This is a genomic window from Paractinoplanes ovalisporus (assembly GCF_016834655.1).
GTDB lineage: Bacteria > Actinomycetota > Actinomycetes > Mycobacteriales > Micromonosporaceae > Actinoplanes > Actinoplanes ovalisporus.
Genome location: NZ_JAENHP010000003.1, coordinates 1 through 55,741, shown reverse-complemented (window position 1 = coordinate 55,741; position 55,741 = coordinate 1). Strand labels below are relative to the sequence as shown.

At 71.4% G+C, this 55,741-nt stretch carries 53 protein-coding genes (1 of these 53 cut by a window edge); 24 read left to right on the top strand and 29 right to left on the bottom strand.

What is annotated here, in order from left to right:
- Positions 1-272 carry the 5' portion of a class I SAM-dependent methyltransferase gene (locus tag JIG36_RS10405; protein ID WP_203375894.1) on the bottom strand. 1,168 nt of this gene lie to the left of the window's left edge, so only the first 272 of its 1,440 coding nucleotides appear in the window; its start codon is at positions 270-272; its stop codon lies off the left edge, out of view.
- The gene (locus JIG36_RS10400) at positions 269-1,129 is read right to left on the bottom strand and encodes a hypothetical protein (RefSeq protein ID WP_203376640.1); all 861 of its coding nucleotides are present in this window, start codon (positions 1,127-1,129) and stop codon (positions 269-271) included. The genes JIG36_RS10405 and JIG36_RS10400 overlap by 4 nt, the downstream gene beginning before the upstream one ends.
- 310 nt (positions 1,130-1,439) lie before the next feature.
- Here JIG36_RS10400 and rho point away from each other — a divergent pair, with 310 nt between their 5' ends.
- The 4 genes from rho to JIG36_RS10380 are packed head-to-tail and all read left to right on the top strand — an operon-like array spanning position 1,440 to position 4,207.
- The gene (rho, locus tag JIG36_RS10395; RefSeq protein ID WP_438870716.1) at positions 1,440-2,549 is read left to right on the top strand and encodes a transcription termination factor Rho; all 1,110 of its coding nucleotides are present in this window, start codon (positions 1,440-1,442) and stop codon (positions 2,547-2,549) included.
- Between the two features lie 36 nt (positions 2,550-2,585).
- Positions 2,586-3,065 carry a SigE family RNA polymerase sigma factor gene (locus tag JIG36_RS10390; protein WP_203375892.1) on the top strand — a complete coding sequence of 160 codons (480 nt, stop codon included), beginning with the start codon at positions 2,586-2,588 and terminating at the stop codon, positions 3,063-3,065.
- Between the two features lie 2 nt (positions 3,066-3,067).
- A complete protein-coding gene (locus JIG36_RS10385) occupies positions 3,068-3,889 on the top strand; it encodes a hypothetical protein (RefSeq protein WP_203375891.1) in 822 nt (273 codons plus the stop codon).
- A 54-nt stretch (positions 3,890-3,943) separates the two neighbouring features.
- Positions 3,944-4,207: a GNAT family N-acetyltransferase gene (locus tag JIG36_RS10380; protein WP_203375890.1), complete on the top strand. Its 264-nt coding sequence runs from the start codon at positions 3,944-3,946 to the stop codon at positions 4,205-4,207.
- On the opposite strand, the gene JIG36_RS10375 is transcribed toward JIG36_RS10380, so the two are convergent.
- From JIG36_RS10375 to JIG36_RS10365, 3 genes are read right to left on the bottom strand one after another with little or no spacing between them, the layout of a single operon-like run.
- Positions 4,182-4,937 carry a hypothetical protein gene (locus tag JIG36_RS10375; RefSeq protein WP_203375889.1) on the bottom strand — a complete coding sequence of 252 codons (756 nt, stop codon included), beginning with the start codon at positions 4,935-4,937 and terminating at the stop codon, positions 4,182-4,184. The genes JIG36_RS10380 and JIG36_RS10375 overlap by 26 nt on opposite strands.
- A complete protein-coding gene (locus tag JIG36_RS10370; RefSeq protein ID WP_203375888.1) occupies positions 4,934-5,473 on the bottom strand; it encodes an RNA polymerase sigma factor in 540 nt (179 codons plus the stop codon). The genes JIG36_RS10375 and JIG36_RS10370 overlap by 4 nt, the downstream gene beginning before the upstream one ends.
- Positions 5,470-6,174, bottom strand: coding sequence for a nucleotidyltransferase domain-containing protein (locus tag JIG36_RS10365; RefSeq protein WP_203375887.1), 705 nt, complete (start codon positions 6,172-6,174; stop codon positions 5,470-5,472). The genes JIG36_RS10370 and JIG36_RS10365 overlap by 4 nt, the downstream gene beginning before the upstream one ends.
- Before the next feature lie 38 nt (positions 6,175-6,212).
- Here JIG36_RS10365 and JIG36_RS10360 point away from each other — a divergent pair, with 38 nt between their 5' ends.
- Positions 6,213-6,977, top strand: coding sequence for a serine hydrolase (locus tag JIG36_RS10360; RefSeq protein ID WP_203375886.1), 765 nt, complete (start codon positions 6,213-6,215; stop codon positions 6,975-6,977).
- A gap of 165 nt (positions 6,978-7,142) precedes the next feature.
- Here the strand turns inward: JIG36_RS10360 and JIG36_RS10355 are convergent, their stop codons facing one another.
- From JIG36_RS10355 to JIG36_RS10345, 3 genes are all read right to left on the bottom strand, one after another.
- Positions 7,143-9,014 carry a pectate lyase-like domain-containing protein gene (locus JIG36_RS10355; protein WP_203375885.1) on the bottom strand — a complete coding sequence of 624 codons (1,872 nt, stop codon included), beginning with the start codon at positions 9,012-9,014 and terminating at the stop codon, positions 7,143-7,145.
- A 188-nt stretch (positions 9,015-9,202) separates the two neighbouring features.
- Positions 9,203-10,369, bottom strand: coding sequence for an RNA polymerase sigma factor (locus JIG36_RS10350; RefSeq protein WP_203375884.1), 1,167 nt, complete (start codon positions 10,367-10,369; stop codon positions 9,203-9,205).
- A 37-nt stretch (positions 10,370-10,406) separates the two neighbouring features.
- Entirely contained in the window at positions 10,407-10,763 is a 357-nt protein-coding gene (locus tag JIG36_RS10345) for a YciI family protein (RefSeq protein WP_203375883.1), read from the bottom strand.
- Positions 10,764-10,876: 113 nt separating this feature from the next.
- Here JIG36_RS10345 and JIG36_RS10340 point away from each other — a divergent pair, with 113 nt between their 5' ends.
- From JIG36_RS10340 to JIG36_RS10330, 3 genes are all read left to right on the top strand, one after another.
- Positions 10,877-14,041 (top strand): ATP-binding protein, encoded by a 3,165-nt coding sequence (locus JIG36_RS10340; RefSeq protein WP_203375882.1) that lies wholly within the window; start codon positions 10,877-10,879, stop codon positions 14,039-14,041.
- A gap of 73 nt (positions 14,042-14,114) precedes the next feature.
- The gene (locus JIG36_RS10335; RefSeq protein WP_203375881.1) at positions 14,115-15,482 is read left to right on the top strand and encodes an FAD-binding oxidoreductase; all 1,368 of its coding nucleotides are present in this window, start codon (positions 14,115-14,117) and stop codon (positions 15,480-15,482) included.
- Positions 15,483-15,708: 226 nt separating this feature from the next.
- Positions 15,709-18,516: a hypothetical protein gene (locus tag JIG36_RS10330; RefSeq protein ID WP_203375880.1), complete on the top strand. Its 2,808-nt coding sequence runs from the start codon at positions 15,709-15,711 to the stop codon at positions 18,514-18,516.
- 37 nt (positions 18,517-18,553) lie between these two features.
- Here the strand turns inward: JIG36_RS10330 and JIG36_RS10325 are convergent, their stop codons facing one another.
- Positions 18,554-19,249 (bottom strand): TetR/AcrR family transcriptional regulator, encoded by a 696-nt coding sequence (locus JIG36_RS10325; RefSeq protein ID WP_203375879.1) that lies wholly within the window; start codon positions 19,247-19,249, stop codon positions 18,554-18,556.
- A 102-nt stretch (positions 19,250-19,351) separates the two neighbouring features.
- On the opposite strand from JIG36_RS10325, the gene JIG36_RS10320 reads away from it, so the two are divergent.
- The 3 genes from JIG36_RS10320 to JIG36_RS10310 are packed head-to-tail and all read left to right on the top strand — an operon-like array spanning position 19,352 to position 23,784.
- A complete protein-coding gene (locus tag JIG36_RS10320) occupies positions 19,352-20,080 on the top strand; it encodes an SDR family oxidoreductase (RefSeq protein ID WP_236046618.1) in 729 nt (242 codons plus the stop codon).
- Positions 20,080-20,946: an SDR family NAD(P)-dependent oxidoreductase gene (locus tag JIG36_RS10315; RefSeq protein WP_203375877.1), complete on the top strand. Its 867-nt coding sequence runs from the start codon at positions 20,080-20,082 to the stop codon at positions 20,944-20,946. The genes JIG36_RS10320 and JIG36_RS10315 overlap by 1 nt, the downstream gene beginning before the upstream one ends.
- 45 nt (positions 20,947-20,991) lie before the next feature.
- Positions 20,992-23,784: an NACHT domain-containing protein gene (locus JIG36_RS10310; protein WP_203375876.1), complete on the top strand. Its 2,793-nt coding sequence runs from the start codon at positions 20,992-20,994 to the stop codon at positions 23,782-23,784.
- Here the strand turns inward: JIG36_RS10310 and JIG36_RS10305 are convergent.
- Positions 23,771-24,367, bottom strand: a complete 597-nt coding sequence (locus JIG36_RS10305) for a TetR/AcrR family transcriptional regulator (RefSeq protein ID WP_307872652.1) — start codon at positions 24,365-24,367, stop codon at positions 23,771-23,773. The two genes, JIG36_RS10310 and JIG36_RS10305, sit on opposite strands and share 14 nt — an antisense overlap.
- Between JIG36_RS10305 and JIG36_RS10300 the strand changes: the two genes are divergently transcribed.
- Entirely contained in the window at positions 24,345-25,121 is a 777-nt protein-coding gene (locus JIG36_RS10300) for a hypothetical protein (RefSeq protein ID WP_307872651.1), read from the top strand. The two genes, JIG36_RS10305 and JIG36_RS10300, sit on opposite strands and share 23 nt — an antisense overlap.
- A gap of 246 nt (positions 25,122-25,367) precedes the next feature.
- On the opposite strand, the gene JIG36_RS10295 is transcribed toward JIG36_RS10300, so the two are convergent.
- A complete protein-coding gene (locus tag JIG36_RS10295; RefSeq protein ID WP_203375874.1) occupies positions 25,368-26,084 on the bottom strand; it encodes a hypothetical protein in 717 nt (238 codons plus the stop codon).
- A gap of 4 nt (positions 26,085-26,088) precedes the next feature.
- Positions 26,089-26,988, bottom strand: a complete 900-nt coding sequence (locus JIG36_RS10290) for a LysR family transcriptional regulator (RefSeq protein WP_203375873.1) — start codon at positions 26,986-26,988, stop codon at positions 26,089-26,091.
- A gap of 93 nt (positions 26,989-27,081) precedes the next feature.
- Here JIG36_RS10290 and JIG36_RS10285 point away from each other — a divergent pair, with 93 nt between their 5' ends.
- Positions 27,082-30,489 carry a bifunctional proline dehydrogenase/L-glutamate gamma-semialdehyde dehydrogenase gene (locus JIG36_RS10285; RefSeq protein ID WP_203375872.1) on the top strand — a complete coding sequence of 1,136 codons (3,408 nt, stop codon included), beginning with the start codon at positions 27,082-27,084 and terminating at the stop codon, positions 30,487-30,489.
- 30 nt (positions 30,490-30,519) lie between these two features.
- On the opposite strand, the gene JIG36_RS10280 is transcribed toward JIG36_RS10285, so the two are convergent.
- Entirely contained in the window at positions 30,520-31,134 is a 615-nt protein-coding gene (locus tag JIG36_RS10280; RefSeq protein ID WP_203375871.1) for an MSMEG_1061 family FMN-dependent PPOX-type flavoprotein, read from the bottom strand.
- 39 nt (positions 31,135-31,173) lie between these two features.
- Positions 31,174-32,115 carry a phosphoglycerate dehydrogenase gene (locus JIG36_RS10275; protein ID WP_203375870.1) on the bottom strand — a complete coding sequence of 314 codons (942 nt, stop codon included), beginning with the start codon at positions 32,113-32,115 and terminating at the stop codon, positions 31,174-31,176.
- Between the two features lie 17 nt (positions 32,116-32,132).
- Here JIG36_RS10275 and JIG36_RS10270 point away from each other — a divergent pair, with 17 nt between their 5' ends.
- The 4 genes from JIG36_RS10270 to JIG36_RS10255 all read left to right on the top strand — a co-directional run bounded on the left by JIG36_RS10270 (position 32,133) and on the right by JIG36_RS10255 (position 35,898).
- Complete coding sequence (locus JIG36_RS10270) at positions 32,133-33,188, top strand: aminotransferase-like domain-containing protein (protein WP_203375869.1); 1,056 nt, start codon at positions 32,133-32,135, stop codon at positions 33,186-33,188.
- 75 nt (positions 33,189-33,263) lie between these two features.
- A complete protein-coding gene (locus tag JIG36_RS10265) occupies positions 33,264-33,899 on the top strand; it encodes an HNH endonuclease family protein (protein ID WP_203375868.1) in 636 nt (211 codons plus the stop codon).
- Positions 33,900-34,026: 127 nt separating this feature from the next.
- Positions 34,027-34,917 carry an acetyltransferase gene (locus JIG36_RS10260; RefSeq protein ID WP_203375867.1) on the top strand — a complete coding sequence of 297 codons (891 nt, stop codon included), beginning with the start codon at positions 34,027-34,029 and terminating at the stop codon, positions 34,915-34,917.
- Between the two features lie 33 nt (positions 34,918-34,950).
- A complete protein-coding gene (locus tag JIG36_RS10255) occupies positions 34,951-35,898 on the top strand; it encodes a hypothetical protein (RefSeq protein ID WP_203375866.1) in 948 nt (315 codons plus the stop codon).
- 4 nt (positions 35,899-35,902) lie between these two features.
- Here the strand turns inward: JIG36_RS10255 and JIG36_RS53995 are convergent, their stop codons facing one another.
- From JIG36_RS53995 to JIG36_RS10240, 3 genes are read right to left on the bottom strand one after another with little or no spacing between them, the layout of a single operon-like run.
- Entirely contained in the window at positions 35,903-37,129 is a 1,227-nt protein-coding gene (locus tag JIG36_RS53995) for a family 1 glycosylhydrolase (RefSeq protein ID WP_203375865.1), read from the bottom strand.
- 57 nt (positions 37,130-37,186) lie between these two features.
- The gene (locus JIG36_RS10245; RefSeq protein ID WP_203375864.1) at positions 37,187-38,113 is read right to left on the bottom strand and encodes a phosphotransferase family protein; all 927 of its coding nucleotides are present in this window, start codon (positions 38,111-38,113) and stop codon (positions 37,187-37,189) included.
- 4 nt (positions 38,114-38,117) lie between these two features.
- Positions 38,118-38,624 (bottom strand): hypothetical protein, encoded by a 507-nt coding sequence (locus tag JIG36_RS10240; RefSeq protein WP_203375863.1) that lies wholly within the window; start codon positions 38,622-38,624, stop codon positions 38,118-38,120.
- On the opposite strand from JIG36_RS10240, the gene JIG36_RS10235 reads away from it, so the two are divergent.
- Positions 38,623-39,336, top strand: coding sequence for a lysophospholipid acyltransferase family protein (locus JIG36_RS10235; protein ID WP_203375862.1), 714 nt, complete (start codon positions 38,623-38,625; stop codon positions 39,334-39,336). The genes JIG36_RS10240 and JIG36_RS10235 overlap by 2 nt on opposite strands.
- Positions 39,333-40,463, top strand: a complete 1,131-nt coding sequence (locus tag JIG36_RS10230) for a glycosyltransferase (RefSeq protein WP_203375861.1) — start codon at positions 39,333-39,335, stop codon at positions 40,461-40,463. The genes JIG36_RS10235 and JIG36_RS10230 overlap by 4 nt, the downstream gene beginning before the upstream one ends.
- Positions 40,464-40,575: 112 nt before the next feature.
- Here the strand turns inward: JIG36_RS10230 and JIG36_RS10225 are convergent, their stop codons facing one another.
- A complete protein-coding gene (locus JIG36_RS10225) occupies positions 40,576-41,991 on the bottom strand; it encodes an aminotransferase-like domain-containing protein (protein ID WP_203375860.1) in 1,416 nt (471 codons plus the stop codon).
- Here JIG36_RS10225 and JIG36_RS10220 point away from each other — a divergent pair.
- Positions 41,990-42,904, top strand: coding sequence for a DMT family transporter (locus JIG36_RS10220; RefSeq protein ID WP_203375859.1), 915 nt, complete (start codon positions 41,990-41,992; stop codon positions 42,902-42,904). The genes JIG36_RS10225 and JIG36_RS10220 overlap by 2 nt on opposite strands.
- 122 nt (positions 42,905-43,026) lie before the next feature.
- On the opposite strand, the gene JIG36_RS10215 is transcribed toward JIG36_RS10220, so the two are convergent.
- Together JIG36_RS10215 and JIG36_RS10210 are read right to left on the bottom strand one after the other, a co-directional pair.
- Positions 43,027-43,830, bottom strand: a complete 804-nt coding sequence (locus JIG36_RS10215) for an alpha/beta hydrolase (protein WP_203375858.1) — start codon at positions 43,828-43,830, stop codon at positions 43,027-43,029.
- A 9-nt stretch (positions 43,831-43,839) separates the two neighbouring features.
- The gene (locus JIG36_RS10210) at positions 43,840-44,499 is read right to left on the bottom strand and encodes a DUF4097 family beta strand repeat-containing protein (RefSeq protein ID WP_203375857.1); all 660 of its coding nucleotides are present in this window, start codon (positions 44,497-44,499) and stop codon (positions 43,840-43,842) included.
- Positions 44,500-44,679: 180 nt separating this feature from the next.
- On the opposite strand from JIG36_RS10210, the gene JIG36_RS10205 reads away from it, so the two are divergent.
- Complete coding sequence (locus tag JIG36_RS10205; protein WP_203375856.1) at positions 44,680-45,414, top strand: MarR family transcriptional regulator; 735 nt, start codon at positions 44,680-44,682, stop codon at positions 45,412-45,414.
- Here the strand turns inward: JIG36_RS10205 and JIG36_RS10200 are convergent.
- The gene (locus tag JIG36_RS10200) at positions 45,388-46,482 is read right to left on the bottom strand and encodes a glycosyltransferase (protein WP_203375855.1); all 1,095 of its coding nucleotides are present in this window, start codon (positions 46,480-46,482) and stop codon (positions 45,388-45,390) included. The two genes, JIG36_RS10205 and JIG36_RS10200, sit on opposite strands and share 27 nt — an antisense overlap.
- Before the next feature lie 40 nt (positions 46,483-46,522).
- Here JIG36_RS10200 and JIG36_RS10195 point away from each other — a divergent pair, with 40 nt between their 5' ends.
- Complete coding sequence (locus JIG36_RS10195; protein ID WP_307872650.1) at positions 46,523-47,029, top strand: GNAT family N-acetyltransferase; 507 nt, start codon at positions 46,523-46,525, stop codon at positions 47,027-47,029.
- Here the strand turns inward: JIG36_RS10195 and JIG36_RS10190 are convergent.
- The 4 genes from JIG36_RS10190 to JIG36_RS10175 form a co-directional block, all read right to left on the bottom strand.
- Positions 47,012-47,851, bottom strand: coding sequence for a metallophosphoesterase (locus JIG36_RS10190; protein WP_203375853.1), 840 nt, complete (start codon positions 47,849-47,851; stop codon positions 47,012-47,014). The genes JIG36_RS10195 and JIG36_RS10190 overlap by 18 nt on opposite strands.
- A gap of 64 nt (positions 47,852-47,915) precedes the next feature.
- Positions 47,916-48,263 (bottom strand): UBP-type zinc finger domain-containing protein, encoded by a 348-nt coding sequence (locus tag JIG36_RS53990; RefSeq protein WP_203375852.1) that lies wholly within the window; start codon positions 48,261-48,263, stop codon positions 47,916-47,918.
- Between the two features lie 10 nt (positions 48,264-48,273).
- Positions 48,274-48,738, bottom strand: coding sequence for an aminoacyl-tRNA deacylase (locus JIG36_RS10180; RefSeq protein WP_203375851.1), 465 nt, complete (start codon positions 48,736-48,738; stop codon positions 48,274-48,276).
- Between the two features lie 56 nt (positions 48,739-48,794).
- A complete protein-coding gene (locus JIG36_RS10175; protein ID WP_203375850.1) occupies positions 48,795-49,190 on the bottom strand; it encodes a hypothetical protein in 396 nt (131 codons plus the stop codon).
- Between the two features lie 232 nt (positions 49,191-49,422).
- On the opposite strand from JIG36_RS10175, the gene JIG36_RS10170 reads away from it, so the two are divergent.
- Both JIG36_RS10170 and JIG36_RS10165 read left to right on the top strand, forming a co-directional pair.
- Positions 49,423-49,800 carry a DUF427 domain-containing protein gene (locus JIG36_RS10170; protein ID WP_203375849.1) on the top strand — a complete coding sequence of 126 codons (378 nt, stop codon included), beginning with the start codon at positions 49,423-49,425 and terminating at the stop codon, positions 49,798-49,800.
- Between the two features lie 40 nt (positions 49,801-49,840).
- Complete coding sequence (locus tag JIG36_RS10165; protein ID WP_203375848.1) at positions 49,841-50,776, top strand: alpha/beta hydrolase family protein; 936 nt, start codon at positions 49,841-49,843, stop codon at positions 50,774-50,776.
- On the opposite strand, the gene JIG36_RS10160 is transcribed toward JIG36_RS10165, so the two are convergent.
- The 4 genes from JIG36_RS10160 to JIG36_RS10145 all read right to left on the bottom strand — a co-directional run bounded on the left by JIG36_RS10160 (position 50,707) and on the right by JIG36_RS10145 (position 55,343).
- Positions 50,707-51,708, bottom strand: coding sequence for a TIGR03617 family F420-dependent LLM class oxidoreductase (locus tag JIG36_RS10160; protein ID WP_203375847.1), 1,002 nt, complete (start codon positions 51,706-51,708; stop codon positions 50,707-50,709). The genes JIG36_RS10165 and JIG36_RS10160 overlap by 70 nt on opposite strands.
- Positions 51,709-51,715: 7 nt before the next feature.
- Positions 51,716-52,987: a hypothetical protein gene (locus JIG36_RS10155; protein WP_203375846.1), complete on the bottom strand. Its 1,272-nt coding sequence runs from the start codon at positions 52,985-52,987 to the stop codon at positions 51,716-51,718.
- A gap of 471 nt (positions 52,988-53,458) precedes the next feature.
- Complete coding sequence (locus JIG36_RS10150) at positions 53,459-54,007, bottom strand: RICIN domain-containing protein (protein WP_203375845.1); 549 nt, start codon at positions 54,005-54,007, stop codon at positions 53,459-53,461.
- A gap of 442 nt (positions 54,008-54,449) precedes the next feature.
- Positions 54,450-55,343 (bottom strand): alpha/beta fold hydrolase, encoded by an 894-nt coding sequence (locus JIG36_RS10145; protein ID WP_307872649.1) that lies wholly within the window; start codon positions 55,341-55,343, stop codon positions 54,450-54,452.
- Between the last annotated feature and the right edge of the window lie 398 nt (positions 55,344-55,741).

Genomic DNA, 55,741 nt, shown 5'->3' with positions numbered 1-55,741 from the left:
GTGTCGTACGAGCCGGACAACTTCTCGAGGCTGCCGCACAGGACGGTCACGCCGGGGTGGGTGGCGTAGGCGGGTGCGTCCTCGGCGCCGCGGATCAGGACCGTGACGTCGCCGGCCGGGAGGAGAGACGGGGCGTGGGGGCCGGCTACGAGCGTACGGCCGCAAGCCTTTGAAGTCAGCGACCGCAAGGCGTCACCCTGGGCGGGGGCGGGGCCGTGGCTGCCGTCGAGGTCGGACCAGAGCAGCATCTCCCCGCCGATCAACGTGGTCATCGGGTCAACACTCCGGTCAGCTCGAAATCGGGATCTTCGCGCAGCGACGGCCACTGGAAGAGGCGGCGCAGCTCGGCGGGGGGCAGCAGGCGGTCGGCGCCCAGCTCGGCCGTCGCGACCTGGCGGGCCAGCGGGACGTCGATCGACTTGCCGTGCAGGGCGCCCCACTCGCGGACGATGCGGGCCTGGCCGCCGAACGCGGACTTCTCCCCCTCGAGCTGCATGGGGTCGCCGTAGACGGCGGGCTCGCAACCGGCCAGGGTGCCGTACATGATGGCGCTGCACAGGCGGTTCGACGCGACCCGGGAATGCCGGCGCTGCTCGGCGAGTTGACGGTACAGGAACCCGGGGTCGAGGTCCTTCCACCAGCCACCCCGGTAGCCGTGGCAGATCACCCGGAAGCCGGCCTTCTCGTACAGCGCCCGCACCCGCTTGTCACGGAACTCCTGCCAGTACAGACACACCGTCACCGGGCCGGTCTCGGTCTCCCGGATCTCGCGGATCAGGCCGTCGTGGTCGCCGATGATGTGCTGGCCCTCCCAGCCGTGAAACGGGTACCAGATGGTTCCCTCGCGCGGCTCGGACGAGGCAGCGGGTTCCATCGACAGCAGGTACGCCCATGGGGAGCCCACCACGTAAACCTCGCGGCGGCCCAGCGACCACGCCCGGCGCCGCACCCGCTCGGACCAGACGAACTTCGGGATCCCGGGCACGTACTCGTGATCGGGCGCCATGCCGTCGCCGATGTTCCAGCCGTGCTGCAGGTAGCCGTGCAGGCGGGGCGGCGAGGTGTCGTCGAGGCCGCAGTAACGCGCCAGGACGTGCGAATGCCCGTAGTAGTGGTTGGCGTGGTGCACGCCGAATTCCACACCGGGCACACGACCGGACGGCAAACCTGTGGTGTCCGCGAGGTGTCATGTCGCGAGCCGGTGCTGTGATCTTCGCCCGGCGGGTGCTATCTTGACCGCAGTCGCTTTCCGGTTGTGGCCCAGCCCCCGGAAGCAATCAGGCCGTGAAGATTCCCGGCCGCCAGTCCATCAGCGCGCAACGAGACAAGCGCCGCGAAAGAAAGCCGGCCCAGCCCCGCGAAAGCAGGCAAGCAGCGAGGGCGGGGCGAGCAACCCATCCCTGCGTACCCGCAGGCCTCCCTCCCTCTGGAGTACCTCCATGACCGACCGCCGAACTACCACTACGACTGAAACCACCGAAATGTCGGTGAACGCCCTGCTGGACATCGTCGACGACCGGGCCTGGCTCCGCATGGACGGATACCTGCCCGGCCCAAAGGACATCCAGGTCAACATGCACGAGATCCGCCGCCTCGGCCTGCGCCGCGGCGACCGCGTCACCGGCCTGGCCACGCTCACCGGCCGCAAGCCCGCGACCCTCCGGCTGGACGAGCCGATGGGCCGCCGCCCGGACTTCTACGACCTCACCGCGCTCTATCCCCAGGAGCGTCTGCGCCTCGAGACCGACCCCAAGCTGCTCACCACCCGCGTCATCGACCTGGCCATGCCCATCGGCAAGGGTCAGCGGGCGCTGATCGTGGCCCCGCCCAAGGCCGGCAAGACCACGGTCCTCAAGCAGATCGCCAACGCCATCGCCACCAACAACCCCGAGGTCCACCTCATGGTCCTGCTCGTCGACGAGCGGCCCGAGGAGGTCACGGACTTCACCCGTACGGTCAATGGCGAAGTCATCGCCGCCACCTTCGACCGCCCGCCGCACGAGCACACCGCCCTGGCCGAACTGACCATCGAACGGGCCAAGCGCCTGGTCGAGCAGGGCCGCGACGTCGTCGTGCTGCTCGACTCGATCACCCGTCTGGGCCGCGCCTACAACCTGATGGCGCCGGGCCGCGGCCGTACGCTCTCGGGTGGTCTCGACTCGACGGCCCTCTATCCGCCCAAGCGGTTCCTGGGCGCGGCCCGCAACATCGACGGCGGCGGCTCGCTCACCATCATCGCGACCGCGCTCGTCGAGAACGGCTCGGCCATGGACAACCTGATCTTCGAGGAGTACAAGAGCACCGGCAACGCCGAGCTCAAGCTCGACCGTTCGCTGGCCGAGAGCCGCATCTTCCCCGCGATCGACCTGTCCCAGACCGGGACCCGCCATGACGAGAACCTGCTCTCCCCGGCCGAGCTCGCGATTGTCACCCAGGTGCGCCGCGTGCTGGGCGCCCCCGACGCGATGCGCCAGCTGCTCGACCAGCTGCGCGGGACCGCCTCGAACAACGAGTTCCTGCGCCGGGTCGCACATTCCCTGGCCGCGTAGTTGAACCTTCCGGGGCCCGGCGCGAGTCCAACTGGTGTGCCGAACAACGCCCCCGACGCCGAGTTCGCGGCCTACTTCGCCGCCCGGTTGCCCGCGACGCGCCGACTGGCCTATGCCCTGTGCGGCGACTGGCACACGGCCGACGACCTGGTGCAGACGACTTTCGTCAAGCTCTACCCCCACTGGCGCAAGGTCCAGGACACCTCGATTGACGCGTACGTCCGTAGGTCGCTGGTCAACACCTTCCTGACGCACCGCCACCGGCACCGTCGCGAGGAGGTCGTGGCCGAGGTGCCGGAACGCCCCGCGCCCGAGGCCGAGCTCCACGACGACCTGGGTCGTGCCCTGCGTGCGTTGCCCGCCCAGCAGCGGGCCGTGGTCGTGCTGCGCCATCTCGAGGACCTGTCGATCGCCGAGGTGGCCGAGCTGCTCCAGATCGCCGAGGGAACCGTCAAGAGCCAGGCGAGCCGGGGCATCACGGCCCTGCGCGCCGCCATGAGCCTGCAGGAGAAGTGACCGTGGCCGACACCGACATCCAGGAAGCGCTGCTCACCTACACCTCCGACGCGCCCCCGCCGGCCTTCACGCTCGACGAGGTCATGCGCAAAGGCCGATTGCGCCGCCGTACGCGTCGTCTCGCGCTCGCCGCCGGCACGGTCACCGCCGCGGTCGCCACGATCGCCGTCGCGGTTCCGTTGTGGGCCCGGCCCTCGGTTCCGGCCGTCGACCCGCCGGCGCCCGAGCCGCTGGCCACCTGCCGCACGCCGTTCGCGAAAGGGACGCCCGCGGACAACCCCAACATCCCCGTGCCCGGGGCGGCCGACATGATGACGTGCTACCTGGTCGAGGCCGTTCCCCGGCTGCTGCCCGGCGCCACCTTCGCGCGCGAGACGCCGGAGCGCGCGCCCCTGGAGGCGTTCGCCTACCGCGTCTTCGATCCGAAGCGAGCGGCCGAGACCACGCCGCCCGGGTTCAGCGCGGGGACGGTGGTCAGCGACGTGAACGGCGTGGGCACGATCGGGTTCGGCGCCTCACCGGCGACGACGGATCCCGGCGACTGCACGGGCGTCTGTTCGGTCCGCACCGGCCCCCACGGCGAGCGGGTAACCGTCCTGGATTCGCGGAGCGACAACGGCTATCGCCTCGTCAACATCCGCATCTACAAGGGCGGGACCGAGATCTTCGTCAGCGCCTCGAACGGCGTTCCGGCGGTCACCCCCACCGACCCGGACCGCGCCTATGGGCCCGAGGACTACCGGGTCGGCCGCAAGGATCTGCCGCTGACCGTCGACCAGCTGATCACCCTGGCCGCGGTGTCGCAGATGCAGCTGTTCCGATAAGCCGTGTCGCAGGCGCGGCTGTTCCGATAAGACTGGTCGGATGGACATCCGCGAATGCCGCGCCGAGGACGTCGAAGCGTCGGAACGGCCCTCATCCGTACGGCGGAGGACCTGGCCCTCGAACGTGGAATCGGGCGCCTCGGCCTGGGTGTGGACGACACGAATCCCCGGGCGGCGGCGCTCTATCGGCGGCTCGGATACGCCGAGACCGGGTGCCGTTATGTCGACCGGTTCACCGTGGTGGACGACGACGGGTCCCGCCGGGAGATCGCGGAACCCTGCCGTTTCCTGGTCAGCGAGCTGGCTTCACGTCAATGAGCGTCCGGCCGTCGTTCAGCCGCACGTCGTAGGTGCGCGGCACGTCCCGCCACTTCCCCTCGCCGTCCTTCTCCACCGCCGCGGCCGGCCACCAGGCGACCCAGTGGCCCTTGTTCACCGTGGCCCGGACGGTCAGCCCCTGGGTGTGGATGGTCAGTCCGGCCACGTCGGGTCCGGCCGCGCCCTCGGTGATCGTGACGCCTTCCGGATAGACCGCCAGCGCGCCGTCCTTGAACCGGCCCTCGGCAGCATCGAAGGATTCGGCGCCGCTGCCGCCCCCGGTCTTCACGTCGTCGACGTCGTCCGTGCCGGGCAGGTTGTGGGCCAGGCAGAACCCGACCGTCCCGGGGTTGTCGTGGCGGTAGAGCAGGGCGACGTACTCGCCGCGGCGCTCGGCCAGCACCAGTTCGGCCCGGTCGAGATCAAGATCGGGCGACTGGCGCAGCTGTCCCTGACATGCGGGGCCGACCACACCGATCTCGGCCGGCGACAACGCCACCGGTGTCGGCGTCCAGGTGGCGTACGCGCGCCCGCTCCGGCCCCAGGGAACCACGAGCAGCAGGACGGCAACCGCGGCGGCGAGGGCCGGGACCAGCATCCAGGCGCGGACCGGCCGGCGCCGGGGCGGGTCGGGCCGGGTGGCCACGATGCGGTCGAGGGTGGCGGCGGCCCGTTCGTACTGCTCGAACGTGGGCGGGGTGGCGGCGTCGAGGCTACGCAGGGCTTTCACGGCTGGGCCTCCATCATCGGGGCGGCGGCGAACGAGGTCGGGGTCAGGTGGGCGCGCAGGGCACGGCGGGCGCGCATCAGGCGGATCCGGTAGCTCGCGGCGCTGACGCCGAGCACCCGGGCCGCCTGGGCCGAGGTCAGGTCCTCGAAGACGGCCAGGGCCAGGGCTTCCTGGTCCTTGGGGCCGAGCTTCTTCCAGGCCGCGGCCAGGTCGATCAGCTCGCCCGAGGGCTCACCCGGTTCGTCGCCGGCCGGCGGCGCCGACGCGATCCGGACGGCCAGGGCGTCCTGGCGGCCCTGCCCGCGCCGGGCGTTGAGCAGGCAGTGGCGAGCGATGCCGAAGATCCAGGCCCGGGCGTCCCCGGAGCGCTTCGGCGCCTCGTCGAAACGGCGCCACACCACCAGGAAGGCCTCGGCGACCACGTCCTCGGCGTGGCTGGGATGGCCTCGGCGTTGCGCGAAGGCCAGGACGTCGGGGTAGGCATCGGCGTAGAGCGCCCGGAAGCGCGCTTCCCGATCCGGTTGCGGTGTGCTCACACCCCTACCTGTCCGGCCCCGCGCCGGCTGTTACGGATCAGATCGATGTCCGTGCCCCACGAGTCGAGCAGCTCGCCGTGCCCCCGCTCGCGGGCCAGCCGCTCGACGGCCGGGAACAGCTCGACCGGGTGGTGGGCGACGTGCTCCGGGGCGAGGTGGTCGTTCCAGGGCTCCGGCAGCGGGAAAGTGCTCAATTCCCATTTCAGATACTTGCTGTACGGGCGCACCCGGCCGTACAGGGCGAAGACCGTGCCGAGCAGCCAGCTCACACTCTCCTGCTCGTCCAGAAGCGCCGCGCCCGGGTGCCCGTCGCGGCGGCTTTTCGCGGCGCGGTAGAGCAGATTGACGTACCCGTCGAGGTAGTCCTCGGCCCAGTGCCGCGCCTCGTCTCCGGTCGGCTCGGCCTGCCGCCCGACCAGTTCGGCGACACCTCCGCGGTCGAGCAGCACGCGAGCGCCGCGGAAGGCGTAGCGTTGCCACGGATCCGAGGTGTCGGCCAGCTGGTCCACGGTGAGCCAGGCCAGGTCGACCACACCTGTGCGATCACGCCGCCAGTCGTGGTCCGCGTCCGGCAGCACCACGGTCACGTCGACGTCGGAGTGCGCGGTGGCCAGGCCGCGCGCGTGCGAGCCGGTGAGGATGACCCCGCGCACACGGGAGTCGGCCTCCGCCCGGGCCATCAGCTCGTCGAGGATCTCCACCGTCGGCAGCGTACTGGGCGCGCGGCACAATGATCGGCATGCGACTGCAGCACGTGGTGGACGAGGTGGTGGCCGGGACGCCGGGAGTGCGGTGGTCGATCTCGGTGCCGGGGCGGGCGGAGCACGAGCCGGGGCGGCGGCTCCGGACGGCCAGCGTCGGGAAACTGCTGCTGCTGATCGAGACGGCGCGGCAGCTCGAGGACGGCACGCTGGGGGCGGGCGACTTGCTCGTACGGGATCCGGGGGTGGCCGTGGCCGACTCGGGGCTGTGGCAGCACCTGGCCGTGGACGCGCTTCCGGTCGTGGATCTGGCGGTTCTGGTCGCGGCGGTCAGCGACAACTGGGCGACCAACGTGCTGCTCGGGCGGATCGGGCTCGACGCCGTAGCGAAACTGGCCGCCGAGCTGGGGTTGCGGGAGACGGGACTTCTTGACCGCGTACGGGATGGGCGTGGTCCTGATGATCCGCCGACGCTCTCGACCGGGGCGGCGGGGGAACTGGCGGCGCTGATGGTGCGGATCAGTCGCGGTGAGCTGATCTCGGAGGCGGTGTCGGCGCGGATGGACGGGTGGATGGCGACCAGCGCCGACCTGTCGATGGTGGCGTCCGGGTTCGGCGCCGATCCGCTCGCGCACACCCGGTCGGTGCGGAACAAGACCGGCACCGACGACGGGATCCGCGCCGACGTGGGTTATCTGGGTGACCGGGCGTACGCGGTCCTGGCCGAGTTCGATCATGAGCAGCCGGGCCGGACCGCGCAGGTCATGGAGGGTATGCGCGCGATCGGGGCGGCGCTGTCGTAAAGCTGTCCCACCGGTGTCTGTTCGGCTAATGGCGTGTCGCCCTCAGGGCGGGAGAATGGCGGACGGGATGGGTGCCTATCCCCGCCAGGAGGCATCCGTCCCCTAGACGGGAAAGCGAACGGGCCGGAGTCGTGAACGACTCCGGCCCGTCGCGTCTGACCTGCCCTAGGAAGCCGGGTAGTCGGTGATGAAGACCGGGGTCCCCGTCGCCGACATCTCGGCCGGTCCACCGACGCCGTTGACGACGTGGTTGATCGTCCCGGCGCTGAGGTTGACGGTCATGATGTGGTGCAGCTTCACACCGGGGCGCTTCGGGACCTCGAAACCGTTCTCGGTCACGATCGACGGGTTGTTCTGGTTGAAGACGTAGACGCCGGCCCCGTACAGGGAGTGGTTCTTGACCTTGTCTCCGACCTTGTAACCCGCGTACCCCTTGGTCTTGCCGTTCATCCAGTCGGCCTGAGTCGGCGGGTCGTACGGCAGTTCGTTCTGGTAGAGCACCGTGACGCCCTTTTCGCCGTTCCAAACGGTGTTGTACTTCTGGAAGTGCTCGACGAACAGGCCCGTCGCGGTCACGTTGTCGCCGTTGATCACGGCGCCGTAGCGACCGGTGTTGGTGCGCCACCGCTGGGTGTCACCGTTCACGCCCTCGGTGAAGCCCTCGACACCGTGGTCACCGCGCCACACCCAGGTGTGGTCGATCAGCACGTTGTCGCTGTTGATCTCCAGAGCCGTGTCGACCTTGCCGATGTGCGGGCCGCCCACCCGGAAGTAGACGTCCGACAGGGTGGTCGGGTTCGAGGGCGAGCTGATCTTCAGCCCGTTCTTGTTGCCGACCTGCAGCAGGTTCTTCGACTCCTTGGTGCCGGCGTCGATGGTGACGCCCGCGATGATGACGCCGGGGACGTCGGCGACCTTGAGCGGCGTGACCCCGTTGACCGCGGTCAGCGTCGCGTGACCGATCCCGAGCACGACCTGGTTGGGCCGCAGCACGTGGATGCTCTGGTCGATGTTGTAGACACCCGGCGTGAACAGCAGGTTCTTGCCGAGCAGCAGCTGCGCGTTGATCAGCCACTCCGGGTCGGACGGCTTCGCGACGAAGAAGTCGCTCAGCGGGATCGTCCGGCCGCTGGTCATGTCCTCGTCCCAGCTGACACCGCTGGTGTTGCGGTGCGCGCTCGGCACGCGGACGTTGTACTTGCCCTTGGCGTCCACGAACAGGAACGGCTTCTCCCGGCTCAGCGGGGTCTTCTCCAGGGTCGTGTACGGCGGGTCCGGGAACGTGGCGTCGGAGGGCGCGCCCTCGACACCGGCGAAGACCTGGTTCCACACCGCGTTCGACCAGTTGTCGACCTTGCTGTTACGGGTGAGCCACTGCTGCTGCGAACCGTTCGTCACGCCGCCGAACTTGGAGTCGGCGATGAAACCACCACTGGCGTACTGCGGGCCGGCGGTGCAGTAGTCCATCAGCGTGAAGCCACCGTCGACGTTGAGACGACGCAGCGACACGGCCTGCGAGACGGCCCAGAAGTTGGCGCCGGCCCGGCACCCGTCCTGACCCGCTCCGTTGACCTTGATGGACAGGTTCGACAGCGTGCGCCAGAAGTTGACCAGCGCGAGGCAGTTCGCCGTGCCGTTCTCGGTGAGGCAGCGGTTGTAGACCTCCACCTTGCCGTTGATCACGACGTCGTTCGGTGACGCGCCGAGGCCGGAGACCTCGGTGTAGTAGCCCACCTTGATCTGCAGCGGCTGGGCGTCGGTGCCATAGGTGCCCGGCTTGAACAGGAAGGCGTAGCGGTTGGTGCCCATCTCCGCGTTGACCTGCTGCGCGTGCGCCGCGTCGAGCTTCGCCTGAATCTCGGCGACGGGCATGCTCGGGTCGAAGATGGTGACGTTGGTGCCGAAATTTGGTGCGGCTGCGGCGGCCGGGGCAGGGGCTGCGGCGGCGGGCGCGCTGGTGAGCGCACCCACGGTGACCGCGGCGAGCCCAACGGCGAGAATCCGTCGCAGGTGCCGGCGACCGGCAGTTTTCGTCATGCGCAAACGTCCTTCCGTAATGGGGAAGCAACAAACTGGATCACAGGAAGCAATAGAGCGATGCGCATGTCAAGCGTCCGGTTGCCCGCCGGGAGCGGCATTCGCACAGGCTTCGGACATAGCGCCGCGGTTCCGGAACCGACGTTGCCCTTTCGCGTGGATCTTGCTGCCCCGAAACCGGTACCGGGTCAGCCCGCCCGCTTGATCAAGAAGTCACGTTCCGTGTCGGTCGGGGCCAGTTCGGCCGCCCGGCTGAACTCCCGCGCCGCCGCCTCCCGGTCGCCGAGCCGCAGCGCGATCTCGCCCCGGGCCGCCCACAAGTGGTGGTTTCGCGGCAATTGCTCCTCCAGGCCGGCGATCACGTCGCGGGCCGCGGCCGGTCCGTCGGCCTCCAGCACGGCGACCGCCCGGTTGAGCCGCACGACGGGCGAGCCGGTGAGCGCCTCGAGTTGCGCGTAGAGCCGGGCGATGGCGGCCCAGTCGGTGTCCTCGGCGCGTCCGGCGATCGCGTGCCGGGCGGCGATCATCGCCTGCAACCGGTACGGCTCGTCCGGCGTCCTCACTTCCAGCAGCGTGAGCGCTTCGGCGATGTCGAGAGCGTTCCATTGCGTACGATCCTGGTCGGCCAGAAGCACCAGCCGGCCGTCCCGCAACCGCGCGCGCCGCCGCGAGTGCTGAAGCAGCATCAGCGCCAGCACCGACGCCGTCTCCGCATCGGTCGGCCTCAGCTCGTGCAGCAGCCGGGTCAGCCGGACCGCCTCCCCCGCCACCTCGTCCCGGAACGACCGGTAGCCCTCGGTGAAGAGCAGATAGAGCACCGCCCGTACGCCCGGCACCCGCTCGGGCAGGTCGACCGGGGTGGGCAGCCGCAGCGGGATCCCGGCCGCCCGGATCTTCTGCTTGGCCCGCGTGATCCGGGCCGCCATGGTCGCCTCGGGAACCAGGAACAACCGGGCGATCTCGGGCACGGTCAGGCCGGCCACAAACCGCAGGGCCAGCGCGACCCGAGCCTCGCGACCCAGCGATGGATGGCAGCACGCGAACAGCAGGCCCAGCGAGTCGTCGGCGGCCCGGGCCGGGAACTCGGCCGGGGTGTGCTCCTCGGTGATCAGCAACGGCAGATAGCGGGTCAGGGTCTGTTCGCGGCGGCGCCGGTCGACCGCCCGCCGCCGCGCCACCGAGAGCAGCCACGCCGCCGGGCGCCGCGGGACGCCCTCGCCGGGCCACTGGTCGGTGGCGGCGGCGAAGGCGTCCTGCAACGCCTCCTCGGCCAGGTCGAAGCTGCGCAACTCCGCGACCAGCGTGGCCATGAGGGGCCCACGGTGCTCGTGGAAGGCAGCCTCGACGCTGGTCATGCGGACGGGTGCTCTCGGTTGGCGGCTTCGACGCCGGTCATGCTGAGGGGTGCTCGACCACGGGGCGGACCTCGATGATGTCTTCCACCCCGGCCAGGGCGCGGGCGAACTCCAGGGCCTCGTCCAGGTCACGGGCCTCGACCAGGTAGAAGCCACCCAGCTGCTCGGCCGTCTCGGCGTACGGGCCGTCGGTCATCAGGGCCTCGCCGTCGGCCGTCATCCGCACCGTGGTGGCGGCGCTGGTCAGGGCCAGCTCCTCGCCACCGCGCCCGGCGTCGCGCGACCGCAGCAGGTCGGAGAACCGGCCGTGCGCGGCGTAGACCTTCTCCCGGGTCGCCTCGTCGGCCTCGGCCCAGTCCTTCTCCACCGAATACATCAGCAGTGCGTACTTCATGTCGGCAATCCTCTCGTGCGGAACTGTCAACGGGTCGTCGCGCGACGTCCGGCGGAATCGACAACACCACCAGGATGATTTTCCGTGATCGGCGCAGGATCTAGCCTGACGTCATGCGTTTCCGTCTGCTCGGTCCCCTGGAGGTGCGGACCGGCGACGGAAGTCTGGTCGATCTCGGCGGCCCCAAGCCCCGGGCGCTGCTGACCCTGCTGCTCAGCGAGGCCGGCCGGGTGGTCAGCGTCGACCGGGTGATCGCGACGCTGTGGGGCGACGCTCCGCCGCCCGGGGCGATCGGCACGGTCCAGGCGTACGTGTCGCAGACGCGCCGCCTGCTCGGCCGCGACCTGATCGTCACCCGCTCCCCCGGTTATCTCGCCGCGGCCGAGGATGCCGAGCTTGATCTCGTACGGCTCCCGGCCCTGCTCGACGAGGCCGCGGACCGCCCCGGCGACGCCGTGAAGCTGCTGACCGAGGCGGTCGAGCTGTGGCGAGGCGACCCTCTGGCCGATCTGCCGGACGACCCCCTCGTCGTAGCCGAACGCGCCCGCCTGGCCGACCTGCACCTGCTGGCCCGCCAGCGCCGAGCGGTCGCATGGGCCGCCGTCGGCCGCACCGCCGAGGCGGTCACCGAGCTCGAGCGTCTGGTGGCCGAGCAGCCGCTGCGCGAGTCCCTGTGGGCGGCGCTGATCGAGGCCCTGTACGCGGCCGGTCGCCAGGCCGACGCCCTCGACGCCTACCGCCGCTGCGCCCGGCTGCTCGCCGACGAGCTGGGCATCGACCCCAGCCCGGCCCTGCGGTCGCTGGAGCAGGCGGTCCTGCGCCAGGACCCGGCCCTCGGCCCGCACCCCCGCCACGCGCCGCCCGGCCGGTCGGATCATCTGGTGGGACGGCACGCGGAACAGGCCCGGCTGCGGGCCGCGCTGGCCGAGGTCACCCGGGGCAACGGCGCCGTTGTGGCGCTCGAGGGCGAGGCCGGCATCGGCAAGACCCGGCTGGCCGAGGCGGCCGCGGCCATGGCCGGCGCCCAGGGCTGGCGCTCGGCCTGGAGCCGCTGCGCGGACGACGACGGCGTGCCGGCCCTGTGGCCCTGGCTCCAGATCCTCGAACGGCTCGACGGCCGCCCCCTGCACGCCACCGGCGACGGCGATCCCACCTTCGCCCTGTTCCAGGAGCTGCGGGCCCGGCTGACGGCCGCGGCGACGGCCACCCCGGTGCTCGTGGTGCTCGACGACGTGCAGGCGGCCGACGCGACCTCCCTCGCGCTGCTGGCGCTGCTCACCCGGCACCTCGACGGCGTACGGCTGCTGGTGGTGCTCACCGTGCGCACGATCGGTGAGGAGCTGGGCGCCGAAGTGGTCGACTGCCTGGCCGCCCTCGCCCGCGAACCACGGGCCCAGCGGCTGCAGCTGACCGGACTGACCCCGGCCGACGTGCGGGAGCTGATCGCTCCCCGGGCGGGCGCGGCCGACGTGGACGACCTCGCGCGGGTGGTCCACGAACGCACCGACGGCAACCCCTTCTTCGCCGGCGAGCTGGCCGAACTGGCCGCGGCCGAGGGGCGGGTCGACACGTTGCCGCCCTCCGTACGGGACGTGCTCGACCGGCGCCTGGCCCGGCTCAGCACCGAGACGGTCGAGCTGCTGCGCCTGGCCGCCGTGATCGGCCGCGACGCCGGGCTGACCCTGCTCGAGGCCGCCTCCGGGCTCGACGCCGAGCAGGTCATCACCCGTCTGGAACCGGCCGTCGGCCACCGGGTGCTGCGTTTCGACGAGAGCGCCTGGCGGTGGCGGTTCAGTCATGCCCTCGTACGGGAAACGCTCGTCGCCGGTCTGAGCCGGATCGCCGCCGCGCGTCTGCACGCCCGGGTCGCCCGCGCCCTCGGCGACGGCGCGGCCGACGTGGACCGGCTCGCGCACCACTACTTTCACGCCGTGCCGGTGACCGGCGCCGAACCGGCCCGCCGCTATGCCGAGGAGGCCGCAGCCGCCGCCCGCGATCTGCACGCCCACGCCGAGGCGTCGATGCAGACCCGGCGGGCGCTGGCGTTGCTCGGGCCCGACCCGCAGCACCGGCACCGGCTGCTGGTCATGCTGGGCGACGACCTGCTGCGCGCGGGCCGGCTCACCGAGGCGCAGGAGGTGGTGGCGGAGGCGATCGCGGTCGCGCGGCGGCTCGGCGATCACGACAAACTCGCCGCCGCGGCCAGCGTGTGGGGCGGCGTGACGCTGTGGAACTGGCGGGCCTACGGCGTGGTCGACGAGTCCATGGTGGCGCTGCTCGAAGAGCTGGCGGCCGAGGCCGGGGAGCGGGATCCGGCGCTGCGGGCGCGGCTGCTCGGCACGCTCGGCGTCGAGCTCGCGTACAGCTCGGCGCGGCGCGGAGACAGCGCCGCCTACGCCGAGCGGGCCGTCGTCCTGGCCCGCACGCTCGACGACCCGGAGCTGCTCGGCCGCACGGTCAACAACTACATGATCTCGACGTGGGGGTCGGCCGACCGGGTCGAGCGCTGGCTGGCGGCCTCGGACGAGGCGCTCGCTCTTGCCGGGCGCGGCCTTCCGCTGCGTACGGAGTTCTTCGCCCGTCTGCACCGGGGTCCCCTGCTGCTGCACCTCGGCGACGCGGAGGGTTTCGAGGCCGACCTCGCCGCCGCGACCCGGCTGGCCGCGCGGCTGACCGGGCCCGACGTGCAGCCGCACCTGCTCTATCAGGAGACCGGCCGGGCCATGCTGCGCGGGCAGTGGGCCGAGGCTGAGGAGCACGCGAACCGGGCCTACGACAGCTTCCAGCAGACCAGCCTGTGGGGTGCGCAGTTCTGCCGGGCCCTGCACACGTTCTCGTTCCGGCGGCTCGACGGGCGCCTGGGCGAGGTCGTCGGCGAGCTGGTCGACGCGGCCGACCGGCTGGCGGTGCCGCTGCTGCACGGGACGGCGGTGCTGGCGGCGGCCGGGGCCGGGGACCTGGTCGAGGCGCGGCGGTTGCGGCGGCGCTGGCCCGACGTGCTCCCCCGCGACTGGACCACCGACGCGGTGGTGGTCGTCCGGGCCTGGGTCGCGCTGGCCCTCGGCGGGGACATCGCCCGGTCGTACGGCGAACTCCTGCCCTTCCGCGGCCGGCAGATCGTGGTCGGGACGGCGGGCGCGTGCTGGGGTTCCTACGACCTGGAGCTGGCGCGTCTCGCTTCGGCTCTGGGCCGGCCGGCCGACGAGCACCGGCGCGAGGCCGCCCTGTCGGGTCGCCGGGTGGGCTCCGAATGGCAGGTTCAGGATTCCTCAAGGTGAGCCTTAAGCCGATCACAAGTGGCGGTCGGCAGAGTCATCGGTGTTGACACACGGATGACCGAAAGGGACCACCATGACCGAGTCCTTCGACCTTCTTCGTCGCAGGCTCACCGGCTCTCTGGCGCTGCCGGGCGACACCCTGTACGCGGCGCTGGCGACCGGATACAACGTCGCGATCACCGCCAAGCCGGCCGCGGTCGTCGAGGCCCGCGACGCGCACGATGTCGCCGAGGCCGTACGGTTCGCGGCCGGCACCGGGCGTGCGGCCGGTGTGCAGGCCACCGGGCACGGGCTGGCCGACACCTACGACGACGCGATTCTCGTGCACACCGGCCGCCTCGACGAGTGCGTCGTGCACCCCGACGGCTGGGCCCGGGTCGGGGCGGGCGTGCGCTGGCAGCAGGTGATCGACGCGGCCGCCGCGCACGGGCTGGCCCCGCTCTGCGGCGCGGCTCCGGGCGTGGGCGTCGTCGGCTACACCACCGGCGGCGGTCTCGGGCCGGTCGCGCGGACGTTCGGCTGGGCGTCCGACCGCGTACGGGCCGTCGAGATCGTCACCGGCGACGGCGAGCTGCGGCGGGCCACCCCGACCGAGGAGCCGGACCTGTTCTGGGGCGTCCGGGGCGGCAAGGGCGCGCTCGGCATCGTGACGGCGCTCGAGTTCGACCTGATTCCCCAGCCCACCCTGTACGCCGGTGCCCTCTACTTCGCCGCCCCCGACGCGTCGACGGTGCTGCACCGCTGGCGGGAGTGGTCGTCGGCGCTGCCGCTGGAGGCGACCACCTCGCTGGCGTTCCTGCAGCTGCCGCCGATGCCCGGGGTTCCGCCGCAGCTGGCCGGCCAGTTCACGGTGGCCGTCCGCTTCGCCTGGACCGGATCGGAGGAGTCGGGCGCGGCCGTGCTGGCCCCGATGCGGGCGGCGGCGACCCCGGTCATCGACGCCGTGCAGACGATCCCGTACGCGGCCATCGGCATGATCCACTCCGACCCGTCCGACCCGATGCCGGTGATCGAGGAGACCGACCTGCTGGCGTCGTTCCCGGCCGAGGCGGCGGACGCGCTGCTGGCCGTGGCCGGGCCCGACGCCCGGTCCCCGCAGGTGATCGTCGAGCTGCGCCAGCTGGGCGGCGCTCTGGCCGCGGAACCTGCCCACCCGAGCGCCGTGTGCCACCGCGACGCGGCGTTCAGCCTGCTCACCATCGGTGTGCCGGTGCCGCCGATCGCCGCGGCCATCGTCCCGCACGCGGCCGCCGTGCGGGCTGCGTTGGACCCGTGGCTGACCGGCGGGGCGCTGCCGAACCTGAGCGCGGGCACGGGGGCGGCGCGTCTGGCGCGGTCCTACGACCCGGCGACGCTCTCCCGCCTGGTCGAGGTGGCCGAGCGGTACGACCCGTCGCACGTGCTGCGGGTGGGCCAGGTGCCGGTGCGCCGGGCGGCCTGAGACGAGCGTGCCGTGGCTTGGCGGAGCCGCGGCACGCCACCATACGACCCGCCGGGCGAGCGAGGGGGCGGCCCGGCGGGCGTGTGTGGGGCGGCCGGGCGGGCGTGTGTAGGGCGTCCGGGCGGGCGTGTGTAGGGCGTCCGGGCGGGCGTGTGTAGGGCGTCCGGGCGGGACTCCCCCTTTTGGACGGTCGAAGTCCGCGACGGCCGGTCCTACCATCGGCGCCATGCCGCCAACCCGGACGACCGAGTCGGAGACAGCCGGTTCCGAGGAGGGCTGGCTGTGGTCGACGCCGGAGGAGTTCCGGACCCGCCTGTCCGAGCTGGCCGAGCGCACCTTGCGCGACGATCCGGGCCTTCAGGCCGCGCTGGCACGGTGGCGGGACGAGCTGATCGTGCCGCAGCTGATCGAGACCGTCGATCACCGTGCCGCGAAGCTGCTGGCCCGCACCAATCGCGAGCTCGACGACGTCGCGCAGAAGCGGCAGGCCCTCGATGACTACACCGGCACCCGTGAATCCGCGGAGTTCGGCCAGTTCGGCCGGCGGCTGGCCCTCGGCGCCGGTGTCCTCTCCGTTCTTGCCTTTCCGGTGTGGGTGTGGCAGACGTGGCCCGCCCTGTCGACGTGGGCCGGCGGGCCCTTGGCGGTCCTGTTGACCCTGCTCTCCGGCATCATGGTCGGGGCCGTCGGCGTGGTCCTCTTCGTCCTCGGCCAACCCGATCGCCCGCCGCGCCGTTATCTACGCCCCGCAACCGACGGCGACATCGGCTTCGACCTGGCGAGCGCGTCGTTGCTCGGTGCGCTCGTCATCGGTTACCTCATCGCCCTCTGGCAACTGCTGACGGACACCATCCGCCATGTGGGGCCGGTCTGGGCGGCCGTCATCTGGATCGTGCCGGGCGCCTTCGCTCTGTGGTTCGGCGGGCTCGCTGTCTTCCTGCTCGCCAAAAGCGAGTTTCCCCGGGGTCGCAAGGTTCGAGGCGCGTGCCTGCTCCTCGCGTCGGTGGCCGGCGCCGTCGCTGTCTGGGGACTGCTGACCCCACTCGAGCCGATTCCGCCGCACGTTCCCGAGATCGCGGCCCTCGCCGTCGCCTTGGTGATCGGCTCGGCCGGGCCCGCCTTTCTCCGCCTGCTGCTCGCGAGGATCCGCCGATTGCTCGCCGACACGGCCATGAGGATGGCACCCGGCAGCAGCGTCGCCACAGCGCTGCGCACCGAGCACGAACGGAAGCTGCGGTCGCTCCAGCACGACATCGACGTGGCGGAGCAGCGGTGGGAGGACGCGGCCCGTCCGTTGCTGATTCAGCGGCTGCAGGCCGAGATCGCGCAGCGGGTCAGCCCCGGCTTCGCCACCACCCTGGACGAGATCAGCCCGCACGGTCTCCAGCAGATGCGCGGCCCCGACTACATCGTGCACACCCGGTCGTTCGACCGGCTCAGCGCCGAGATCTCGGGACTCAGCGGCGGAGCCGTGGGGCTGGCGGGGCCGCGGGGCGTCGGGAAGTCGTCGCTGCTCGACCAGTACCGCGCCGGCCGCATCACGGAAGCCGGAACCGCCGGTCGGCAGCTGGTCGTCACGGAGAGCGTGCCGGTCACCTACGAGCCGAAGGAGTATGTCCTTTACCTCTACGGCCGCCTGTGCGAGGAGGTCGCGGCGTTCGCGGGCCCGCCGCCGGGAACGCGTCGCCGCCGGGCTCCGGGCCGTCACCTGGGGCCGGTCGCCGCGGTGGGCTTGGTCTGGATGGTCGCCGTCGTGGTGGGCACCGGGCGATGGTCCGGCCTCGACTACCGGCCACCCTCCTGGCTGGCGAGCGGGTGGCTGGCCCTGGCCGTGACCGGCATCCTCGCCGGGGCGATCGCGCTCGGCGCCGGAACGCGTCGGATGACCGATGACCTCAGCACCGAGGAGGGTGATCCGGCCGATCTCGCGGATCTGCGGCAACGCGCGGAGCGACGGCTGCGGACGATTCGGTTCCAGCAGAAGGAAACATTCGGCTCAACGGGAAAGGTGCGGTTGCCATTCGCGGCCGAGCGGGGCGCGACCGCCGCGCAGGAGTTCCAGCGGTACCCGATGCCGTACCCGGAGATCGCGAACGAATTGCACAAGTTCCTGACCATGACCACCCGGACGTTGGCCCGTTCGGCGGCGATGAGCCGGATCCCGGTCGTGGTCGTCTTCGACGAGCTGGACAAGATCGCCGATCCGGACCGTGTGCAGGACTTTCTGAACACGGTGAAGTCGTTGTTCAGCTTGGAGATCGGTGGCTGCCTGTTCCTGGTGTCGGTCTCCGATGACGCACTGTCCCGCTTCGATCGCCGCGGGCTGCCGGTCCGGGATGCGCTCGACAGCACGTTCGACGCGGTCGTCCCGGTCGAATACCTGAACCTCGACGACGCGACGGCCCTGATCGCCGACCGGGTGGCCGGCCTGCCCGACCCGTTCATCGCGCTGCTGCACACCCTCGGCGGCGGCCTGCCGCGTGAACTGCTGCGCTATACCCGGGCGCTGGTGCGGCACCGGGACGAGAAGGGGCTGGCCGCGATCAGCCAGGCGATGGTCGGTGACGAGCTCCGGGCCAAAGCGCGCGGGCTGGGGGCGGTCATCGCCCGGCGTGGCCTGGTCGAGCCGTACGCGAGTGATCTCATGCGGTTCGTCAACGACAACACCGCGCCGCAGTACGCCGCGCTCCTCACGGCGATCAGCTCGCCGCCACTTGCTCCGGCCACGGACAACTCGACCGAACAGCTGGCCGACGCGCTGCACCTGCAGATGGAGACGCTCGGCTTTCTCTACTACTGCGCGACGGTCCTGCAGGTGTTCGACGACCTGAAGGAACGCGGCTTCGAGCGGCGCCGGGCCTCGTTCGACACGCTGGCCTCGGCGCGGCAGCTGTTCGGCGTCAACGCCCGGCTCGCGTGGTTGACCGTCGGCTCGTTCCGCCGCGAATGGTCGATGACCGAAGTCGTCCCGCCCGACCTGACGGGGCCGGCCGACCACGCCTCGGCCCCTCGGGTCCAGCCAGACGGCCTCTAGCTGGCGCCTCGCACACACCTCAGCTACGAAACACGCGCTAGGCGAGTCTCTGCAGCCAGAGGTCGAGCAGCGCGATCTCGGCCGGTTCGAGGGCTGCGGTTCCGGTGACGGCCAGCTGGGAGCGCAGGCGCAGGGCGGCCGCGGCAACCGGGTCTCCGTCCTCGGTGCTGACCTCGGGGGTGGTCAGGACGGCGGCGAAGATGGCGTCGCGGGTGCGGTCGGACAGCGCCGGGTCGTCGAACAGCTCGGGCTGAGCGATGCAGCTCAGCACCAACCCCACGTTGGCCGGGAGGATCAGCTGGGCGGCCGCGTTAGGGGTGATGCGCAGGGCCCCGATCGCCGCGCAACGCAGCAACGAGTCTTCGAGCAGGTCCATGATCTCGCGGCGGGCATGGGCGTGCGAGCGCGGGCGCGGGGCGAACATCAGCTGATAGAGCGCGGGATTGTTGCGGCCGAAATCCATGTGGTCGTCCCAGCCGGCCAGCAGGTCGGCCACCGGGTCGTCGGTCTTGGGCTGGGCTGCCTTGCGGTCGGCATATTTCAGCAGCCCCTCGTCGGCCAGCGCGTCGAGCAGGCCGTTCTTGTCGCCGAACAAGCGGTAGAGCACGGGCTGGGTGACGCCGACCGCCTCGCAGACGGCCCGGGTGGCGATGTCGCCGTCGGCCGACGCCACCAACTGCTGCTCGGCGGCGGCCAGCATCGCGGCGCGAAGTCCCGGCGTGATCGTCGTCATGAAATCAATGATACGCCACGGGGGTAGCGGCGGTACGCGACTGTGCTACGGTCGTCATATCGCTGCTACGGAGCCGCGATATCAATGCTAGGGAGAGAGACCATGGCACGGGTAGCAATCGTCACCGGCGGGTCGCGCGGCATCGGCCGGGCCACCGCCAAGCAGCTGGCCGCCCGGGGCGACGCGGTCGTCGTCGGTTATGCGGGCAACGCCGAACTGGCCGACGAGGTGGTTGCGGAGATCACCGCGGCCGGTGGTCGGGCCGTCGCGGGGCGGGCCGACGTCGCCGACGAGAAAGAGGTCGCGGCGCTGTTCGAGCTGGGCGAGAAGACGTACGGGGGAATCGATGTCGTCGTGAACTCGGCCGGCATCATGACCCTCTCCCCCATCGCCGACCTCGACCTCGACGCGCTCGACCGGATGCACCGCACCAACATCCGCGGCACCTTCGTGGTGCTGCGCGAGGCGGCCCGGCGGCTGCGTGACGGCGGTTCGGTCGTCACGGTGTCCACCTCGGTCGTCGGGCTGCAACTGCCCGCATACGCCGGATACGCCGCCAGCAAGGCCGCCGTCGAGGCCACCTCGCTGATCCTGGCCCGCGAACTGCGCGGCCGTGACATCACGGTCAACACGGTCGCCCCCGGCCCCACCGCGACCAGCTTCTTCCTCGACGGCAAAGACCAGGAGACGATCGACCGGATGGCCAAGCAGCCGCCGCTGGAGCGCCTGGGCACCCCCGAGGACGCGGCCGCGATGATCTCTTTCCTGACCGGTCCCGAGGGTCACTGGATCAACGGCCAGACCATCCGCAGCAACGGGGGGATCATCTGATGACGGTCGTCCTGGTCACCGGCGCGTCCAGCGGATTCGGCCGGCTCACCGCGGAATCACTCACTCAGGCCGGCTACGTCGTGGCGGCCGGCATGCGCGACCCGGGCGGGCGTAACACCGCCGCGGCGTCGGCTTTCGGAGACCGTACGGTCGAACTGGACGTCCAGTCCTCGTCGTCGGTCGACGCGGCGGTCCGGCAGGTGCTCGACCGGCACGGCCAGATCGACATGGTCGTGCACAACGCCGGGCACATGGTGCTGGGACCGGCCGAGGCTTTCACGCCGGAAGAACTCGCTTCCCTGTACGACGTGAACGTCCTCGGCGCCCAGCGGGTCAACCGGGCGGTGCTGCCGGGGATGCGTACGCGGGGAACCGGTCTGTTGATCTGGGTCGGCAGCTCCTCCACCCGCGGCGGGCACCCGCCCTTCCTCGCGCCGTATTTCGCCGCCAAGGCCGCGATGGACGCGCTCGCGGAGAGCTACGCGGCCGAGTTGATCCGCTTCGGCATCGACACCACGATCGTCGTGCCCGGGGCGTTCACCTCGGGCACCAACCACTTCGCGCACGCGGGCACGCCTCAGGACAAGGAGCGGGAGCTTGCGTACGAGGGAAAGTACGGTTCCCTGCGTGCGGAGCTGAACGAGCGCCTGGCCGCCCTGATCCCACCCGGCAGCGAGGCGCAGACGGTCGCCGACGAGATCGTGCGCGTGGCGTCGCTACCCGCCGGCGAGCGTCCGTTCCGCACCCACGTCGACCCGAGCCGCGACGGCAGCGAGGTGGTGTCGGCGGTGGCCGACCGGATCCGCCAGGAGTTCTACCACCGCATCGGCATCGCGGACCTGTTGCCCGCGAACGCTTCGCTCTGATCGGGTGATGGTTTCCGGGGCGGCGTGTCCGTTAGCGTCGGCCGGATGGTGGCGATCGAATCCATAGTGGCCAAGGCCGGCGGGCGCGCGGCGTCCTACGTGGGCAAGGTCGCGATCGGCAAGATACGCCGCCAGGCGATGCTCGACAGCGCGGCGGCGCTGATCGACCGAACGACGTTCGAAGGGTTTATCGCGTCGCTGACGGCCTCGCAAGGGGCGGCCTATCTCGCCTTTCTGGAGTCGCCGCAGTTCGAGCATCTGGCGCTGCGGACCACGGTGTGGAACCTGGCCGGACGTTCGGAAGACGATCTCGCCAACCTGCGACAGACGGCACGGCTCAGCCTTCGGAGTCGACTCGATCTGGCCGACGAGCAGCTGGTGACCGGGGTCGATCTCGTGATTCACCTGCTCACGGCCGCGTCGGAGTCGGCGATCCGAGCTCACAAGACGATCGACAACGGGTTCGCCGTGGGCGTGGTCGCCGATCTGGCGGCCGCCTCAGCCCGGCAGCACGAATTGCTGGAGCGTCTGCCTGATCTGCGGGCCATCGACCGGTTCAGCACGACGTTGCGGGCGCAGGTGGGTGCCGTACGGGCGAAGATGCGGCTCGCCCACCTAGGCCGCCGGGCCGGCGTCGAATACCCCGACCTGCACGTGGATCCGACGTTCCTCTTTGTTAATGAGGACACCAACCGGTCGACGGCCGACGCCCTCAACCAGCATCAGCGTTTCGTGGTGCTCGGCGATCCCGGCGCCGGCAAATCGACTTTCGCCGCGAAGCTCGCGCACGACCTCGCCGTCGACGCCGTGCCCGGCATGACCGGGCGGGTGCCGTTCCTGGTGGTCGCGCGCGAGCACGCGGAGGCGTTGCGTACCACGCGGCGGCCGTTGGTGGCGCTGCTGGAGGACGTGGCGAAGGATCCCTACAACGTCACGCCACCGGCCGACGCGATCGACCACCTGCTGCTGAACGGGTCGGCCTTCGTCATCATCGACGGGGTTGACGAACTCGGGGACGCCGAGGCGCGGCGGCGGCTGGCCGAGTTGGTCGAAGCCTTCGCCCATCACTATCCGCTGGTCAACGTCGTGGTGACATCGCGCAGCGTGGGCTATGACGAGGCGGCGCTCGACCACGACCTGTTCGCCGCCGTACGCATCGCGCCGTTCACGGACGAGCAGGTGGCCGCGTACGCGATGCGCTGGTTCTCGCTCGACCGCGAACAGCAGGGGCTGGCCGAGTCGTTCCTGACCGAGAGCGCCGACATCCCCGATCTGCGCAGCAACCCGCTCGTGCTGTCGCTGCTGTGTTCCCTGTACGAGTCGAAGCACTACATCCCGCCGAACCGCGCGCAGATCTACGAGAAATGCGCGGAGCTGCTGTTCGAGCAGTGGGATCAGGGCCGCGGGATGAGCGTGCCGATGCCGTTCGAGACCCACATGCGGCCAGCCGTAGCCTGGATCGCGTGGCTTATGTTCTCCGACCCGGCCAATGGACAGGTGCTCAGCCGGGAGCGGATCGCAACGCTGCTCATCGAGTATCTGCTCGAGGAACGCTTCGATCGGTGGACCGAGGCGGCGGACGCGGCCAATCAGTTCCTCGACTACTGCGCCGGGCGGGCCTGGTTGCTCACCGAGATGGGTGTGCGCGGCGGCGAGCGCGTGTACGGCTTCACCCACCGTACATTCCTCGAATACTTCACCGCCGTGCACCTCGTCCGGGTCGGGCCGAGCCCGTCGCAGGTCTGGGAGCAGTTGGAGGACCGCATTCCGGATGCCTCGTGGCGCACGGTGGCCCATCTGGCTGTGCATCGACTGGAACGGGATCATCACGGCGGTGCGAGCAAGCTCATGGACCTTCTATTGGACACCGCCGTCGCCTCGAAGCGGCGTGCGACCTATCTCCAGTTCGCCGCGTCGGTCGCGGCGCAGCTCGGCCTCCGGTCGGGAACGCTTCGCCGGATCGCCCTGGAATGCGTACGACTGGCCGGCGAACAGCCGAGCCGCGCCCGCTACCGTTACGACTGGTCGAGCGCACAAAGAATACGCCTGTCGGAAGCCGATGGGCCCTTGAGCACACTGTTGGGAGTGGAACTCCCCGAGAATGCCAGCCGGCTTGCATCGGCCGTCGCAGACGCCTTTCGCGACCCTCAATGTGACGCAACTGAAGACGCCCTCTCCTTCGGCCTGCTGGGAGGCTGGGTGGCCGGCCGGCTGTGGGAGACGCCGACGTCGGTCTGGGGATGCGTCAAGCGCGATTCCACTCTGTCCGACTTCGCTCCGGCCCAGGTGTGGGCCCGACGCCTGGGGTGGGCGACACCGGAGGATGTTCGCATCCACGGCGGGAGCATCCTGTTCAAGCAGGCCAAATTTGACAACACCCGCCTGGGATCCGGAGCCGCGCACCTCCTCGACACGATCACCTCGGACGACGCGCCCGAGGAAGCTCTGGCCGTCCTCGAGAGTATCTACCGGCCCCTGATCGACGACCCGTGGCCGTGGATCCGGGCCCGGAACGACGATCAGACCGATGTGTGGACCCCCTCGGACGAGTTTGATTCCCGGGTCCGCGCAATCGAGATGCATCGGTTCCACAACCTGACGCCCATCCAGCGCTCGACCGCGCTTCTCCTGCTTCTTGTGTTCATCCAGCATGCCGAGGGCGCCGACCCCGACGGGCCTGCCGCCCCCTTCGTAGCACTGACCACTGCGCGGAAAACCGGCTGGGGGCGCGCCGCCGCCATCGAGCGGGTCGGCACCTGGGGTCTGCTGCCGGAGGCGCACGAGCTGGTCGTCTCGTGGATCAACGACAAGGCCTCGCCCGTGCTCAGGTACCGCTGAGCACGGCGTCGACGGCTGCGTACAGAGTTTCGGTCTCGGCCTTCAGGATGGTGTCGTCGGCGGGGAGGGCCCGCTCGATCGAGAGGCCGTTGAGGACGGTGTTGAGGAAGCGTGCCCGCCGGGTGTTGTCACCCTCGGGGAGGACGCCCTCCCGGGCCAGGACGGCCAGCCACGACTCGACCCGGCGCTGACCCTCGCGCTCGAAGGCCTGGTAGCGCGCACGCGCCTCGTCGGTCTGGTCGGGCCTGATGAACGCCTCGAAGACCTTGATCCAGGCCGCGCGCGCCTGGTCGCCCACGGTGGCGGGGGCCAGGACCTGGCGCAGGCTCGCGGCCAGGCGGTCGCGAGGTGACATAGACCTGTCGTGGATCGGGTCGCCGGTGGCCACCGCGTCGTAGATGCCGGCCATCACCGCCTCGCGGAGCTCCCGCTGGGTCGGGAAGAAGTAGCGCAGCGAACCCGTGCTCACGCCGGCCCGGGCCGCGACCGCGCGCACGCTCAGGGACGCGCCCGCGTCTTCGCCGATCATTTCCATCGCGGCCAAGAGGATCTTGTCGCGGGTGCTGCGCTCCTCCGTCGTCACGGGTCATTTCTATCACACCGTGATAGCGTTCGAGCTACGAGCTCTGTTACAGCGTGATAGTCAGCAACCGGCAGGAGGAAAGAACGTGCTCACGGAATGGAAGCGACGGAAGGCAGCGGAGCGGGTCAAGCCTGGGAACGGCCGCCCCCTGAAACCTTTCCGCTGGTGGCAGCAGCTCAACCGGGCCCTCTTCCACCTGCCGCTGGTCGATGCGGACGGGCGTCAGGTGGTCTATTCGGTGGACGTGCGGCATTGGCAACAGTTCACGACCGAGGACGGCAAAGGCAAGGCGCATCTGTACGCCGACGGCCGGCACATCGCCGAGTCGAAACTCCCGGCCGCGTTTCCCGTCAACGACGGGACGGCCGAGGGCGGGATCATCGAAGTCAAGGAGTCGGCGTTCGGGCTCAAGCGCTGCCATTTCATCGCCGCCGACGGCAGTGAACGGCAGCTCACCCCGGATCCGGCCTCGGCCGAGGGGCGGCGGGCGCGGCTCGACCGCGAGAGGCCGGGCCTGAGCCGGGGCATCAGCGTGTTCTCGGTGCTTCTGCTCTTCGGCCCGCTGGCCCTGCTCGCGCTCCAGCTGGCCGAGTCGATCACGCGAATCCCGCCGGTGGCCGAGAGGTTCGGAACGTTCACTTCCCCGGTCGACCTGCCGCTCTGGCTCAACGTGACGCTGGGTGTGGTAGCCGCGGCGGCCAGCACGGAGCGTGCGCTGCGCCTGCGTTACAGCACAATCCTCGACGGCAGTTAGCCGCAACGAACGCAGCAGCAGGAGCGCTACCGCGAAAGCAGCCAGGAGTCCAAGCCACCGCCTTCAACACAGCCAAGTGCGCACCCCAGCGACACCACGCGCACAACAGCCAAACGCGCACCCCAGCGACACCACGCGCGCACCGCTCAAACGCGCATCCCAGCGACACCGCGCGCGCACCGCTCAAACGCGCATCCCAGCGACACCGCGCGCACAACCGCAAACGCGCACCCCGGAGGCACCCAGTTAGAGCAGCCAGGGATCCATGCCGGAAGCGCCGCGGGGTGGGTCGGTCAGGACAGGTGCGGGAGCACGGCGGCGGGTGCGGCGGGCCAGCCAGCGGGGCGGACCCAAGTGGGTCAGCTCGGCCGCGCCGGGGCCGGTCGGGATGTCGCGCGGCAACGTGGCGACGGCGACCAGCCAGGTGGGCAGGCTGAGCAGCCGGAGCAGCTTGGCCAGCCGTTCCGACTCGATGAAGCTGTCGGGGTCGAGCGGTTCGTCGAGCAGGTCGGAGATGTCGGCGGCGCGATCGGCGTGGCCGCAGAGCTCGGCCAGCTCAGGGGCGAGGGAGACGCCGTACGGGTCGGGAAGGGTGTCCTCCTCGGCGCCGGGCTCGCGGGACGGATCGCTCACGTAGCGGCCCAGCTCCTCCCCGCCCGACCAAGCCACCAGGGCCAGCTGCCGATCGGCGAGCACCCGGATCGCGACGGCGGGCGTGTCGAGGGTGGCGGCCAGCTCGGCGCCGACGTCGACAATGCCGCGCCGGCCCGCGGCCACCGCCCCGTCGCCGGGCACGGCAAGGACGGGAAGCCAGCCGCTTTCCGGCGGCGCGATCCAGCCCGAGAAGTGGATTCGGCGCAGTTCCTCCACCGCGCGGTCGAGGGCGGTCCGTAGCAGCAGGACGGCGTAGGTGTCGCCGGGTGGGCCCTCGGAGGACGGGCCGGGTGCGTACGGGAAAGCCATGTCCTCATCCTGCCCCGACGGCGACCTGTTCCAACGTCTCGCGCAGGGCCCGGGCGGCCGGGGAGGCGGCGCCGGACACACGCTGGGCGGTGAAGATGGTGCGGCGCGGGAGGTCGGGCAGGTCGAGCAGGCGGCACGAAGTGTCGCGGCCCATCCAGACCAGGTCGGGGATGAGCGCCACGGCGTTGCCCGACTCGACCAGGCGGATGTGGGCCTGCAGGTCGGCGGTCTCGTACCGTACGTCGGGCTCGAAACCGGTGGAACGGCAGAGCTGCTCGGCGAAATGGCGGGACGCGGTTCCCCTCGGCTCCATCACCCAGGGCATGAGGCGGGCCTCGCCGAGCGACGCGACCGGGTGCAGGGCGGTCTCGACGGCGGGCAACGCGAGCCGGATCGCGTCGGTGGTCAACGGGCGGCGGTCGAGGCCGGGATGGTGTGGCGCGGCGTGGGCCGGGTACTGCTCTGCGATCACCATGTCGAAGTCGCGGGCCCAGGTTTCGCGCAAGGCCTCCTCGGGCTCGCGTTGCACCATTTCGACGCGTACGTCGGGAAAGCGGGACGCCATGGCGAGCAGTGTCGCGGGCATCAGGGCGAGGGCGGCCGATTGGAAGACGGCGACCCGCACCCGGCCGCTGACGCGAGTCACCGAGGCCTGCAGGCCGGCCTCGGCACGTTCGAGGCTGTCCAGGATCTCGCCGACCGACTCGACCAGCGCCTCGGCCTGCGGGGTGAGCTGCACGCCGCGGCCCGATTTGCGCAGCAGCGGCTGGCCGGCCTCCTTTTCGAGCAGGCTGAGCTGCTGCGACACGGCCGACGGGGAGAAGTTGAGCGCCTCCGCGACGGCCGCGATCGTGCCGCGGATCGCCAGCTCACGCAGCAGAACGAGACGCCGGATCTCCAGCACGGGCCGCCTCCCAACATTAGTTAAGCAGAACTGAAGAGTACCCGTCGAAAACCGTCGCTTTTCCTGAACGGATCCCGGAAGGACACTTTCGGCATGTCTGATGTCGCCCAGTCGCCGGCCACCACCCCGGCCCCCGATGCCGACCTCGCCGACGAGGCGATCGCCCTGGTCCGGCGGTGGCTGCACGAGGCCTCCACGATCAAGGCCACCGGTTCCGCCGCGCAGCTGGCCGGTGTGCTGCGCGACCCGAAGGGGCTGGCGTTCGCCGTCGGGTTCGTCGACGGTGTGGTGCGGCCGGAAGACGTACGGGTGAGCGCCCGCGCCCTGGCCGCCCTCGCGCCGGACGTCCCCCGTTTCCTCCCCGCTCCCCTGCGCGCCGCGGTGCGGGCCGGCGGTGCGCTCGCGCCGGTGATGCCCGGCGTGGTCGTGCCGATCGCCCGCCGCGTGCTGCGCCGCATGGTCGGCCACCTGATCGTGGACGCCACCGACGCCAAGCTGGGCCGCGCGATCGCGAAGATCAAGCGGCGTGACGTACGGCTGAACGTCAACCTGCTGGGCGAGGCCGTGCTCGGCCGCGGCGAGGCGACACGCCGGCTGCGCGAGACTGAGCGCCTGCTCGGCCGCGACGACGTCGACTACGTGTCCATCAAGGTGTCGTCGACGGTCGCCCCGCACAACCCGTGGGCGTTCGACGAGGCCGTCACCGAGATCGTCGAGCAGCTCACGCCGTTGTTCACGTTGGCCGCCACTGCGCGTACGCGCAAGTTCGTCAACCTGGACATGGAGGAGTACAAGGACCTCGACCTGACGATCGCCGTGTTCACCCGGCTGCTCGACAAGCCCGAACTGCACAACCTCGAGGCCGGCATCGTGTTGCAGGCCTACCTGCCCGACGCACTCTCGGCGATGGTCCGGCTGCAGGAGTGGGCGGCCGTGCGGCGTCAGCGTGGCGGCGCGGGCATCAAGGTGCGCCTGGTCAAGGGCGCGAACCTGCCGATGGAGCAGGTCGAGGCGACGGTGCACGGCTGGCCGCTGGCGACCTGGGGCAGCAAGCAGGAAACGGACACCAACTACAAGCGGGTGCTCGAATACGCATTGCATCCTGAGCGAATCGGCAATGTTCGTCTGGGCGTCGCCGGGCACAACCTGTTCGATGTTGCGTACGCATGGCTGCTCGCCGGCCGTCGCGGTGTGCGCGCGGGCATCGAGTTCGAGATGCTGCTCGGCATGGCCGAGGGCCAGGCCGAAGTGGTCCGGCGCGAGGTCGGCGGCCTGTTGCTCTACACCCCGGTCGTACGGCCGGAGCAGTTCGACGTCGCCATCGCGTACCTGATCCGGCGCCTCGAGGAGGGCGCGTCGAGCGACAACTTCATGTCCGCGGTGTTCGAGTTGGACAGTTCGGCCGAACTGTTCGCGCGCGAACGTGACCGTTTCCTGGCGTCGCTGTCCGCGCTCGACACCGACGTGCCGGCGCCGCACCGGGTCGCCGACCGCCACGCCGCGGTCGCCCCCGCGCAGGTTGGACACTTCGACAACGCACCGGACACCGACCCGTCCGTGGCGGACAACCGCTCGCTCGTTCGCTCAGTGCTCGCCCGTGTGCCCGGTTCCACCATCGGCGTGGCCACGATCGACGCGGCCCGGGTGACCGATTCCCGCCGCCTCGACGACCGGCTCGGGGCAGCTGTCGCCGCCGCCTCCGCGTGGGGTGCGCTGAGCGGGGCCGAGCGGGGCGCGATCCTGCACAAGATCGGCGAGGCCTTGGAACTCCGGCGGGCCGACCTGATCGAGGTCATGGCGTCCGAGACCGGCAAGACCGCCGACCAGGCCGACCCCGAGGTGTCCGAGGCCGTCGACTTCGCGCACTACTACGGGGAACTGGCCGCGCAGCTGGACGACGTGGACGGCGCGGTGGCCGTACCGGAGAAGTTGACCCTGGTGACGCCGCCGTGGAACTTCCCGGTAGCGATCCCCGCCGGTTCGGTGCTGTCGGCCCTGGCCGCGGGCTCGGCCGTCGCGCTCAAGCCGGCCGGGCAGGCCGAACGCTGCGGCGCCCTCCTGGCCGAGATCATCAAGCCGGTGCTGCCGGACGCCGACCTGCTCACGCTGGTGCAGGTCGAGGAGAACAGCCTGGGCCGTGACCTGATCGCCCACGCGCTCGTCGACCGGGTGGTGCTGACCGGTGCGTACGAGACCGCGCAGTTGTTCCGTTCGTTCCGCGCCGACCTGCCCCTGCTCGCGGAGACCAGCGGCAAGAACGCGATCATCGTGACCCCGAGCGCCGACCTCGACCTGGCCGTGAAGGACGTGGTGCACTCCGCGTTCGGCCACGCCGGCCAGAAGTGCTCGGCGGCCTCGCTGGTCATCCTCGTCGGTTCGGTCGCGCAGTCCGAGCGGTTCCGGCACCAGCTGCTCGACGCGGCGTCGTCGCTCACCGTGGGCTGGCCGTCGGACGCCCGCAGCCAGGTCGGTCCGGTCATCGAACCCGCCGCCGGCAAGCTGCTGGACGGCCTCACGAAGCTCGGCCCCGGCGAGAAGTGGCTGCTCGAACCCGCCCGCAAGGACGAGACCGGCCGCCTGTGGAGCCCCGGCATCCGCGACGGCGTGGCCCGGGGGTCGGAGTTCCACCGCACCGAATACTTCGGCCCGGTGCTCGGCATCATGACCGCGGCCACCCTGGACGAGGCGATCGACCTGGTCAACGATGTCGACTTCGGCCTGACCTCGGGTCTGCACTCGCTCGACCCGGCCGAGCTGGCGACCTGGCTCGAGCGGGTGCAGGCGGGCAACCTGTACGTGAACCGCGGCATCACCGGCGCGATCGTGCGGCGGCAGCCGTTCGGCGGGTGGAAGCGCTCGGCCGTGGGCCCCGGCACGAAGGCGGGCGGTCCCAACTATCTGGTTGGTTTGACCGGCTGGCAGTCGGCGCCCGCGACCGCTGCCGCCGACATCGACAACGCCCAGGTCCGGGCGCTCGTGGCCGCACTCCCCGACTCCGACATGCTGGCCCGCGCCGCCCGCAGCGACGCCGCCGCCTGGTCCGGCCATTTCGGGCAGTCGGACGTGTCGGGCCTGTGGGCCGAACGCAACGTGCTGCGCTACCTGCCCGTACCCGTAACGGTGCGGCTGTCCGCCGGTTCCCCGGTGGCCGAGCTGCTGCGGGTGGTGGCCGCCGGCGTCCGGGCCGGAGCGCCGATGCTGGTGTCGGTAGCTTCCCCGCTGCCGGAAGACCTCACAAAGGCCATCCCGGCGACCGTACGGGTGGAGGACGACGCCACATTCGCAGCGAGCCTGCGCGGCGTGTCGCGGGTGCGCCTGATCGGCGGGTCGTTCGAGGCCCTGGCCCGCGCCACCGAGGGCCGTCCCGACCTGGCCGTGTGGTCGGGCCCGGTGACCGAGGCGGGCCGGATCGAGATGCTGCCGTTCCTGCACGAGCAGGCGGTCAGCATCACCGCCCACCGTTTCGGCAACCCCGACAAGCTGGCCGCGTCGTCCCTTTAGGTCCAGACGCAAGCCGACCGCCCGGGAGGCCTAGTAGGCGTCCTGGGCGGCTCGGTTCAGGGCCTCGTCGATGACCTTGGCCTCGACCTCCGTGCCCGAGATGCTCTTGGCGATGGTGCCGGCGCTGGGCACGTCGGCCCTCGACGGCCACGTTGACGTGTTCCACAGGCGGGACCGGCTGAACGCCCGCGCGCAGTGCAGGAACAGCTCCTCCACCACCACCTCGACCGCCAGCTGCGGAGTCACGTTCTTCATCGTCATCCGGCCCAGGTAGGACGCCTCGGCCACGATCCGGGCGCGGCCGTTGACCCGCACGGTGTCGCCCGACCCGGGCACCATGAACAGCATCCCGACCCGGGGGCGCTGCACGATGTTGAGCAGGCTGTCCAAGCGCCCATTGCCCTTGCGGTCGGCGAACGCCAGCGTGCGGTCGTCGAGCACCAGCACACTCCCGGCCGGGTCGCCGCGCGGGGAGACGTCGCACGTGCCGTCGCCGGCCGAGGTGGCCAGCAGGAAGAACGGGCTCAGCTCGATGAAACGCCGTGACTCGGGGTCGATGTGGTCGATGCCCTTCTCGGCGATGAAGCGGGGCGGCGCCGCCACGAACTCGCGCAACTCCGCTTCGGTGCCGATCACCCTCGTCATGGCCCTGCCCCGCTCGGTCGTCCGTCTGGTCAGGCGACGCTAACGTCCGACGACGTTGCGCAGCGAGCGGCCCTCCCGGAATGCGACCAAGTTCTCGCTGACGAGGGCCGCCGCTCCCAGGGGACGGCCGCCGGCCACGTGCGGGGTGACGATGACATTGGGCTCGTTCCACAGGCCCGAGTCGTCCGGCAGGGGTTCCTCCTCGAAGACGTCGAGCGCCGCCCCGCCGATCGCGCCCTCGCGCAACGCGTCCAGCAGCGCCTCCTCGTCCAGGGTGGCTCCTCGGCCCACGTTGACCACCCACGCGTGCGAAGGGAGCTGGGCGAGCACGTCGGCGTTGAGCACGTGCCGGGTGGCGGGGCTCGCGGGCAGGATGTTGATCAGCACGTCGGTCGTCGGGAGCAGGGTCGGGAACGCGTCGGTGGTCACCACCTCGATGCCGTCGCGGGTGCCGGCCGTGCGGGCCACGCCGGTGACGCGGGCGCCCAGCGCGGTCAGCAGCGGGGTCAGGGTCTTGGCGATGCCGCCGAAGCCCCACAGCACCACGTGGGCGTCGCGCAGCGTGTAGAACCGGGCGGTGCCGGGCGCCGCCTGGAGTTCGCGCATTTCGTCGGCCCAGTGGTGGGCGGCCTGGGCGCGCTGCAGGACGTGCAGGTGCCGTACGGCGGCCAGGGTCATCGCCAGCGTGTGCTCGGCGACCGTGTCGTCGTGCAGGCCGCGGCCCGATGTGATGACGACCTCGGGGGCGAAACCGGCCGCCACCACGGCGTCGGGGCCGGCGGCCAGGGTCTGCACCCAGCGCAGCTGCTTGAGCCGCTGGGCCGCGTCGCGCATCTGGCCGGCGGGGTTGTTCCAGATGACGAGCGCGTCCGCGTCCGCGTGTTCCTCGGGGATCGGGCGGGCGGCCGCATAACGGACGGCCTCCACCTCCGACGGCAGGTCGAGGGTCAGGTCCACGGTGTCGGGCAGCAGAAGCTTCATGCCCCCATTCTGGTTCAGTGACGATCGTTCAGTTCGAGCACCGCGACGGAATCCTCGATCTCGGGTGGGGGCATCCGCTGCCGTCCCTGCTGCCGACGGGCGCGTGGGCCGCCGCGTCCGAGGCCACCCTGCGGACGTACGGGTGGAAGGCTCTCACCTACGGCCATGAGCCCGGCCCGGGTCCGCTGCGCGAGTGGATCGCCGAGCGGACCGGCGAAGTGGGCGCGACATTCGTGACCGCCGGCGCCTCGCACGGGCTCGCGCTGATCACCCAGGTGCTGACCCGGCCGGGCGACGTCGTGATGGTGGATTCGCCGACGTACCACTACGCGTTCAAGATCCTTACCGATCTCGGCGTCGAGCTCGTCCCCGTGCATGCCGACGATCCCGACGAGGTCCGGTCTGTCCAGACAAAACGCCAACCACGGTTCCTGTACGTAGTCCCGACGTTCAGCAATCCGACGGGAGCAAGTTTGTCCGTGGAAATCCGACAAATCCACGCCAGCAATGGCGTCACGCTGGTCGAGGACGACCCGTACAACGAGCTCTACTACGAGACCCCGCCACCCAGAACGGACAAAACGCAAATCAGACTCGGCTCCTTCGCCAAGACAGTTGCACCAGGCCTGAGACTGGGCTGGATCACCGCCACCCCCGACATCGTGACCAGGCTGGCCCACCTCGGCTACGTCCACAGCGGCGGCGGCGTCAATCACACCACCGCGCTCACCATGGCCGAGTTCGGCCGGTCGGGCGCGTTCGACCGGCACGTCCAGTTGCTCCGCGACCGCTACCGGCAGCACCGCGACGCCCTCGCCGACGCCCTGGACGCCGACCGGCCGGCCGGCGGCTGGTTCCTCTGGCTGAAACTACCCGAGGGGGTCGACGCCGAATCCCTGCTGCCGGTCGCGGAACAGCACGGGACCTCGTTCGTACCGGGACCCGCGTTCTTCGTGGATCGGCAGGGCGGCCACGACCACGTACGGCTGAGCTTCTCGCATCTGCCCCCGGCCGAACTCACCGAGGCCGCCCGTCGCCTGCGCGTCGCCATTCGTTCCGTCTTAGGACAGTAACGGGATCTACTGCCGCTCCACCCCGACCCGCACACTGATCGACATCTATCTGATGGATGTCGATAGGAGCAGGTCATGCGTCGTCTCGTCACACGGATCTCGCTGCTGGTCACCGGGGTGGTGACCGTCGGCCTGGTCGCCGCCGCGCCGGCCTCGGCCACCCCGCCCAACATCCCGTCCGCCACCACCGCCCAGTCGCAGCTCAACGCGCTCACCGTCGCCACGCAGGGCTCGGCCAGCGGCTACTCGCGCGACCTCTTCCCGCACTGGATCACGATCAGCGGCACCTGCAACACCCGCGAGACAGTGCTCAAGCGGGACGGCAGCAACGTCGTCACCAGCTCGGCCTGCGCGGCCACCTCGGGCAGCTGGTACTCCCCCTACGACGGCGTGACCTGGAGCGCTTCGTCCGACGTCGACATCGACCACGTGGTGCCGCTGGCCGAGGCATGGCGGTCCGGCGCCAGTTCGTGGACCACCTCGAAGCGGCAGAGCTTCGCCAACGACCTGACCCGGCCGCAGCTGATCGCGGTCACCGACAACGTCAACTCCTCGAAGGGCGACCAGGACCCGTCGACCTGGGTGCCGTCACGCACCGCATACCGCTGCACCTACGCCCGCATGTGGATCGGGGTCAAGTACTACTGGAATCTGACCCTGCAGTCGGCGGAGAAGACGGCCCTGCAGAACCTGCTCGATTCGTACTGCTAAATTCTCCCTGTACGCCGTTCGAGCCCGGAAGGAGGTCGCATCGTGTCCCACGTTCTGCGCCCCTTCCGCGGCCCGGCGTCTCCGCGGTTCTGATTCCGGGGCGCATGCATCGCGCCCTGGAGGTTCCATGAGTTCCGTCGTCTGCCGCAATCTGCTTCCGGCCGAGGTTCCGCTGCTCGGCCCGGGCTTCGCCGAGGGGCTGGCCTCCGGCGGCTTCGATCTTTCCCGTACGTGGGTAGCGCTGCGCGACGGCGTCATCGTCGCGCGCGCCGCGTGGGTCCTCCCGCCCGACTCGGTCGGCGACCCGTGGCTGGAGCGCTTCGACCTCGACGACTCCCCCGAGACCGGCGCCGCGCTGCTCACGGCGGCCCACCAGGCGCTCGGCGGGCCCTACCCGTTCTACGCCGTGCTGCCCGTCGCCGCGAATGTGGCCGAGGCGGCCCGTCTCGCCGGCCTGGTCCCCACCGTCGAACGCCACCGCTTCCGCTGGACCGGCCCCGCCCCGGCCGCCGCCGAGAGAGCGCCAGCCGGAGGCGGGGTTCGCGCAGCCGCCGGAGCGCACGCTGGGGACGGAGTTCGCGCCGCCACCGGCGAGGAAGCGGGCGAACTGGTGGCGAGGATCCCGGAGCCCGACGTGCTGACCGGCTCGGAGACGGCCCGTACGGTGGCCGGCCTCGACCTCGCCCACAACCCGGTCCCCTGGGTCACCGGCCCGGCCGCAGCCTGGCATGTGCTCGACGACGAAAGCGACGGCGGTGGAGTGGCCGGCACGGCGGGCGACGCCTGCTGGCCCATGCTGGTCTACCTGGGCGTGCTGCCCGGCGCCGCCCCGGGAGCCCGCGAACGGTTGCTGGCCGCCTCGTTGCGGGCCCTGGCCGAGGGCGGCGCCGAAGAGGTGATCGCCGACGTGGTGTCGACCCGGACGGAGACGATCGCCGATCTGGAGGCGGCCGGCTTCCATCAGATCCGGGCCCGGCTGGCGTTCGAGCCCAGGGACAGATCAGGGACCGTTTCCTAGTGGCTCCACGCCGCCGAGCCTACGTTCGGCGCCATGAGCTACACATTGCTGCGCGGAAGCTTCGTCATCCGCTACCCCGACATCCCACGCCAAGGCCCGGAGCCCGACGGCGACACGATCAAGTTCCGGCCCGACACCCCCGGGCTGGTCGAGGGGCTGCCCCGGCCGTCGGGGCGCCCGCCCGGCATCACTCGGCGCGGGATCTCCGTGCGGCTGGAGGCGGTCGACGCCCTGGAGACCCACTTCGAGGACACCCATCAGGAGCTCGCGGGCGCCGACCTGGCCCGCGACGAGCTGCTGCGCCGGCTCGGGTTCACCAACGTCGTCTTCTTCGACGACCTGCCCAACAAGGTCCGCTCGGCCGACCAGGACAGCCTGCGCGGTCACGTGCTGTCCAACGGGATCGACGCGAACGGACGGATGATCGGTTTCGTCTACGCGGGCGAGGCCGACCAGCCGGACGGGTCGTCCGTGTTCGTCGACGAGGCCCTGGTCGACCAGTCGGTGAACGCGGCGCTGCTGGCCGACGGGCACACGTACCCGGCGTTCTACGGCACGCTGCCGACCACCCTGCGGGCCCACCTGGCGGCGTCGTCGCGGGCGGCGCGGGCGGCCGGCAAGGGCGTGTGGCCGCGGTCGACGGCCGACCCCGACGGCGCCGCGGTGGTGCCGGACGAGGCCTCATTGGAGAAGCTCGTCATCGGGCCGAAGTTGTTCCGCCGGGCCGTGTCCTACCTGGCGACCGGCCGGACCGACTTCGACGGGTTCGACGAGTGGCTGCGCGCCGATCCGGTGCACCGCGACGACCGGCTGTTCCGCCTGGACACGCTGGAGCCGTCCAACATGCACGACGTGGTGGCCGCGGCCGGCCGGAGCCTGCAGCTGACGGTCTGGCCCGAGGATTTTGTCATCGAGCCCGATCCGGCCCCCGCTGGTTCCCCGACCCGCCCCGGCTTGGCTGCCCTGTCCGCCTCTCGTTGAGGCCTCAGCGGAGGGCGATGCCGTTCGCCCGCGCCACCGCCGAGTAGACCGCCGCGCTCGGTTTGGGGGTGCGGGCGAACGTCGTCCGGTCGACGCTGTGCAGCCCGAGGCGGGTGCCGTAGCCGAAGACCCACTCGAAGTTGTCCATCAGCGTCCAGTGCAGATAGCCGAGCACCGGCACGCCGTCGTCGATCGCGTCGAGCAGCCCGGCCAGCGACGGCTCGATGTAGGCGGCCCGCCGGGTGTCGTCGTCGGTGGCCATGCCGTGCTCGGTGACGAGGATCGGGACACCCGTTTCCCCGTACGCGTACCGCACGGCCCCGCCGAGCGAGCCCACGTCGACCCCGGCGTAGAGGCCCGCGCCCTCGACCAGCCCGTTGCCGTCGTACCGCATCCGCTCGTAGTTCTGCACACCCAGGAAGTCGTCGTCGCGGGCCAGGTCGAGCCAGCGCGCGTAGACCTGATCGCGTTTGTGGTCGCGTACCTTCGGGTCGTCGCCGGAGACCTGATCGTCGACCACGGCCAGCGAGAACCCGACCGGCAGGTCCGGGCGGCGCGCCTTGATGGCCGCACGCGCGGCGACGTGTCCGGCGGTCAGCCCGTCGGCCATGGCGTCCAGCTCCTCGGGGAGAACCACGTTGGCGAGGCGGTAGCGTGGCACTCCGGCGGCCCGGCTCGCCGCCTCCAGGGTCGCGCGTTCCAGGTCCCGTACGAGATCGGGAAGCGGCATCCACGTGAGAAGGCGCGGCAGGTTCGGTTCGTTGAGCGTGACCGCCACCTCGATGAGGTCGCCGAACGCGGCCATCACCCGGTCGCAGTAGCGGGCGAACAGCGCCGGCGCCGCGGGGTCGAGCCAGCCCGCGCGCCCGGCGAACCAGTGCGGCGCCGTGAAGTGGTTGAACGTGACGACCGGGGCCAGACCGAGTTCCCGGCAACGGCCGGCGATCGCCGCGTAGTGGTCGAGGGCGGCGGCGTCGAACTCGCCCTCGCGCGGCTCGACCCGGGCCCACTCGACCGAGAACCGGTACGCGGTCAGGCCCATCCCGGCGGCGAGGCCGACGTCCTCCCGCCACCTCGCGTAACCGTCACAGGCCGGGCCGGACGGCTCGCGGAAGACGGTCGGGCTCACGTGTTCGGCGAACCATGTGTCGCTGGTGTGGTTGCCGCCTTCGGTCTGGTGGCCCGCGCCGGCGACACCCCAGCGGAACCCAGCGGGAAACGTCCTGGTCACGCCCCCGATCGCAGCAGCTCGCGGCGGGCCGGGTCAATCGCGGCGTGGCGATACGTGCTATGCGCCGAGCAGGTCGCGGATGCGGGTGACGGAACGCTGGAAGTAGCGGTGAGCGGGCGGGCGGGTCAGGAAGTCGGCCAGGGCGAACAGGTCGAGGCCCTGGCTCAGACGGCGCCAGTTCGGGGGCAGGTCGCCGCCCGCGTCACGGAAGCCGGCCAGGAACCCGTCGAGGTAGGCCGGTGGGCGCGGGTCACGCAGCATGTTGCCGATGTCGACCAGGGGGCTGCTGCTGAACGCGTACTCCCAGTCGAGCACCGCACTGAGCCGGTGGCCGCCCTCGTGCTCGGTGGCGAGGAGGTTCTTGGGGTTGAAATCGGAGTGGACCAGACGCCGGGATCCCTTGAGGGCGGCCAGTTCCGGCGCGACGTCGGAGGCGTAGCGCCGCAGCGCGTCCTGCTCGGCGCCGGTGAGGTGGCCGGCCGCGTTGCCCTCGCGCAGGCACCGGTCGACGAACAGGTCGAGACCGTCGACGGGTTCGAAGCCGTCGGGTTCCAGGGCGCCTCCGGGCGTCAGAGCGGCGGCGGCGAAGAAACCGGGGGCGTCGAACTCGATGCTGCCGATGCGGGCGAGGGTGGCGCCGACGTCACGGCCCAGGGCGGGGTCGTCGGTCTCGGCCAGGATCTCGCCGACCGGGCGCCCGGGCACGAACGCCGACAGCAGCACGGGTTCGCCCGCGGACTCGCCGGTGGGGTCCGAGGCGATCACCTCGGGGACCGGTACCACCGTCGCGACCCGCCGGGCGATGGCTTCCTCGAGCGCGCACTTGTTGGCCTTCAGATAGCGGCGCAGCACGTACCGGGAACCGTCATCGGTCGTCAGGAGCGTGTTGTCGTTGCTGTAGCCGCCGGTGAGCGTGCGGGTCGCGGTGATGCGCCGCCCAGGCAGAGCCGCGGTCTCGGCCCAGTGCGCGAGGGAACGGTCCATGGCCCTATCCCAGCAGAGCCTCGCGGACGACGGGCCACCAGTGGCGTCCGTCCGGGGCTTCGGTGACCCAGGTCCCGTCACCCGCGACCGGTTCCAGCGTGGGGTCGCGGGGCGTGAAGACGAGGATGTTCACCACCGGGACGGGCAGGGTGTAGCTCTCGTCGGGCTCGGGGACGATGTTGCGGACGTACCCGATGCAGCGTGTCTCGGCCGGTGCCCCGAGGATCCGCCGGCACAGCTCGGCCACGCCGTCGACCGGCAGCCGCCACCCTTCCGGCGTACCAAGAAAGAGGGTCGGAAGGTCGAGGCCGTTGGCCGTGGGCACGCAATAGAACTCCTTGCCGCCCCGCGTCACCAGCAGCCGGACGATCGGTGTGGGCCGGGGGATGTCGAGGTCGTCGCCGGCCCAGAACTCGGCGCTGCTCCCCGGTGGGAGCCAGGGCGCGCCCGGCAGAGAGCCGATCAGCCGTGGAAAGTCCATCACCGCGCCATTCTCTACGATGTCGGCCATGCTGCGGATCTTCTCGGTGGCCTACTGGGCGTTCATCGGGGTCAGTTGTGTGGTCTTCTTCGCCGGCGCCGTGCTGGTCTGGCTGGTGACGCTGCCGTTCGACCGGCGCCGGGTCGTGCTGCATCTCTACTCGTCGGCGTGGGCGTCGTTCTACGTCTATGTGAACCCGTTGTGGCGGCTGCGGGTCACCGGTCGCGACCGGGCACCCCGGCACGGCGCGGCGGTGCTGGTCGCCAACCACGCGTCGCTGATCGACATCCTGGTGCTGTTCGCGCTGTTCCGCCCGTTCAAGTGGGTCTCCAAGCAGGAGATCTTCCAGGTGCCGCTGATCGGGTGGAACATGCGGCTCAACGACTATGTGCCGCTGGTGCGGGGCAGCGCCGATTCGGTGCGCCGGATGATGGACCACTGCGACCGGCTGCTGGCCGCGGGCTCCCCGGTCATGATCTTCCCGGAGGGCCGGCGCACCTCCGACGGCGAGCTGCTGCCCTTCAAGGACGGGGCTTTTGAGCTGGCCGTACGCCATCAGGTGCCGGTCGTCCCGATCGCGGTCCACGGCACGCGGCGTGCCCTTCCCCGGCACGGGCTCGTATTGCGTGACCACGTCGACGTCCACGTCGAGGTGCTGCCGCCGATCGACCCGGGCGACGACACCCAGGCCCTGAGGGAATCCGCTCGGACGTCCATCGCGAGTGCCCTGACCCGGCCGTGAGAATCGCGCACTTCTGCGACAGCTTCGCGGGCCGCCCCGACGGCGTGTCCCGGTCGGCGGCCCTGACGGTCGGGCTGTTGCGGGCGGCCGGGTTCGAGGTGGATTTCTACGAGCCGGGACGCGTACGGTCCGTGCCCCTCCCCGGGCGGCAGCTGCGCGTCGCCTCGCCCTGGTTCCGGTGCGAGCCGGCCGACGTGGTCCACGTGCACACGTGCGGGCCGATCGGGATGACCGGGTTCCGGATGGCCGAGCGGTGGCGGGTTCCGCTCGTCGTCACGTGGCACACCGACCTGGTGGCGTACGGGGACACGTTCCCCGAGATCCCGATCGGCGCGTCGTGGTGCGCGTGGCGGCTGCGGCTGGGCTGGACGCCGTCCGAGTTCCTGGAGCTGGCGCGGGCGGGCCCGGCCCGGCGGGCCCGGCTGGTGGTGCTGGGCCAGGGCATGTTCGCGCGCATGGCGGTGGCGATCGCGCCGTCGGACAAGACCGCGGCCGGGTTCCGGGAGTTCGCCACCGCGGCCGGGCTCCCCCGGATCTGTGTTCTGCCCACGCCGGTCGAGGCGGCCGAACCCCGGGAACCGGGCCGGCGCGGCGATGTCGTGCTGTCGGTGGGCCGCGCCACCGCCGAGAAGAACCCGGCGCTGCTCCTCGACGCGTTCGGGTTGCTGCGCCGCGACAGGCCCGGCGCCCGGCTGGTGCTGCTCGGTGTCCGGCAGGGCCGTGCCGGGTTGGCCCGCCGGATCGCCGCCGCCGGGCTCGCCGGCCACGTCGACGTGCTGCCGCCGGTTCCGCGCGAGGAGGTCGCCATCCACTACCGCGCGGCCGACGTGCTCGCGTTCGCGTCCACGACGGACACGCAGAGCCTCGTGCTGGCCGAAGCCGAGGCGATCGGCCTGCCGGTCGTGGTGGCCGACCCCGCCCTGGGGTCGCGGCCGGGTGGCGGCCCGCCCCGGTTCACTTGCGCGCCCACCGCGCCCGCGCTCGCCGCCGCGCTGGACCGGATGCTGGACGACGACGATCTGCGTACGAGGGTGGTCGCCGAAGGCTTGACGGCCACCCGGGCCTACCCGCCGGAGGTCTATCTGGCCCGTCTCGCCGAGCTGTACCGCACAACAATCGGGAGCTGACCGGAATCGCTGCTCCGATGCCGGACGCCCTCCTCACAACACTCGGGAACCGACCCGGAACCGCCGCTCGCCGATGAGCACGAGGGCCCGGCCCTTTCCCGGACACCCTCTTTCACAACGCTCGGCGTGACGACGCGGACGCTTCGACCGCCCGCTTCAGCCGCTGGACGGCCTCGTCCATCAGCTCGGGCGGGGACGCGGCGTAGGTGAGCCGCAAGTGGGGCGCGGGCGGCTCGGCCGCGAACCACGGACGGCCGGGGAAAACGATCACGCCGTGGGCCGCGGCCGCAGTGGCCACTGCGGTGTCGTCGAGGTCGGGGTCGAGGCGCACCCACAAGTGCAGGCCGCCGTCGGGCACAGGTCCGTCGTGCAGCGGCAGGTGCCGACGCAGGGCGGCCAGCAACGCGTCGCGCCGGGCCCGCAGCTCCCGGCGTAGCGCCCGGCGATGGCGGTCCCAGGCCGGTGACGTCACCAGTTCGAGCGCGGCCTGCTGCAACGGGCCGGAGACGAACAGATCGTCGAGCAGCCGGGCCGCCCGCAACCGCGCACCGGCCGGGCCCCGCGCGCCGATGGCCGCGATGCGCAGGCCCGGTGCGGCCGGCTTGGTCAGGGAGCGTAGATAGACCACATGACCGTCGGCGTCCCCGGCCGCGAGCGGGGGCGGCGCCGTGCCGTCGATGGTCAGATCGCGGGCGTAGTCGTCCTCGATCAGAAAAGACCCCGCTTCCCGTACGGCGTCGAGCACCTCGCTGCGGCGATGCGCGGCGAGGGTGGCGCCGGTCGGGTTGGCGTGCAGGGGCTGGCAGTAGAAGAGGCGGGCACCGGTGCGCGTGAACGCCGCCCGCAGCTGATCGGGACGCACCCCCTCGGCGTCGGCCGGAACGGGGACCACGACGAGCCCTGCCGCCCGGGCCGCCGCCAGCGCGCCGAGATAGGTGGGCGACTCGACGAGCAGCGTGTCACCCGGAGCGGCCAGCGCCCGCAGCGTCGTGGAGATCGCGGCCTGGCCGCCGGGGCAGATCACCATGTCGTCCGCGCGCAGACCAAGGTCGCGGGCGAACCAGGCGCGCAGTTCGGCGCGACCTTCAGCCGGTCCCCGCAGCCAGGCGCCGGGTTGCCGGGCGGCCCGGGCCAGGGCCGCGCCCAGGGCGGCGGACGGCTGGAGTTCGGGATCCAGGTAACCGCCGGAAAGCGCGATGGCCCCGGCCGGCGGCACCGCGAGCAGCGCCTGAAGTTCCTCCTCGCCGGACCGGCGGGCGCCGAGGGCAACGGTCTGCCACGACAGGTCGCCCCGGGCGGGGTCGGCATGGTCACCGGGGCGCGCGGCGACGTACGTCCCCTGCCCCGGGCGGGCTTCCACGACGCCTTCGCGGACCAGCGCGCGGATCGCCGCCGCCACGGTCACCGGCGACGCGTGGTGGCGAGCCGTCAGGTCACGGACGGAGGGCAGGCGCGAGCCCACGACCGCCGCGGTGGCCGCCCGGCGCAGATCTTGGATAACGCGTTCGGCTGCGTTACCGTCATTCATGAGAGCAGAGAGTAGCGCTATCGAGCGCCCGGCGGTAACGCCACCCGGTTCCGGCCGATCCGGGCTCGTGCTGGGGGCGCTCGGAGTTCTGGCGTTCAGCATGTCGTTGCCCGCGACCCGGGTGGCCGTCCACGACCTCGATCCGTGGTTCGTGGCGTTCGGGCGGGCGGTGGGTGCGGCCGCCCTGGCCGCGGCCTACCTGGCCGCCACCCGCGCGCCCCGGCCGACCCGTGAGCAGGGGCGCCGGCTGGTCGTCGTCGCGTTGGGCGTGGTGGTCGGGTTCCCGCTGTTCACCTCGCTCGCCCTGACCACTCAGACCTCGGCCCACGGCGCGGTGGTCGTCACGCTGCTGCCCGCGCTGACCGCGGTCTTCGCCGTGCTGCGGGCCGGCGAGCGCCCGCCGCCGCTGTTCTGGCTGGCCGGCCTGGCCGGTCTGGCCGCGGTCCTGACGTTCCTGGTGACCGCCGGCGCCACCGGGGGCGCCCTCTCCCCCGCCGACCTGTTCCTGCTGGCCGCGGTCGTGCTGTGCGGCCTCGGTTACGCCGAGGGCGGCGCCCTGTCCCGTTCCCTGGGCGGCGCCCGCACGATCTGCTGGGCCCTGCTCGTCTCGCTACCCGTGACCGTGCCGATCACCCTGTTCGCGGCCGCCGCGAACCCGCCGCAGGCCGGTCCCGCCGCCTGGCTGTCGTTCGGCTACCTGACCGCGGTCTCGATGCTCCTGGGCTTCTTCGCCTGGTATGCGGGCCTGGCCCGGGGCGGGATCGCCCGGGTGGGCCAGATCCAGCTGGCCCAGCCCGTGCTCACCCTGCTCTGGTCGGCCCTGCTGCTGGGCGAGACCGTCACCCCGGCCTCGTTGGCGGCCGCGGTGGTCGTGCTCGCCTGCGTGGCCCTGATCCAGCGGATCCGCCGTTGACCCCGGTCACGAGGCGACACCTGCCTGGCCCCGGCCCCGCGACCCCGCCGCTGGCCCTGGTCACGAGGCGACACCTGCGTGGCCCCGATCCAGCAGACCCGCCGCTGACCGCAGCGACCGCGTCACGAGGCCACGTCCTCGCGGTCCAGGGCGGCCACCTCCCGCACCGCGCCGGCCACGGCCCGGAAGTCCTTGCGCAGGATCGCGCCGTGGTTACTGGACACCTTGGCGCTGACCCGGATGTGGGCGTTGCTCCCGGTCACCGCGTCGAGTCCGGTCCGGATCCGCTCCTGCTCGTCACCCTGGCTCCCGAACGACGCCCCCGAGGCAATGACGTAGCGGGTCGGGACGGCCAGACGGTTCAGCACCGGGCCCAGCTCGTCCGTGCGGGACAGCCGGCCGAGCTCGATGTTGCTCTCGGCCTGCTGCGCCGCGGTCATGCGGGGCATCAGCCCGGCCAGCCGCAACACCGGCGCGACCACGCTCAGCCGGCCGAACAGGGTGCGGATCCGCTTCTCCATGGCCTCGTCCAGCCAGTCGTACGGGAAAGCTCCGTCGACCAGAACGGCGCCCACCGTCCGCTCCGGGTTGCGGGCCGCCCAGTGCGCCGCCACGACCGCGCCGTAGGACCAGCCCACCAGCAGCGCCCGTTCGACGCCCCGGGCGGCGAGAACCGCGTCCACATCCCGGACGGCCGCCTCGAACGAGTAGTCGGCCGAGCGATGCGACTTGCGGCCGCGGGCCCGCTCGTCGAACGTGATGTGCCGCCACGACGGGCCGAGTTCCGCCAGCACCCGCCGCCAGTAACCCTGGGTGGCGAACTGACCGTTGAGGTAGATCACCGGCAGGCCGTCGCCGCCGGAGTCGGTGACCGCGAGGGCGGTGTCGTCCACCGGCACCAGGCCGGTCCATTCCGGAATTGTCATCAGAACCTCTCAGAGGGTGCGGGCGACGATGTCGCCGTGGGCGGTGGTGGCGTGGATGTCGAGCTCGGCCGTGCCGTCGTTCTTCAGGGAGTTGGCAACCTTGCCGTACGAGGTGCCGGCGTCCAGCGAGGCCGACGAGCCCGCGGCGGCGGCGATCGTGATGCTGCCGGAGTGGGTGGTCAGGACGACCTTGCCGCGCACGGCCTCGCCGATCCGGATGTCGCCGCGGTTGGTGCTGATCTCGGCCGGGCCGTGCAGGCGGCCGACCTCGACGTCGCCGTCGACCGCGGTGAGGCGGACGCTCGCGGCCTCGTCGAGCTTGATGTGGCGGTAGGCGCCCTCGAAGGCCACGTCGCCGAGCCGGCCGACGCCGCGCAGCTCGGTGGCGGCGCAGGTGGCCTCGACGCCGGAACCGGCGGGCAGCTGGACGGTGACCTCAACCGACCCGGCGTTGTCGTGCGCCGGGGCGGCGACCCGCAGGACCCCGTCGGCGAAGTCGACCGTGGTGCCGCCGGCCGACCGCACGTCGCGGTTGTTGCCGGCGTCGACCGGCCGGACCTCGACCGCGGTGTCGGCCCGGTCGGCGGCGATGAGCTGGATGCGGCCGGCCGGGACGGTCAGGACGGCGGAGATCGGGGCGGAGGTGGCGAAGGTGCTGTTGTTTTCCATGTGCGAAACGCTACGTTGCCTTTCCACCTGGCTTCAACACCAAAGTTGCAATGGACGCCAGTAACAGCAGCTAGAGCGCGTACAAGTGTTGCATCCGCTGTGAATCTAACGCAACGGCGCATTGCAATGGACCTGACGTAAACGCTAAGGTGGTGCTGCCGCGACACGAAGGAGGGCACCATGCCGGGAGGCCGACTCACCCAGCAGGAACGCCGGCAGATCGCGCTCGGGCTGGCCGACAGCCTCCCCTACGCCGAGATCGCCCGGCGCCTCGACCGTCCCACCTCGACGGTCACGCGCGAGGTGATGCGCAACGGCGGCCCCAACGCGTATCGCGCCGACCTCGCCCACCACGCGACCGAACACCGCGCCCGCCGCCGCAAACCGGCCGCCCCGCGCGGGCCGCAACCGGCCGCGCCGGCCCACGGGCGTGACGCGGAGGCCGTGGCGGCGTACGAGGAAACGCTCACCGCCGTCCTCACCGGCTCGGGCCTGCCGCGGATGACCGCCCGCGTGCTGACCTGCCTGTTCACCGTCGACGAGGGCAGCCTCACCGCCGCCCAGCTGGCCCGGCGCCTGCAGGTCAGCCCGGCCTCCATCTCGAAGGCCATCGCTTTCCTCGAGAGCCAGAGCCTGGTGCGCCGGGAACGCGACGAGCGCCGCCGCGACCGCTACATCGTCGACGACGAGCTGTTCTATCAGGCCACCATCGCCAGCGCCCGCGCCAACGACCAGCTCATCGCCACCGCGCGTGAGGGCGTCACCGTGCTCGGACCCGACACCCCGGCCGCCGACCGGCTCGAGAAGATCGCCCGGTTCCTCGACTTCGTCAGCGAGAACATCCTGCGCGCGGCCGAACAGGGCCGGGCCGTGCTGCACACCCGGCCGTCAGCGCCGGATCAGAGCCTCCAGTGACGGCACCACCGACGCCGGCTCGGGCATCGCCGCGATCTCGGCGGCCACCTCCTGGGCCGCCGTGCGCAGGCTCTCGTCGGTGACCAGGCGGGTCAGGTCGGCGGCGGTGATGGCCTTCGCCTCGACGGCCAGGCCGGCGCCCCGCCTCGCGAGCAGGGCCGAGTTGAAGCGGCGGTCACCGGCGCCGGGAGTGGTCAGCTGGGGCACGCCCGCGGCCAGGCCACCGAGCACGCTCCCAGCTCCGGAGTGGTGGATGAAGCCCTGCGCGTACGGCAACACCTCGTTCAGCGGCACACGGTCCACCGCCCGTACGTTGGAAGGAAGTTGACCGTTGCCGGCAGGCCGCACGAGCACGAAGTCGGCGTCCACATCGGCCGCCGCGGCGACCACCGCCGGACCGGGGTCGCCGTCGTTGGGACCGGCGAGCGTGCTGCGGCTGACCAGAACCCGGGGCCGTGGGCCCGGTTCGAGCAGCCAGCCGGGAACGTCACCGCCGCCCGACCAGGGCACCGGGCGCATCGGCAACGCTCCGCCGATCGGCTCGGGTCGCACGCTCGCGGGTGTGACGGCGAGGGTCAGTTCCGGATCGGGCGTGGGCTGCGCGGCCATGGCCGAACTGGTCGTCACCGCCCGGAACAGCTCCGGGGCCGGCCACAACGTGTTCTCCTGCAGCACCGACGGGATGCCGAGCCGGCCCGCGACCACGGCCCCGGCCTCGCTCAGCGACTCGTAGACGATCAGGTCGGGGCGTTCCCGCCCGGCCAGGGCGAGCAGCGGGCCGACCAGCGACTGGTTGGCCCGGCCGAACAGCTCGCCGACAAAACCGTGCCCGGCCGTCCCCCGCATCTCGGCCCGCGCGACCAGCGGATGACGGAGCGCCGCCCGCATCGCGCTGCGCGGCAGGCTGAACCCGGCCCCGATGTCGGCCGTGCGCAGGCCCAGCACGTCGGGCGGAAAGCCGCCACTGGCCAGGACCACGTCGTGGCCGGCGTCACGGCAGGCAGCGGCGAGCGGGATCAGCGGCAGCAGATGCCCCTGCAGCGGTGCGGCGACGAAGACGATGCGCATGACCGGTTTCTACCACGGACGACGCGTACGCTCGGTCCCCGTGATCCGCATCGTGCACCTCGACGCCGCCGTCTTCCGGGCGCTCGCCGACGGCGACCTCGCCACTGCCAACCGGCTCGCCCCGGTTCCGGCCTCGGAGTGGCTGGCCGGGCCGGAATGCCGGGACGTCTGGCGGATGCGGCTCGGCCAGGCCCTCGACGACCCGGGCAGCGAGGCCTGGACGACCGGGATCGTCTGGGATCCCGTACGGGAAAAGGCCGTTGGTCGTGCCGGTTTTCACGGCCCGCCCGACGCGGACGGGATGGTCGAGATCGGCTACGCGATAGATCCGGCCTTCCGGCGACAGGGTTGTGCGCGGGCGGCCCTGGAGGCGTTGCTGGCCCGGGCCCGGCAGGAACCGGCCGTGAACCGGGTGCGGGCCAGCATCCGCCCCGACAACGTCGCGTCGTCCAACCTGGCCCTGCCCTACGGCTTCGTGCCGGTGGGCGAGCAGTGGGACGACGAGGACGGCCTCGAGATCGTCTATGAGCTAGCCGTCGCGGCCTAGGGCCTGCCCTAGCCGGGCGATCACGTCGGACATCGCCTCGGCGCTCGTCTCGTGGGCGGTCTCGCCGGCGTGCGGGTCGCGGGCGTGCAGCACGTGCAGCAGCGGCGACTGCGGGGTGCTCAGGTCGACCAGGGTGGCCGAGGCCCCGCGTACGGCCCGCTCGGTTCCGGGCGCCGCGGTGAGGTCGATGCGGTTGACCACGCCCGGCGTGACCCACACCGGCACCGACTCGAGCAGGCCGAACAGCTGCAGGTGGAAATGACCGGTGAGGATCAGGCGGACGTCGCTGCCGCGGATCGCCTCGGCCAGGGCGCCCGGGTTGAGCAGGCCCAGCTTGTGCTGCACCTCGACGCCGGGCAGCGCGATCGGCGGGTGGTGGAAGGCCAGCACCGTGCCGTGGGGCGCCGGGGTCGCGAGCTCGCCGCGCAGCCACTGCAACTGGTCGTCGCCGAGCCACCCGTAGGCTTTGCCGGGCACCAGGGTGTCGAGGGTGATGACGCGGTGACCCCGGATGCCGGTCGCCGCGACCAGGTCGTCGCCCAGCACCGACGCGAACGCCTTGCGTTCGTCGTGGTTGCCGGTCGTCCACAGCACCGGGACGCCGCGCCCGGCCGCGAAACCGCCGACCAGCTCGCGCACGGCCTCGTAGGCCGCCACGCTGCCGTCGTCGGCGACATCACCGGTCACCAGCACGGCGTCAAGGCCGGTCAGATGGTCGCAGTCGGCCAGCATGCGGCGCAGCGACGCCCGCGGGTCGATGCCGTCGGTGTTGGGCCCGGGCGCGGCGGTCAGATGGGTGTCCGACAGGTGCAGGATCCTCATCGGACGACGCTATCGAGGATCCCGCCCACGCCACGACAGCCACCGGACGGCCGGTGGCCTGCTCTCAGCGGTTGAGTTTCGTGCGCCAGTCGTCGGGGACGGAACCGGCCGGGCCCGGGACGGGCTGGTCGGACGGCCGGCTGTCGGCGGGCGCCAGCTTCGGGCCGTTCGCCGCCTCCTCGGTCGAGAAGTCCCAGAACCAGTCCTCACCCGGCTCGAACGACTGGATGACCGGGTGGCCGGTCTCGCGCCAGTGGGCGGTGGCGTGCTGGGCCGGTGAGGTGTCGCAGCAGCCGATGTGCCCGCACTGGGCGCAGCGTCGCAGGTGGAACCACCACCCGCCGTTGTCGAGGCACTCGACGCAGCCGGTGCCGGAAGGGGGAACGTCGGGCTGGATCGCTTCGCTCGTCACGCGACGAAACCTACCCCACGGCCTCGGTCACGTCAGCGAACCGGCCGCCGAGCGCCGCCACCGCCTCGTCGGCCGGCACCTGCAGGCCCACGCCGCGTTCACCGGCCCCGAGGTTGATCGTCCTTCCCGCCGTACGGGAATCCGCGATCACCGGCCACGCCCGCGCCGAGCCGAACGGGGTGATGGTGCCGCGCTCGTAGCCGGTGGCCGCCTTGGCCGTGGCCGCGTCGGGCATCGACAGCCGGTTGACGCCGAGCAGCGCCCGCAGCTTGGGCCAGGAGATCGACCGGTCGCCGGGGACCAGCACGAACACGTAGTCGTCGTCGGCGCGACGCACCACCAGGGTCTTCACCAGGTCGCGGACCTCGACGCCCTGGGCCGCGGCGGCCTCTTCGACGCTGCTGACCGGGCCGTGGCTCAGCAGCTTGACGGCCAGGCCCAGCGAGGTGGCGGCGGCTTCGGCGGGATTGCTCATTGATCGAAAATAGCGTCAGGCCACACCCGGAGCGGGTGTGGCCTGGCTTTCAGTTCTCAGCGCTGACGGTTGTCGTCGTCGCCCGGGCCGCGATCGTCGTCGTGGTCACGGCCGCGGTCACGGTCGTTGTCGCGGTCACGCCAGTCACGGTCCCGCGAGACCGACAGCTCCCAGTCGCCGCGGTGACGACCCCACCGGACGAAGTCGCAGTCGTAGTCGTCCCACCGGTCGCGACGTTCACCGACGCGGCCGATCCACTCGCATTCGCGCCGTGAATCGTAGTAACCGACGGTCCATTCACGGTCGCGACGCGGCTGGTCAGCCGTGGTCGTGGCCGTGCGGGCCGCTGGGTCTGGTGCGGATGTCGACGCCATGGCCGGAGCAGCCCCGAGCGTCGCGCCCGTCATCAGGCTCAGTCCGGCGAGTGTCAGAATCCGCGTTGCCGCTTTCATGGTTCACCCTTCCTCGAGCCGATTTGTGCCCTGTCAGATCACCACGCCGCATCGCCCGGCATGCGGCAATCACGGCCTTTGGACCGTTCGGTTGAGGTAGGGATGGATATAGGTCCCGAATACCGGGGCAGGGCTGACGCGGCACCCGCGGTATGCGCCACGCACAGCGGGAATGGTGGTGTGCGAGAGCGGATTGATCCGAGAGCAGACCGCAGACACCTGAGGAGACATCATGTCCGATCGTCCCGTGCTGGAACCCGGCCCCGACCACCCGATCACGATCACGCCGAGCGAGGCGCACATCGTGGTCAAGGCGGGTGGCAAGGTGGTCGCCGACACGCGCAACGCGCTCTCCCTGCAGGAGGCGAACTACCCGGCCGTGCCGTACATCCCGCTCACCGACGTCGACCAGTCGCTGCTGGAACGTACGGAGACGACGACCTACTGCCCGTACAAGGGCGACGCGAGCTACTACTCGATCCCGTCCGGCGGCGACAAGGCGGTCGACGCCATCTGGGTCTACGAGAACCCCCGGCCGGCCGTGGCCGAGATCAAGGACCACGTGGCGTTCTATCCGAACCGGGTCGATTCGATCGAGGTCACAGCCTGACCATAGGCCGCGCACAGAAACCTGCGGCAGCGTAGGGCCGGTGCGTAGACGAACCCTGTTGCTCAGCATGTCGGCCGCCGCGGCCGGTGGACTCGCGGTGAAGGCGGGACAGGCGTCGGCCGCCGAGCGGACCGTCCTGTCCTCGGTCAAGAACTCGACGCTGGTGGCGCGCACGGTGACGCCGTACGTGCCGCAAGCGGGACAGTCGCCGGGCGCCGTCCGGACCGTCGCGCGCCACAACTTCTCGTTCGCGCGCGACGGCCGGGCCCTGCCGACCGAGGTCTGGTATCCGGTGGGACCCGGCCCCTACCCGGTGGTGCTGTTCAGCCACGGGTTGCACGCGCAGCCCGACGACTACGCGGAACTGCTCGCCGGCTGGGCCCTGGCCGGCTTCGTGGTGGCGGCCCCGCGCTATCCGCACACCGCGACCGGCACGTCCCGGTTCAACGCGTACGACCTGGTCAACCAGCCCGAGGACGCGTCCGAGGTGCTCACCCAGATCGTCGCCCGCAACACCTCCGGCAGCGGTCCCCTGCGCGGCCGCCTCGACACCGCACGGCTGGCCGCGGCCGGGCACTCGGGCGGCGGCATCACCACCGCCGGCCTGTTCAGCGCCCACCGCGACCAGCGGCTCAAGGCGGGCATCCTGGTCTCCGGAACCGATTTCCTCGGTACGCCGTTCACCGGCCCGCCCGCGGCCATGCTGATGGTGCACGGCCGCCAGGACACCTCGGTCCGGTACGACGCGGCCCGCACCGTCTACGAGGCGATCCCGTGGTCACGGGCCATGCTGTCGGTCACCGAGGGCGGCCATCAGATCTCCGGCGCCCCGCTCACCACGGTCAGCGCGGCGTTCCTGCGCTGGAGCCTCTACGGCGGCCGGCCGGGCCTGGAAGCGGCGGCGGCTCAGGGCTCGGTCGCGACCCTGGACAACGAGCTCGCCGCGGCCGCCTTGAGCGCCGGGTCGACCTCGTAGGGCGTATAGAGCGAGATCCGGTCGACGAGCTTGCCGAACCGCTCCCGGGCCCCCTGCGCCCCCACCACGGCGAACGTATCGAGCACGTCGTCGCTGATCAGCGCGGTCATCTCACCCCAGGCCTGCCGGCGCGACAGGGAGTTGAGCCGGTCGGCCAGTTCACCCCAGCCGTGCATGTCGAGCACCGCTCGATAAGCGGGCGTGGAGGCGTAGAAGGCGATCTGACCCTTGACCGCCTGCTCGGCCTTCGACCGGGCGGCCTCGTCCTCGCCGAGCACGACCATGGGCGACAGGCAGACCGTGAAGTCGTCGAGGCTGCCGCCGCGGGCCTCCCGCAACGCCGGGCGGGTCTTCTCAGCCAGGTAGGCGGCGCTGGTCAGCGGATGCACGAGCAGGCCGTCGGCGACGCGTCCCGCGGTCCGCGTCATCTTCTCGCCCACCGCGGCGACAAAGATCTCCGGGTTCCCGTACGGGTTGGGGCCCGGGTTGAAGAAGTCGGTCATCAGTGTGTGCCGGTAGAACTCGCCCCGGAACGCCAGCCGCTCGCCGCCCCACGCCGTCCAGACGGCCCGGACCGCCCGCACGAACTCCTCCATGCGGGCGGCCGGCTTGCCCCACGGCATCGCGAAACGGCGCTCGATGTGGGCCTGCACCTGCGAACCCAGGCCCAGCTGGAAACGGCCTTCGCTGATCAGCTGAAGGTCGTTGGCGAGCGTGGCCACGGTCATCGGGTTGCGCGCGAACGCGACCGCGATGGCCGACTGCAGCGTGATGCGTTCGGTGGCGCGGGCGGCCAGGGTGAGGGCGGTGAAGACGTCGTGCCGGGTCTCGGCGGCGCCGAACCCGTCGTACCCGTCCTTCTCGGCGGCCACCGCGGCCGCCTCGACCTGGATCGGTGTGGCCGCGACGTCGGCGGCGAAGTCAACCAGCATGCCTCAGCTATAGCACCTGCCGGCGGACCCACCTCACGCACGCCCGGTCGACCGTGGCGAACGGGACCCCGTACGCGTCGCGGGAGGCCTGATCCAGCTCGTTGTCCTGGGTCAGCACCAGGCGCACGAAGGTGAACAGCCGGGTGTCGCCGTACTTCTTCGCCATGCAGTCGACCGCGAGGTGGCTCAGGCCGTAGAACGCGTCGCCCGTACGCGGCGAGTCGTCCGGCCCCGGTTGCTTGGGGATCATCGAGGTGGCCTTCTCCCGGTTCAGCTGCCACCGCACGCTGCCGCGCCGCAGGCTCCGGGCCGCGCTGACCGGCGACCAGCCGATGTATTCGGCGATGCCCTCGCTCAGCCAGGTGTCCTCGGCGGCGTCGGCCCGGTAGGCGCCGGAGAGCGTGACGACATGGCCGAGCTCGTGCTGCAGGGCGACGCGCAGCATGACCGGGTCGTCCTCGAGCTCCTTCATCCGCAGCATCACGTCGATGCCGTACATGTTGAGCGGGATGGCCAGGCCGATCGCCCAGTCGTCCTCCTCACCGCCGTACCAGCGGCGCCACTGCGACTCGCCGGCCAGATAGATCCGGTAGCGCGACTGCGGCGTCCCGATCATCGCCGCGAACCGGTCGTCGATCTTCGCGGCCGCCTCGGCCACCGGCAGCACCTGGCTCAGATAGCGCCGCTGCGCCGGGGCCGCGAACAACGTGACCCGGGTCCCCCGCAACGCGACCAGTTCCCCGTTCTCCCACGGCGCCGGCCTTCGCGGGTCGTCACTGGGTCCCGGCCCCGCGGCGCTGATCACGTAACGCCCGCCGACCGGCCGCAGGGTGAGCTTCTGCTCGATCCGGGGCGGTTTCTGCCAGTCGCTGCCCGCCTTGTCCGGGCACATGTCGGTGCCGAGGCAGTAGGACACCTCGGCCCGGAACGAGACCGAGGTGGGCTTGCCCGCGACCGGCTGACCGATGCCCGCCGCGTAGTCGAAGCGCGTGACGTCGAGGGCCCGCAGCGACCGGAACATGGCGCGGTAGCGAGCTTTCAGCGGCCCGTCGACGGCGGCCAGCCAGCCTTGCTCGTCCCCACCGATGAGCGCCTTCGAGTGTTCCCGAAGAGAGGCAACTGCTTTCTCGTACGGGGTCAGGGGGCCGGCGTTGGCGGCGGACGCCCCCGCCGCTCCGGCCGAGATGGCCGTGCGGGGTCGTTCGGGTCGCGAGACAACCAGTCCGGTGGTGAGCAGCAGAACGCCCACGGCAAGCGTGGCAAGTAAGGCGCGGCGCATGGGCGACCCGTTCCACTCCGTCGGCCGGGAAGAGAAGGACGCATCTCATCACATCGAATCCACCCGCGTCAGCGCCATCCCCCGCGGGTGCCAGGAAATCTTGCAAGACTGACGGTCGTCGGGCGGCATGGTCCCGCCGGCCCGCCCCCACCGGCGACAGGTGGACAGCGAGCAGCGACCTCAAGAGATTCTCGACCAGGGTGGTGGAGACACGACGACAAGCCCGGACTGCGCCGGCGCCGGCTGCTCAGCGCTCTCGCGGCGGGCTGGTCATCCTCGACGGGTTCGACGAACTTTCGGAGCCGGTCCGGGCCGCGGCCGAGGACTGGCCAACGGGCGGGAACTGCGGATCCACTACGTCGCGGCGATCGGCGACTACCACGCGGTCTCGTGATCGGCGTTCGTACGGGCCGGCTTCCGCGTCGTCGAAGTGGGGCGAGCCGCGGCCGGTCTACTACTTCGGCACAGATGTCAGCGCTGGCGGACGGTCATGCCGGGGAACGGGAGGCCGACCACGCGGACGGTCCAGCGGCGGGTTCCGTGGGTTCCGGCGCAGGAGTCCTGGACGGCCACGCCGCTCTGGACCTGGAGGCACTTGCCGGTGCGGGTGTTGACGACCTTGGCGGTCTCGCCCAGGGAGTCGCGCAACTCCCAGCGCCGGGACGCGACGTTGCCGCAGGGGGCCAGGCCGGCCCGGGCGCCGTCCGTTGTGGTGCCGCCGGGCATGGTCAGGCAGGTGTTGGTGCGCACGTTCAGGATCTCGAACGTGCCGGTGACGTCGACCGGGCGGAAGCGCCAGCGGTACGGGTCGGAGGTCGCGCACGGCAGTTCGGTCATGCCCGAGGTGAGGCACCAGTGGCTGGCCGCGTTGATCAGCTGGAAGTCGAGGCCGACCAGGTCGATCGGGTTGGGCGCGCGACCGCTCGCCGAGCCTTCCTGGACGCGGCCGGTCGGGGCGGCGCCGGCGCCGTAGGCCGGGGCGGCGCTTTGAGTTGGACCGCCCGCTGGGCTTTGAGTCATGGCTCCGGCGGAAGCCTGACCTGCGGCACCCGGCTGAGCCTGGTCCGCCGCGCCCGCTGGGACCGGACCTGCGGCGCCTCCGGGGGTCTCGTTGGCGGGGCGGCCGCCGTTCAGGACGGACTGCGGCGCTGTCGGGAGTTCGCTGTAGCCGCCGGCCCCTCTCGTGTCGCCCGGCGCCTGCATGGTGGGAGACGGCGACGGAGCTGCGGTCGGGCCGGCTGGGGAGCCGATGCGGACCGGGCCGGCCGAAGCCGGAGCCACTGCCGTGCCGCGCCCGGACGACGCCGGTGAGCCGACGCCGGCGAGTCGGTCCTCCGGGAGCGGGGAGGCCTGAGCGGCGGCGACGGGGGTCAGCAGGGTCGGGAGGGTGGCGGTAACCAGGGCCGTGAAGAAGGCGGAACTGCGGCGCATGACCGCCACCCTAGCCGAATTGTCCGGATTGTCAGGGAAGGGCGACCGGTTCGGTGTGCCGCGCCGCCAGGTCGCGTTCGGCGTCCCGCGCCATCAGGTCGCGCAGCGCCCCGGCGACCAGGCCGGGGGCTTCCTCGGCCATGAAGTGGCCGCACGAGACCGGAATGTGCTTCAGGTCCGGCGCCCACGCACGCCAGAGAGCGGCGGCGTCGAAGCCCAGTTGCGCACCCCAGTCCTGTTGAAGAACGGTCACCGGCATGGACAGGGTGCGGCCGGCGGCCCGATCGAGACGGTCGTGCTCGACGTCGATGCCGGCCGACGCCCGGTAGTCGGCCACGATCGACGGCACCGCGGCCCGGCAGGCGGCCAGGTATTCGGCGCGCACCTCGGGCGGGATCGCGGCCGGGTCGCGCGTCCACAGGTCGAGGAAGTAGCCGAAGAACTCGTCGGCCGTGGCGGCGATCATCCGCTCGGGCAGGCCCGGCGGTTGCGCCATCAGGTAGAGGTGAAAGCCGACCGCCGCCGACTCGCCGCGCATCACGTCCCACATGTCCAGCGTCGGCAGCACATCGAGCGACGCCAGGTGGCTCACATGCTCGGGGTGGTCGAGCCCGGCCCGGATCGCCACCAGCGCACCCCGGTCATGCCCGGCCAGCGCGAACCGTTCGTGCCCCAGCTCGCCGGCCAGACGCACGACGTCACGGGCCATCGTGCGCTTGGAGTAGGTCGCCGGCGAGGCTTCCGCCGGCTTGTCGCTCGCCCCGTAACCGCGCAGGTCCGGGCAGATCACCGTGTGGTCGGCGGCCAACTCCTCAGCCACGTGCCGCCACATCAGATGGGTCTGCGGAAACCCGTGAAGCAGCACGATCGGACTTCCACTGCCGCGCACCTGGACGAACAGTTCCACGCCGTCGTCAACGCGCACCCTGTGTTCTTCAACCATGTCGCCCACCCTCCCCTGAGCGAATGAGCAACCAATGAGCGTCACCGACACGCCCGCCCACGACGCCCCGCACGCAAACGACCGCCCGGCAACTTCCACCGACGCACGAACACTCACGTGCACGACCCACCGCACGCAACGCGCAAAACGAACAACCGGCCAGCACCACCAACGCACGAACACACACGCGCACGACTCACCGCACGCAACGCGCAAAACGAACAACCGGCGAGCACCGCCGGCGCGCGACATATGAACCGCCCCGGGTTTGGTAGCGGCTAGATGGGTTGGGTTTCCGTCCTGGTAGGGCGGGGTTTGTTGGGTTGGTGCAGGGTTTCGAAGTCGGCTGGTGGCAGGTCCGCGGCGCCGGTGTGGATGCG

What these genes read in the sequence shown, in the direction of transcription:
- JIG36_RS10330 (WP_203375880.1), top strand. Translation starts at nt 15,709, where the DNA reads ATGCCGCCAACCCGGACGACCGAGTCGGAGACAGCCGGTTCCGAGGAG.
- JIG36_RS10170 (WP_203375849.1), top strand. Translation starts at nt 49,423, where the DNA reads ATGTCCGATCGTCCCGTGCTGGAACCCGGCCCCGACCACCCGATCACG.
- JIG36_RS10360 (WP_203375886.1), top strand. Translation starts at nt 6,213, where the DNA reads ATGCGACTGCAGCACGTGGTGGACGAGGTGGTGGCCGGGACGCCGGGA.
- JIG36_RS10200 (WP_203375855.1), bottom strand. Translation starts at nt 46,482, where the DNA reads ATGCGCATCGTCTTCGTCGCCGCACCGCTGCAGGGGCATCTGCTGCCG.
- JIG36_RS10340 (WP_203375882.1), top strand. Translation starts at nt 10,877, where the DNA reads ATGCGTTTCCGTCTGCTCGGTCCCCTGGAGGTGCGGACCGGCGACGGA.
- JIG36_RS10245 (WP_203375864.1), bottom strand. Translation starts at nt 38,113, where the DNA reads ATGGACCGTTCCCTCGCGCACTGGGCCGAGACCGCGGCTCTGCCTGGG.
- JIG36_RS10310 (WP_203375876.1), top strand. Translation starts at nt 20,992, where the DNA reads ATGGTGGCGATCGAATCCATAGTGGCCAAGGCCGGCGGGCGCGCGGCG.
- JIG36_RS10285 (WP_203375872.1), top strand. Translation starts at nt 27,082, where the DNA reads ATGTCTGATGTCGCCCAGTCGCCGGCCACCACCCCGGCCCCCGATGCC.
- JIG36_RS10240 (WP_203375863.1), bottom strand. Translation starts at nt 38,624, where the DNA reads ATGGCCGACATCGTAGAGAATGGCGCGGTGATGGACTTTCCACGGCTG.
- JIG36_RS10255 (WP_203375866.1), top strand. Translation starts at nt 34,951, where the DNA reads ATGAGCTACACATTGCTGCGCGGAAGCTTCGTCATCCGCTACCCCGAC.
- JIG36_RS10260 (WP_203375867.1), top strand. Translation starts at nt 34,027, where the DNA reads ATGAGTTCCGTCGTCTGCCGCAATCTGCTTCCGGCCGAGGTTCCGCTG.
- JIG36_RS10325 (WP_203375879.1), bottom strand. Translation starts at nt 19,249, where the DNA reads ATGACGACGATCACGCCGGGACTTCGCGCCGCGATGCTGGCCGCCGCC.
- JIG36_RS10295 (WP_203375874.1), bottom strand. Translation starts at nt 26,084, where the DNA reads ATGGCTTTCCCGTACGCACCCGGCCCGTCCTCCGAGGGCCCACCCGGC.
- JIG36_RS10180 (WP_203375851.1), bottom strand. Translation starts at nt 48,738, where the DNA reads ATGAGCAATCCCGCCGAAGCCGCCGCCACCTCGCTGGGCCTGGCCGTC.
- JIG36_RS10215 (WP_203375858.1), bottom strand. Translation starts at nt 43,830, where the DNA reads ATGACAATTCCGGAATGGACCGGCCTGGTGCCGGTGGACGACACCGCC.
- JIG36_RS10350 (WP_203375884.1), bottom strand. Translation starts at nt 10,369, where the DNA reads ATGACCAGCGTCGAGGCTGCCTTCCACGAGCACCGTGGGCCCCTCATG.
- JIG36_RS10320 (WP_236046618.1), top strand. Translation starts at nt 19,352, where the DNA reads ATGGCACGGGTAGCAATCGTCACCGGCGGGTCGCGCGGCATCGGCCGG.
- JIG36_RS10210 (WP_203375857.1), bottom strand. Translation starts at nt 44,499, where the DNA reads ATGGAAAACAACAGCACCTTCGCCACCTCCGCCCCGATCTCCGCCGTC.
- JIG36_RS10220 (WP_203375859.1), top strand. Translation starts at nt 41,990, where the DNA reads ATGAGAGCAGAGAGTAGCGCTATCGAGCGCCCGGCGGTAACGCCACCC.
- JIG36_RS10355 (WP_203375885.1), bottom strand. Translation starts at nt 9,014, where the DNA reads ATGACGAAAACTGCCGGTCGCCGGCACCTGCGACGGATTCTCGCCGTT.
- JIG36_RS10190 (WP_203375853.1), bottom strand. Translation starts at nt 47,851, where the DNA reads ATGAGGATCCTGCACCTGTCGGACACCCATCTGACCGCCGCGCCCGGG.
- JIG36_RS10150 (WP_203375845.1), bottom strand. Translation starts at nt 54,007, where the DNA reads ATGACTCAAAGCCCAGCGGGCGGTCCAACTCAAAGCGCCGCCCCGGCC.
- JIG36_RS10315 (WP_203375877.1), top strand. Translation starts at nt 20,080, where the DNA reads ATGACGGTCGTCCTGGTCACCGGCGCGTCCAGCGGATTCGGCCGGCTC.
- JIG36_RS10155 (WP_203375846.1), bottom strand. Translation starts at nt 52,987, where the DNA reads ATGCGCCGCGCCTTACTTGCCACGCTTGCCGTGGGCGTTCTGCTGCTC.
- JIG36_RS10225 (WP_203375860.1), bottom strand. Translation starts at nt 41,991, where the DNA reads ATGAATGACGGTAACGCAGCCGAACGCGTTATCCAAGATCTGCGCCGG.
- JIG36_RS10235 (WP_203375862.1), top strand. Translation starts at nt 38,623, where the DNA reads ATGCTGCGGATCTTCTCGGTGGCCTACTGGGCGTTCATCGGGGTCAGT.
- JIG36_RS10205 (WP_203375856.1), top strand. Translation starts at nt 44,680, where the DNA reads ATGCCGGGAGGCCGACTCACCCAGCAGGAACGCCGGCAGATCGCGCTC.
- JIG36_RS10265 (WP_203375868.1), top strand. Translation starts at nt 33,264, where the DNA reads ATGCGTCGTCTCGTCACACGGATCTCGCTGCTGGTCACCGGGGTGGTG.
- JIG36_RS10335 (WP_203375881.1), top strand. Translation starts at nt 14,115, where the DNA reads ATGACCGAGTCCTTCGACCTTCTTCGTCGCAGGCTCACCGGCTCTCTG.
- rho (WP_438870716.1), top strand. Translation starts at nt 1,440, where the DNA reads ATGACCGACCGCCGAACTACCACTACGACTGAAACCACCGAAATGTCG.
- JIG36_RS10345 (WP_203375883.1), bottom strand. Translation starts at nt 10,763, where the DNA reads ATGAAGTACGCACTGCTGATGTATTCGGTGGAGAAGGACTGGGCCGAG.
- JIG36_RS10280 (WP_203375871.1), bottom strand. Translation starts at nt 31,134, where the DNA reads ATGACGAGGGTGATCGGCACCGAAGCGGAGTTGCGCGAGTTCGTGGCG.
- JIG36_RS10275 (WP_203375870.1), bottom strand. Translation starts at nt 32,115, where the DNA reads ATGAAGCTTCTGCTGCCCGACACCGTGGACCTGACCCTCGACCTGCCG.
- JIG36_RS10160 (WP_203375847.1), bottom strand. Translation starts at nt 51,708, where the DNA reads ATGCTGGTTGACTTCGCCGCCGACGTCGCGGCCACACCGATCCAGGTC.
- JIG36_RS10175 (WP_203375850.1), bottom strand. Translation starts at nt 49,190, where the DNA reads ATGAAAGCGGCAACGCGGATTCTGACACTCGCCGGACTGAGCCTGATG.
- JIG36_RS10380 (WP_203375890.1), top strand. Translation starts at nt 3,944, where the DNA reads ATGCCGCGCCGAGGACGTCGAAGCGTCGGAACGGCCCTCATCCGTACG.